47 protein-coding genes (2 of these 47 only partly in view) are annotated in these 56,212 nt (G+C 72.1%); 22 read left to right on the top strand and 25 right to left on the bottom strand.

Annotation, left to right across the window (positions count from 1 at the left end; all coding sequences use genetic code 11):
• Positions 1-768: the 5' portion of an SDR family NAD(P)-dependent oxidoreductase gene (locus ACZ7L4_RS24225; protein WP_472105423.1), read on the bottom strand. It extends 15 nt beyond the left edge of the window; 768 of the gene's 783 nt are visible here — the first part of the coding sequence; it begins with the start codon at positions 766-768; the stop codon falls past the left edge of the window.
• A 136-nt stretch (positions 769-904) separates the two neighbouring features.
• Here ACZ7L4_RS24225 and ACZ7L4_RS24220 point away from each other — a divergent pair, with 136 nt between their 5' ends.
• A complete protein-coding gene (locus ACZ7L4_RS24220; protein ID WP_472105421.1) occupies positions 905-1,486 on the top strand; it encodes a TetR/AcrR family transcriptional regulator in 582 nt (193 codons plus the stop codon).
• Between the two features lie 494 nt (positions 1,487-1,980).
• Here ACZ7L4_RS24220 and ACZ7L4_RS24215 read toward each other — a convergent pair whose 3' ends face one another.
• The 5 genes from ACZ7L4_RS24215 to ACZ7L4_RS24195 form a co-directional block, all read right to left on the bottom strand.
• Positions 1,981-3,234 (bottom strand): styrene monooxygenase/indole monooxygenase family protein, encoded by a 1,254-nt coding sequence (locus ACZ7L4_RS24215; RefSeq protein WP_472105419.1) that lies wholly within the window; start codon positions 3,232-3,234, stop codon positions 1,981-1,983.
• 77 nt (positions 3,235-3,311) lie between these two features.
• Positions 3,312-3,902 (bottom strand): GTP-binding protein, encoded by a 591-nt coding sequence (locus ACZ7L4_RS24210; protein ID WP_385762663.1) that lies wholly within the window; start codon positions 3,900-3,902, stop codon positions 3,312-3,314.
• Between the two features lie 19 nt (positions 3,903-3,921).
• A complete protein-coding gene (locus ACZ7L4_RS24205; protein WP_422409731.1) occupies positions 3,922-4,380 on the bottom strand; it encodes a DUF742 domain-containing protein in 459 nt (152 codons plus the stop codon).
• Positions 4,377-4,883, bottom strand: coding sequence for a roadblock/LC7 domain-containing protein (locus tag ACZ7L4_RS24200; RefSeq protein ID WP_472105417.1), 507 nt, complete (start codon positions 4,881-4,883; stop codon positions 4,377-4,379). Before ACZ7L4_RS24200 ends, ACZ7L4_RS24205 begins: the two co-directional genes overlap by 4 nt.
• Positions 4,880-7,732: a sensor histidine kinase gene (locus ACZ7L4_RS24195; protein WP_472105415.1), complete on the bottom strand. Its 2,853-nt coding sequence runs from the start codon at positions 7,730-7,732 to the stop codon at positions 4,880-4,882. The genes ACZ7L4_RS24200 and ACZ7L4_RS24195 overlap by 4 nt, the downstream gene beginning before the upstream one ends.
• 391 nt (positions 7,733-8,123) lie before the next feature.
• Here ACZ7L4_RS24195 and ACZ7L4_RS24190 point away from each other — a divergent pair, with 391 nt between their 5' ends.
• Positions 8,124-8,933, top strand: coding sequence for a protein phosphatase 2C domain-containing protein (locus ACZ7L4_RS24190; protein ID WP_472105413.1), 810 nt, complete (start codon positions 8,124-8,126; stop codon positions 8,931-8,933).
• Positions 8,934-8,984: 51 nt separating this feature from the next.
• Here ACZ7L4_RS24190 and ACZ7L4_RS24185 read toward each other — a convergent pair whose 3' ends face one another.
• The gene (locus tag ACZ7L4_RS24185) at positions 8,985-9,485 is read right to left on the bottom strand and encodes a MarR family winged helix-turn-helix transcriptional regulator (RefSeq protein WP_472105411.1); all 501 of its coding nucleotides are present in this window, start codon (positions 9,483-9,485) and stop codon (positions 8,985-8,987) included.
• 211 nt (positions 9,486-9,696) lie between these two features.
• Here ACZ7L4_RS24185 and ACZ7L4_RS24180 point away from each other — a divergent pair, with 211 nt between their 5' ends.
• Positions 9,697-10,536: a lysozyme gene (locus tag ACZ7L4_RS24180; protein ID WP_472105409.1), complete on the top strand. Its 840-nt coding sequence runs from the start codon at positions 9,697-9,699 to the stop codon at positions 10,534-10,536.
• Between the two features lie 71 nt (positions 10,537-10,607).
• Here ACZ7L4_RS24180 and ACZ7L4_RS24175 read toward each other — a convergent pair whose 3' ends face one another.
• Complete coding sequence (locus ACZ7L4_RS24175) at positions 10,608-13,439, bottom strand: M4 family metallopeptidase (protein WP_472105407.1); 2,832 nt, start codon at positions 13,437-13,439, stop codon at positions 10,608-10,610.
• A gap of 147 nt (positions 13,440-13,586) precedes the next feature.
• Between ACZ7L4_RS24175 and ACZ7L4_RS24170 the strand changes: the two genes are divergently transcribed.
• Positions 13,587-14,624 (top strand): LuxR family transcriptional regulator, encoded by a 1,038-nt coding sequence (locus ACZ7L4_RS24170; protein ID WP_472105405.1) that lies wholly within the window; start codon positions 13,587-13,589, stop codon positions 14,622-14,624.
• 48 nt (positions 14,625-14,672) lie between these two features.
• Here ACZ7L4_RS24170 and lon read toward each other — a convergent pair whose 3' ends face one another.
• Positions 14,673-17,078 (bottom strand): endopeptidase La, encoded by a 2,406-nt coding sequence (gene lon / locus ACZ7L4_RS24165; RefSeq protein ID WP_472105403.1) that lies wholly within the window; start codon positions 17,076-17,078, stop codon positions 14,673-14,675.
• Between the two features lie 168 nt (positions 17,079-17,246).
• Here lon and ACZ7L4_RS24160 point away from each other — a divergent pair, with 168 nt between their 5' ends.
• From ACZ7L4_RS24160 to ACZ7L4_RS24140, 5 genes are all read left to right on the top strand, one after another.
• On the top strand, positions 17,247-17,933 hold the full coding sequence (locus ACZ7L4_RS24160) for a GNAT family N-acetyltransferase (RefSeq protein ID WP_472105401.1): 687 nt from the start codon (positions 17,247-17,249) through the stop codon (positions 17,931-17,933).
• Positions 17,934-17,996: 63 nt separating this feature from the next.
• Positions 17,997-18,689, top strand: a complete 693-nt coding sequence (locus tag ACZ7L4_RS24155; RefSeq protein ID WP_472105399.1) for a spermidine synthase family protein — start codon at positions 17,997-17,999, stop codon at positions 18,687-18,689.
• Between the two features lie 93 nt (positions 18,690-18,782).
• On the top strand, positions 18,783-19,520 hold the full coding sequence (locus ACZ7L4_RS24150; protein WP_266714016.1) for a response regulator transcription factor: 738 nt from the start codon (positions 18,783-18,785) through the stop codon (positions 19,518-19,520).
• A 77-nt stretch (positions 19,521-19,597) separates the two neighbouring features.
• Complete coding sequence (locus ACZ7L4_RS24145; RefSeq protein WP_472105669.1) at positions 19,598-20,647, top strand: HAMP domain-containing sensor histidine kinase; 1,050 nt, start codon at positions 19,598-19,600, stop codon at positions 20,645-20,647.
• 240 nt (positions 20,648-20,887) lie between these two features.
• Positions 20,888-24,679, top strand: coding sequence for a multifunctional oxoglutarate decarboxylase/oxoglutarate dehydrogenase thiamine pyrophosphate-binding subunit/dihydrolipoyllysine-residue succinyltransferase subunit (locus tag ACZ7L4_RS24140; protein WP_472105397.1), 3,792 nt, complete (start codon positions 20,888-20,890; stop codon positions 24,677-24,679).
• A gap of 91 nt (positions 24,680-24,770) precedes the next feature.
• On the opposite strand, the gene fxsT is transcribed toward ACZ7L4_RS24140, so the two are convergent.
• From fxsT to ACZ7L4_RS24100, 8 genes are all read right to left on the bottom strand, one after another.
• Entirely contained in the window at positions 24,771-27,782 is a 3,012-nt protein-coding gene (gene fxsT / locus ACZ7L4_RS24135) for an FxSxx-COOH system tetratricopeptide repeat protein (RefSeq protein ID WP_472105395.1), read from the bottom strand.
• Between the two features lie 141 nt (positions 27,783-27,923).
• Entirely contained in the window at positions 27,924-29,354 is a 1,431-nt protein-coding gene (locus ACZ7L4_RS24130; RefSeq protein ID WP_472105667.1) for an aKG-HExxH-type peptide beta-hydroxylase, read from the bottom strand.
• Between the two features lie 8 nt (positions 29,355-29,362).
• Positions 29,363-30,571 carry an FxsB family cyclophane-forming radical SAM/SPASM peptide maturase gene (locus ACZ7L4_RS24125; protein ID WP_472105393.1) on the bottom strand — a complete coding sequence of 403 codons (1,209 nt, stop codon included), beginning with the start codon at positions 30,569-30,571 and terminating at the stop codon, positions 29,363-29,365.
• A 125-nt stretch (positions 30,572-30,696) separates the two neighbouring features.
• Complete coding sequence (fxsA, locus tag ACZ7L4_RS24120; RefSeq protein WP_450812552.1) at positions 30,697-30,903, bottom strand: FxSxx-COOH cyclophane-containing RiPP peptide; 207 nt, start codon at positions 30,901-30,903, stop codon at positions 30,697-30,699.
• Positions 30,904-30,936: 33 nt separating this feature from the next.
• Positions 30,937-34,326 carry an SAV_2336 N-terminal domain-related protein gene (locus ACZ7L4_RS24115; protein WP_472105391.1) on the bottom strand — a complete coding sequence of 1,130 codons (3,390 nt, stop codon included), beginning with the start codon at positions 34,324-34,326 and terminating at the stop codon, positions 30,937-30,939.
• A 4-nt stretch (positions 34,327-34,330) separates the two neighbouring features.
• The gene (locus ACZ7L4_RS24110) at positions 34,331-35,344 is read right to left on the bottom strand and encodes an AAA family ATPase (RefSeq protein ID WP_472105389.1); all 1,014 of its coding nucleotides are present in this window, start codon (positions 35,342-35,344) and stop codon (positions 34,331-34,333) included.
• Between the two features lie 121 nt (positions 35,345-35,465).
• On the bottom strand, positions 35,466-37,562 hold the full coding sequence (locus ACZ7L4_RS24105) for a VMAP-C domain-containing protein (RefSeq protein WP_472105387.1): 2,097 nt from the start codon (positions 37,560-37,562) through the stop codon (positions 35,466-35,468).
• Complete coding sequence (locus ACZ7L4_RS24100) at positions 37,559-38,071, bottom strand: CU044_2847 family protein (RefSeq protein ID WP_472105385.1); 513 nt, start codon at positions 38,069-38,071, stop codon at positions 37,559-37,561. The genes ACZ7L4_RS24105 and ACZ7L4_RS24100 overlap by 4 nt, the downstream gene beginning before the upstream one ends.
• A 178-nt stretch (positions 38,072-38,249) precedes the next feature.
• Between ACZ7L4_RS24100 and ACZ7L4_RS24095 the strand changes: the two genes are divergently transcribed.
• Positions 38,250-38,435, top strand: coding sequence for a DUF6104 family protein (locus ACZ7L4_RS24095; protein WP_010061466.1), 186 nt, complete (start codon positions 38,250-38,252; stop codon positions 38,433-38,435).
• A gap of 3 nt (positions 38,436-38,438) precedes the next feature.
• Here the strand turns inward: ACZ7L4_RS24095 and ACZ7L4_RS24090 are convergent, their stop codons facing one another.
• Positions 38,439-39,278: a hypothetical protein gene (locus tag ACZ7L4_RS24090; protein ID WP_472105383.1), complete on the bottom strand. Its 840-nt coding sequence runs from the start codon at positions 39,276-39,278 to the stop codon at positions 38,439-38,441.
• A gap of 168 nt (positions 39,279-39,446) precedes the next feature.
• Here ACZ7L4_RS24090 and ACZ7L4_RS24085 point away from each other — a divergent pair, with 168 nt between their 5' ends.
• Together ACZ7L4_RS24085 and ACZ7L4_RS24080 are read left to right on the top strand one after the other, a co-directional pair.
• Positions 39,447-40,313, top strand: coding sequence for a DUF4097 family beta strand repeat-containing protein (locus tag ACZ7L4_RS24085; RefSeq protein WP_450812540.1), 867 nt, complete (start codon positions 39,447-39,449; stop codon positions 40,311-40,313).
• A 1-nt stretch (position 40,314) separates the two neighbouring features.
• Positions 40,315-41,316, top strand: coding sequence for a PadR family transcriptional regulator (locus ACZ7L4_RS24080; protein WP_472105381.1), 1,002 nt, complete (start codon positions 40,315-40,317; stop codon positions 41,314-41,316).
• Positions 41,317-41,367: 51 nt separating this feature from the next.
• Here the strand turns inward: ACZ7L4_RS24080 and ACZ7L4_RS24075 are convergent, their stop codons facing one another.
• Both ACZ7L4_RS24075 and ACZ7L4_RS24070 read right to left on the bottom strand, forming a co-directional pair.
• Entirely contained in the window at positions 41,368-42,330 is a 963-nt protein-coding gene (locus ACZ7L4_RS24075) for a zinc-binding dehydrogenase (RefSeq protein ID WP_422409703.1), read from the bottom strand.
• 126 nt (positions 42,331-42,456) lie between these two features.
• On the bottom strand, positions 42,457-43,671 hold the full coding sequence (locus ACZ7L4_RS24070) for an NAD(P)-dependent malic enzyme (RefSeq protein ID WP_472105379.1): 1,215 nt from the start codon (positions 43,669-43,671) through the stop codon (positions 42,457-42,459).
• Positions 43,672-44,235: 564 nt separating this feature from the next.
• Between ACZ7L4_RS24070 and ACZ7L4_RS24065 the strand changes: the two genes are divergently transcribed.
• The 3 genes from ACZ7L4_RS24065 (at position 44,236) to ACZ7L4_RS24055 (ending at position 46,975) form a co-directional block, all read left to right on the top strand.
• A complete protein-coding gene (locus tag ACZ7L4_RS24065) occupies positions 44,236-45,192 on the top strand; it encodes an ABC transporter substrate-binding protein (protein WP_472105377.1) in 957 nt (318 codons plus the stop codon).
• Positions 45,193-45,263: 71 nt separating this feature from the next.
• A complete protein-coding gene (locus ACZ7L4_RS24060; RefSeq protein ID WP_472105375.1) occupies positions 45,264-46,211 on the top strand; it encodes an amino acid ABC transporter permease in 948 nt (315 codons plus the stop codon).
• Between the two features lie 11 nt (positions 46,212-46,222).
• Positions 46,223-46,975, top strand: coding sequence for an amino acid ABC transporter ATP-binding protein (locus ACZ7L4_RS24055; protein WP_472105665.1), 753 nt, complete (start codon positions 46,223-46,225; stop codon positions 46,973-46,975).
• A 175-nt stretch (positions 46,976-47,150) separates the two neighbouring features.
• Here ACZ7L4_RS24055 and ACZ7L4_RS24050 read toward each other — a convergent pair whose 3' ends face one another.
• Entirely contained in the window at positions 47,151-47,921 is a 771-nt protein-coding gene (locus tag ACZ7L4_RS24050; RefSeq protein ID WP_472105373.1) for a class I SAM-dependent methyltransferase, read from the bottom strand.
• Between the two features lie 84 nt (positions 47,922-48,005).
• Here ACZ7L4_RS24050 and ACZ7L4_RS24045 point away from each other — a divergent pair, with 84 nt between their 5' ends.
• Positions 48,006-48,635: a CGNR zinc finger domain-containing protein gene (locus tag ACZ7L4_RS24045; RefSeq protein ID WP_422409693.1), complete on the top strand. Its 630-nt coding sequence runs from the start codon at positions 48,006-48,008 to the stop codon at positions 48,633-48,635.
• Here ACZ7L4_RS24045 and sodX read toward each other — a convergent pair.
• Entirely contained in the window at positions 48,539-48,982 is a 444-nt protein-coding gene (gene sodX, locus ACZ7L4_RS24040; protein WP_472105371.1) for a nickel-type superoxide dismutase maturation protease, read from the bottom strand. The genes ACZ7L4_RS24045 and sodX overlap by 97 nt on opposite strands.
• Positions 48,983-49,182: 200 nt before the next feature.
• On the opposite strand from sodX, the gene sodN reads away from it, so the two are divergent.
• The 3 genes from sodN to ACZ7L4_RS24025 all read left to right on the top strand — a co-directional run bounded on the left by sodN (position 49,183) and on the right by ACZ7L4_RS24025 (position 51,508).
• Positions 49,183-49,578 carry a superoxide dismutase, Ni gene (gene sodN / locus ACZ7L4_RS24035; protein ID WP_306323441.1) on the top strand — a complete coding sequence of 132 codons (396 nt, stop codon included), beginning with the start codon at positions 49,183-49,185 and terminating at the stop codon, positions 49,576-49,578.
• A 169-nt stretch (positions 49,579-49,747) separates the two neighbouring features.
• Positions 49,748-50,575: an ATP-grasp domain-containing protein gene (locus tag ACZ7L4_RS24030; RefSeq protein WP_472105369.1), complete on the top strand. Its 828-nt coding sequence runs from the start codon at positions 49,748-49,750 to the stop codon at positions 50,573-50,575.
• 48 nt (positions 50,576-50,623) lie between these two features.
• Positions 50,624-51,508, top strand: coding sequence for an NAD(P)-dependent oxidoreductase (locus ACZ7L4_RS24025; protein WP_472105367.1), 885 nt, complete (start codon positions 50,624-50,626; stop codon positions 51,506-51,508).
• A gap of 12 nt (positions 51,509-51,520) precedes the next feature.
• Here the strand turns inward: ACZ7L4_RS24025 and ACZ7L4_RS24020 are convergent, their stop codons facing one another.
• The 3 genes from ACZ7L4_RS24020 to ACZ7L4_RS24010 form a co-directional block, all read right to left on the bottom strand.
• Complete coding sequence (locus ACZ7L4_RS24020) at positions 51,521-52,123, bottom strand: GNAT family N-acetyltransferase (RefSeq protein WP_472105365.1); 603 nt, start codon at positions 52,121-52,123, stop codon at positions 51,521-51,523.
• Between the two features lie 123 nt (positions 52,124-52,246).
• Positions 52,247-53,350, bottom strand: a complete 1,104-nt coding sequence (locus ACZ7L4_RS24015) for a family 2 encapsulin nanocompartment cargo protein polyprenyl transferase (protein WP_472105363.1) — start codon at positions 53,348-53,350, stop codon at positions 52,247-52,249.
• A gap of 112 nt (positions 53,351-53,462) precedes the next feature.
• Positions 53,463-54,869, bottom strand: a complete 1,407-nt coding sequence (locus tag ACZ7L4_RS24010; RefSeq protein WP_472105361.1) for a family 2B encapsulin nanocompartment shell protein — start codon at positions 54,867-54,869, stop codon at positions 53,463-53,465.
• A gap of 237 nt (positions 54,870-55,106) precedes the next feature.
• Between ACZ7L4_RS24010 and ACZ7L4_RS24005 the strand changes: the two genes are divergently transcribed.
• From ACZ7L4_RS24005 to ACZ7L4_RS23995, 3 genes are all read left to right on the top strand, one after another.
• A complete protein-coding gene (locus ACZ7L4_RS24005; RefSeq protein WP_399231620.1) occupies positions 55,107-55,340 on the top strand; it encodes a hypothetical protein in 234 nt (77 codons plus the stop codon).
• A gap of 137 nt (positions 55,341-55,477) precedes the next feature.
• The gene (locus tag ACZ7L4_RS24000) at positions 55,478-56,068 is read left to right on the top strand and encodes an N-acetylmuramoyl-L-alanine amidase (RefSeq protein ID WP_472105359.1); all 591 of its coding nucleotides are present in this window, start codon (positions 55,478-55,480) and stop codon (positions 56,066-56,068) included.
• Between the two features lie 34 nt (positions 56,069-56,102).
• Positions 56,103-56,212 carry the beginning of a 1-aminocyclopropane-1-carboxylate deaminase/D-cysteine desulfhydrase gene (locus tag ACZ7L4_RS23995; RefSeq protein ID WP_472105357.1) on the top strand. Its footprint extends 838 nt past the window's final position, so the window shows 110 of its 948 coding nt (coding positions 1-110); it begins with the start codon at positions 56,103-56,105; the stop codon falls past the right edge of the window.

The following is a 56,212-nucleotide window of genomic DNA, read 5'->3' as shown; positions in this document are numbered from 1 at the left end:
CGCGCCGCCGTCGACGAGGTGATCGGTGCCGGTGGTCGCCGCGGCACGCGGTGATCCGAGGTAGGCGACGAGCGCCGCGACCTCGTCGGGCTCGACGAGCCGCTCGATCAGCATGCCGGTCGCCCCGGGCAACCCGGCGAGAAGATCCGCATGGGGTACGCCCATGGCGGCGGCGAGTTCGGCACCGTAGCCGGTCGGGCTCTCCCACATGTCGGTGCGGACCGGCCCCGGCGAGACCGTGTTCACCCGAACCCCTCGTGGGCCGAACTCCTCTGCCAGGGCCTTGCCGAGGGCGGTCAGGGCCGCCTTGGCCGTGGTGTACGCGACGGGGCCGCTGTGCGGGACGCGCGCACCCATCGAGGACACGTTGACCACCGACCCCCGGGCTGCCGTCAGCGCGGGCAGCGCGGCGCGGGTGACGCGGACGGCGGCGAGGAAGTTCAGGTCCAGCACCTGCGCCCAATGCGCGTCGGTCAGGTCCAGGAAGCCGCCGTTGAGGCCGCCGTCGCCCCCTCCGACGTTGTTGACCAGGATGTCGAGGCCGCCCAACTCGGCGACGGCCTCCGCGACCACGTGCTCGGCCGAGGCGGGGTCGGACAGGTCGACGGCCACCGCCTTCGCCCCGGCCGCCGCCAGTTCCGCGGTGGGGTTGCGGGCGGCGGCGACAACGCGCACGCCCTCAGCGGTCAGGGCTCGGACTACGGCCAGCCCGATTCCCCGGCTGGCCCCGGTGACCAGGGCGGTCTTGCCGTTCAACTGCAGGTCCATGGTGCCCTCCACGTCTGGACGCGACTTGCCTGACGCACAGAACCTAAGACATGCAACATGACTGTCGCAAGTAGTTGGCGAGTTGCCTCACTGACGTACTCTGACGGGATCGTCGACCAGTCGTAAGGAACCGGCCATGGCGCTGCCCACCTCATCGAAACCCCTGCGCGCGGACACCGAGCGGACGGTGCGCGCCATCCTTGAAGCCGCGGAGCGGGTGCTTTCCGCCAACCCGGCGGCGACGATGGAGCAGATCGCGGAGGCCGCCGGGGTCGCGCGCACCACCGTGCATCGGCGGTTCGCGTCCCGGGAGGCGTTGGTCGCGGCGTTGGCCGCGTGGGCGACGCAGCGGTTCCACGAAGCGGTCGAAGCGGCGCGGCCGCAGACCTCGCCGCCCGCGGTCGCGCTCTACCAGGTCACCGCGAACGTGCTGCGCGTGAAGATCGGTTGGGGGTTCGCCATGGGGGCGCTGCCCACGGACGCGCCCGAGGTCGCCCGGGTCCACGCCGACGTACTGGACCAGTGCGCGCGGCTGTTCGTACGTCTCCGCGACGCCGGTGTCCTACGGCCGGACACGGACCTGGACTGGGCCCGGGGCGTCTACTACGCCCTCATCCACGAGGCGGCCGGCCAGGCCCCGGACACGGACGCGGCCCTCGACGCCCTCGCCACGCGCGTCGTCGACACATTGCTGCACGGCTTCGGCGCCGCCACCTGACAACACGCCCCGACACCGGCCGGCCACACCACGCCGGACCTACGCCTCCGGAGGAGGCGGGTGGGTGGCAGACGACCTGGAGAAACGGGCACGCCGCGGGTGACCGGAGCGAGCGGCGAAGCCGACCGGCGGTCGGGCAAGCCGGGCGTTCCGCAGGGGCGCAGCGCCTCGGCGCAGGCAAGGGCCGGCAGCAGGGCGTCGACCGCAATCAGACGGGGGCGCCCAACACCCCGCGCCACGGGGGGGGCCGAAGCCCCCGGAGGGGGCGGGTGGGTGGGAGATGAGCGGCGGAACGGGCGCGACGCGGGCGGCCGGAGCGGGCGGTGAGCCGAGGTGAAGGCAGACCGCACCGCAAGCGGTGGCGTGCCAGGTCGTCGGAGCGCGGCCCCGAGCACCTCACCACGGCCGACCCCAACCGGAACACGCCCCGGGGCACCGTCGGACCGCCCCCGGAGGGGCGCAGCGCCGTGCAATGGGCGCTGCGCCGGAGCGGGTCAGGACGTCAAGGAGTCCAAGTAGGCCTGGGTCTTGGCCGGGTCGTAGAAGAAGTTCTCGAAGTCCGACGGGTCGTTGAAGCCGTTCGCGAAGCGGTCGGCGACCGGCTGGAGCTGGCCGCCCGCGCCGATCAGGTTCAGGACGTGCTCCGGCGGAGCCTGCAGCATCGTGTTCGTCCACTTCGTGACGTGCTGCGCCGTCTCCCAGTACCGGTCGAACGTCGCCTGCATCCACTCCTCGTCGAACGGCTTGTCACCGTGGGAGACGATCGAGTCGAGGTACGACGCGGCGCACTTGGACGCCGAGTTGGAGCCCTGCCCGGTGATCGGGTCGTTCGCGACGACCACGTCCGCGACGCCGAGCACCGCGCCGCCCGAGGGCAGCCGGCCGATGGGGTTGCGGACCGTCGGGGCGTAGCGGCCCGCCAACGTACCGTTCGCATCGGTCAGTTCGACCTTCGTGGCGCGCGCGTACTCCCACGGCGTGAACTTCTCCATCAGCTCCAGCGTGAGCGCCAGGTGCTCGGAGGGGTCCTTGATGCCCTTGAACGCGTCCAGCGGACCGCCGGGGATGCCCTCCCAGAAGAGGATGTCCGCGCGGCCGGAGGTCGTCAGCGTGGGCATCACGAAGAGCTCGCCGACCCCCGGCACCAGGTTGCAGCGCACCGCGTCGAAGTCCGGGTGCTCGGGGCGCACGCCCATGCCGTGGACGTAGGCGACGGCGAGCGCCCGCTGCGGCTCGGTGTACGGGGACCGCGAGGCGTCCCGGCCGAACATCGAGACCAGCTCGCCCTTGCCGGCCGAGACCAGCACCAGGTCGTAGGTCCGCGAGAAGTAGTCGAGGTCGGAGACCGCCGCACCATGGATGACGAGCTGCCCGCCGCGCTGCGCGAACGTCTCCATCCAGCCGGCCATCTTCACGCGCTGGTCGACGGACTGCGCGAAGCCGTCGAGCCGGCCGACCCAGTCGATGGCGCGCTGCGTGGGGCCCGGGTCGTGCGAACCGGGGGCCGCCACCGAGACGCCGAGGCCCTCGATCCGCGGGGCCTGCGACTCCCAGAAGTTCAGCTGGAGGTCACGCTCGTTCTGGAGCGCCGTGTGGAACATGCACTGCGTCGACATGACCCGCCCGGAACGGATCTCGTCGGCGGTGCGGTTGGACATCAGGGTGACCTCGTACCCCTGGGTCTGCAGGCCGAGGGCGAGCTGGAGGCCGGACTGACCGGCTCCCACGACGAGTATCTTCCGCGACATATGAGACTGCCTTAACTGCCGTAACTAATGTGTGGGGGGCGGGGCTTGACCACTATGCGGGCACGGAGCCCGCGCGACTACTCGGGGGTCGCGTCCAGGGCGTGGCCGACCAGCGCCAGGAGCGTCTCGATCGCCGCGATGCGGCGCCGCGCGTCCATGATCAGCACCGGTACGTGCGGCGGCACGGTGAGCGCCTCCCGTACGTCGTCGGGCGCGAACTCCTCGGTGTCGTCGAAGTGGTTGACGGCCACGACGTACGGCAGTCCGCAGCTCTCGAAGTAGTCGAGCGCGGGGAAGCAGTCCTTCAGGCGGCGGGTGTCGGCGAGCACGACCGCGCCGATCGCGCCGCGCACCAGGTCGTCCCACATGAACCAGAACCGCTGCTGACCCGGCGTGCCGAACAGGTACAGGACCAGGTCGTCGTCGAGCGTGATGCGGCCGAAGTCCATGGCGACCGTGGTCGTCGACTTGCCGGGCGTCGCGGTGAGGTCGTCGGTCTCCTCGCTCGCCTGCGTCATCAGCGCCTCGGTCTCGAGGGGCTGGATCTCGGACACGGCGGACACCAGGGTCGTCTTGCCGACGCCGAAGCCGCCCGCCACGATGATCTTCGTGGCGACGGGGGCCCGGGTTCTGTCCGTCTGCCAGGCCTGCAACTGCTCGTCTTCCATGGGCAGTTCGCCGAGCAGTTCAGAGGCGGCGGAGTCCACTCAACACCCTTTCGAGGAGCGCCCGGTCCGGCTGTCCTGGGCCGTGGCCGGTTCCGTATACACGGATCTTTCCCTGGTCGGCGAGGTCGCTGAGCAGCACGCGCACCACGCCGAGCGGCATCTTGAGCAGCGCGGCGATCTCGGCGACCGTACGCATGCGGCGGCACAGCGCGACGATGGCGCGCATCTCCGGCATGATCCCGGCGAGCCCGCCCTTGCCCAGCTCGGGGCGCTCTTCGGGCGCCTCGATGGCCGCGGTGCTGGAGATGAAGGTCTCCACGAGCAGCACATGGCCGAAGCGGGTGCGGCCGCCGGTCAGCGAGTAGGGGCGTACGCGGGCGGGCCTGCGGTCGCCGCCGCGCACGGGGAGCCTGCTCGAACCGTAGGTCCTGCTCGTGCCGTTCGTACTGTGTGCACTGCCTGAAGTGCCGGGGGTCATCGGGTGGCCTCCATCGACTGGCGCAGCTCGCTGCGGAGTTCGGGCGTCAGGACGTGCCCGGCACGGCCGACGAAGAGCGCCATGTGGTACGCGATGACGCCCATGTCGCAGTCCGCGGAGGCGTGCACGCCGAGCAGGGAGCCGTCGCTGATCGACATGACGAAGAGGCTTCCCTCGTCCATCGCGACCATCGTCTGCTTGATGCCTCCGCCGTCCATCAGCTTGGCGGCGCCGATGGTGAGCGAGCCGAGCCCGGCCACGATGGCCGCCAGGTCGGCGCTCGACCCTTTGGGGCCTTTGCTCGCGTCGGTCACCGGGGCCGTGTCGTGCCGACCGGGGTCGGAGGAGAGCAGGAGCAGTCCGTCGGACGAGACGACCGCGACGGACTGCAGACCTGGCACCTCCTCGACCAGGTCGGTCAGCAGCCAGTGCAGATTGCGTGCCTCGCTACTGAGACCGTTCAGTCCCTTTGGTCCGTTGAGTGCAGGGGTGGGCGCAGTCAACTGCTTGCCTCCTCGGCTGTGTCCCCCTCGGCTTCACTTCTACGTCCAGGGTTGTCCGCGAGCTCCGCCGTCACGTCACGGCGGCCCGCGGTCGCGCCGCGGTGGAACCCGCCGAGCTTGCGGCGCAGCGCGTCCGCGTCCACGGAGCCGGTGCGCGGCTTCGGGGCGGAGGCGGGGGCGGCCACCTTCGGGGTGCGCTTGGGCAGTCCCTTCGCGGTGACGCGCTCGGCCGGTTCGGGCTCCGGGGCCGGCTCCGGCGCGGGCTGCGGGTCGAGCGGCTGGTCGAACCGGGTGTCGAGCTGCTCCGGGTGCCCCGCGGGCCCGTCGTGCTCGTCGCGCGGCGCGCGCGGGTGCGGCACCTCGGCGAAGGGCTCGGGGACCGGCTCGGGCTCGGGCTCGGGGATCAGCTGCTCCGGGACCGGCTCCGGCTCCGGCTCCGGCGGGATCGGCGCGCCCAGCGCCATGGTCGTTTCCGCGGGAGCCTCGGCAGGGGCCTCGGAGGCGGCCTCGACAGGGGCCTCGAAGGGCGCCTCCGCAGGGAACTCCGCGGCCGGCTCCGCCGACTCCCGCACCGCCTGCTCGGCCGCCTCGATCAGCGGGTCCCCAGGCACCGGAAGCTCGTGCTCCGGCTCCGTGCGCCCGTACAGCTCGTTGGAGTTGGCCTCCGCCTCGGAGCCCGCGAGGCGCACCGCGGGCGCGGCGCCGGGCACCAGGACGGCCGGCGGCACCGAGGCCGCGGGCGCGGCGGCGAAGAGCGATGCGGGCAGCACGGCGACCGCCGCAACCCCGCCCTGCTTCTGCTCGCGCAGCCGGACCCGTACGCCGTGCCGCACCGCGAGGCGGGCGACGACGTAGAGACCGAGCCCGAACCCGTCGACGTCCTCCGGGTCGTGCGCCTCCTCGGCGGTGAACGACGACAGGCGCGTGTTCAGCTCGCGCATCCGGTCGTCGGTCATCCCTATGCCCTCGTCCTGCACGGAGAGCATGACCGAGCCGCTCTCCAGGAGCCAGCCGGAGACCTCGACGGAGGCGTCCGGCGGCGAGAACGACGTGGCGTTCTCCAGGAGTTCGGCGATGAGGTGGCTGAGGTCGTCGGCGGCGAATCCGGCGATGTGCGCGTGCGGCGGCAGCGCGGCGATCCGCACCCGCTCGTAGCGCTCGATCTCGGAGACGGCGGCGCGCACCATGTCGACGAGGGCCACCGAGCCGCCGTGCTGCGGCCCGCGCTCGGTGCCCGCGAGGACCAGGAGGTTCTCGCTGTGCCGCCGCATGACGGTGGCGGAGTGGTCGAGCTTGTAGAGCGTGGCGAGCCGGTCCGGGTCCTGCTCGCGCTCCTCCAGGCCCTCGATGATGCCCAGTTGACGCTCGACGAGGCCGAGGGTGCGCAGCGCCAGGTTGACGAACGTCCCGTGGATCGAGTGCTTGACGCGCTCCAGCTTGCGGACCGTCTCGGCGAGTTCGCCGCGCAGCTGGTCCCGCTCGTCGGCCATCCGCTGGCGCTCGCCGACGAGGTGCTTGCGGTCGGACTCCAGGGTGCCGATGCGGCCGTGCAGCGAGACGGCGTGCGCGTGCAGGGCGTTGATGGAGTCGACGACCTGGGCGAACTCGTCGTTGCGGCCCTTGTACTTGACCGGTTCCTCGGCGGCGGGGTCTCCCGCGACGCGCGCGGAGCCGATGCGCAGCGCGGCGAGCGGGTGGGTCAGCGAGCGCGCCGTCGCCATGGCCACGCCGACGGCCACCAGCAGGCAGAAGCCGACGAGCGCGATCCGGATCTCCAGCGCCGTCACGTCGTCGTCGCGCAGCTGCTCCAGGCGCTTGACCCGCTGGTCCCCGAGCGCGGCCTCAGCGCCCCGCATGAGGTCGATCCGGGCGGTGAGGGCGTCCTCGACGCTCTTCGGGTTGTAGCGGAGCTCGCTCGCGCTCAGCGTCGGGGCGTCGGCGAGGTGCTTCAGATACGTCTCCGCGCGCGTGACGTCCGGGCCCGTGACCGTGGAGTCGTACCCGCCCACGGCCTTGGCCGTCCCCGAGTCGTGGAAGTCGTCGAGCGCGGCCTGCTCGCGCACCCGGGCCCGCTGGCCCGCCGCGCTGAGCGCGTCGCGCTGGCCGCGGGTCGCCGCGGACTCGCCGACGACGGGCTTGCGCAGACCGGTCACCGGGTCGACCTGCGTCGCCGTGGTGGTGCTCGGCACGGCGAGCGCGGCGAGCAGCAGTCCGCGCGCGGCGGACGCCTGCTCGACGGCGCGGTCCAGGTCCGCGAGGGCGTACGCCCCCGAACCCGCGCGCACGGGTATGCGCTCGGCCAGGGCCTCGGCGCGCGCGTGCAGTTCGCCGATGGAGCGGGAGTACGCGGTGTGCGCCTCCAGGGCCGAGCCCTTGCCGGTGAGGGCGGAGCGGCGCACGGCGGCGACGTCGTCGAGGGTGTGGCGCAGCGGGGCGGGCGCGTCCACGCGCAGCTCGTCGACCTGCCGGTCGACACGGGCCCCGCGCTCCTCGCTCAGGCCCTCGCCCTTGGGGCGTCCCGCCGCGATGAAGCGGGTGACCTCGTCCCGCTCGTCGGCGAGCGCGTGCGACAGGGCGAGCGAGCGCTGTGTCTGCTGGGCGTCGTCCACGAGGGTCTGCGATTCGCCCACGCGGTCGGAGGCGCCGACGATCACGGGCGCCCCGGCGCCGACGACGGCGGCGGCGACCACGGCCACCGCCACGATCAAGCGGCTGCGGACCCGGGCGCGCTTGCCCCGGCCGGAACCCGTGCGGCTCACCTCGGGCGCCCGGCCCGGTGCGACATCACCCGACACACCAAGACCACTGGCCCCATTACCGCCGGAGGTGTTCCCCACTGATGCTCGCATTCCTGATTCGTCCTACCCCATGGGTACGGGTGACGCTGCGTCAACAACCCGTGACCCTCTGGCCTGGCCCCTGACCCTTCCAGTGCCGGTGAGCAGGGGGCGCCCATCACCTCGCCCGCCACCCGAAGGAGTGAACATCGAGCGGGAGTTGGGGAGCAAGTTCCCGGGCGGCGATCACCCTCCGTCAACCGCGCGCCGGTTGGACGTCTTCGACGGCCTTTGGCAGGATGCCCCGCCACACCCCCGACGGAGGTGATCATTCCGCGCAAAACCGGCGCTCAGCAGGGTTCTTCGGCCCGCCGCATCATCTCCACAGAATCCCTACGGAACGACTCGCCCCAACTCCCGGCGCCCCAGCGCTCCGTGAGGGCGCCTCATGCAGACTGACCGCATGCGCATCGAACTGACCACCGAGCCGGGTGCCACCGGGCGGCCGAACGAGGACTACGTATCGGTGGCCGCACCGGCCGCGGGGCACGGTGGATCACTGGTCGTCCTCGACGGGGTCACTCCCCCGGCCGGCGACGACGGCTGCCGGCACTCCGTCCCCTGGTTCACCGCGCACCTCGGCGGCGCACTGGCCGAACTGTCCGTTTCGCGCCGGGACATGAGCCTGACCGACGTGCTCGCCGCGGCGATCGCCCGGACCGCCGACGCCCATCGGGGCACCTGTGACCTTTCTCACCCGCGCACTCCGCAGGCGACCGTCGTGCTCGCCCGCTGGGACGCGGAGCGGGTGGAGCATCTGGTGCTCTCCGACTCGGCGTTGCTCGTCGAGGCGCCCGACGGAACGGTCACGCCGCTGCTCGACGACCGCCTCGACCGGGTCCCGCGCGCCAACCTCGTCTCGAACGAGGTGGCCGACGCCACAGTGCGCAACAAGGAGGGCGGTTTCTTCACGGCCGCCGCCGACCCGTCGGTGGCAGCCCGCGCGGTGACCGGCACGCTCCCCCGCGGCGAGGTGCGGGCGCTCGCCGCGCTGACGGACGGCGTGACGCGCTGGGTGGAGAAGTTCCACGAGGGCGACTGGACGGACCTGTTCACCCTCGTCCGCAAGGAGGGACCGGAGGCGACGGTGTCCCGGGTCCGCGCCCTGGAGGACGCCGACGCGGAGACCCGCACCTACCTGCGCCGCAGCAAGACCCACGACGACGCGACGGTGGCGTACGTGGAGCTCTTCTCAAGCCCCGCCGGCGATTGAGGCGCGGGGTCCGGGGCAGAGCCCCGAGACCGCAACGCCGGTGCGGCGAAACTATTCGGCCCCGGCGTTCAACTGGTGCAACAACCTCGCCAGTTCCGCCACCTCGCGGCGATCCCACCCGTCCAGCTGCCGCACATACCGCATCCGCCGCGCGTCCCGCACCCGCCGAAAGTTCTCGCGCCCGTACTCGGTGAGCGAGATCAGCCAGGCACGGCCGTCCGCGGGGTCGGGCTCGCGGCCGACGAAGCCGAGCTCCTCCAGGGCCCGCAGCTGGCGGCTCATCGTCGCCTTGCCGACGCCGATGTAGCCGGCGAGTTCGGTGGCGCGCTGCGCCCCGCACTCCGCCAGCCGGACGAGCAGCCCGTACGCGGCCGGTTCCAGGTCGGGGTGGACCTCGCGGGCCATCTCGCCGGAGTTGGCCCGGGCCCGGCGCAGAAAGACGGTCAACTCGCGTTCCAGGGCGAGGAACTCGCCGTCCACAGCCGTCGGCGCGGCGGCGGTTCGCGGTTCGGACTCCGCGCCCCGCCGCCCGCCGTTTCCGTCTTCGCGCACGTCAGCACCTCTGAAAGTTTTCGCCCATCACGGTCATCACCGCAGTTCCACCAGTATTTCGCAGGAGTAGACCAACGGCACACACCGGCCCCTCTTCCCACCGGGGGTCTACGTGCGTAGCGTTTTTACCGCTGCCAGCCGTGGCATGCACACACCATCAAGCGCACCGGCGCCACCGCACGTCACCCCACGTCGTTCTCGGAGGCCGCTCATGCCCGTGCACAGACCTGTCGCCAACCGTCGCAGACGCAGCACCCGCCTGGGAATCACCGGCACGCTGCTCGCCGCGCTCTCCCTCCTCCTCGCCCTGCCCGGCCCCGCGCAGGCCGCCGACACGCCCGCCCGCGGCGAGGCCCACATGGGCATGGGGGTCGCCGCGCACGACGGCGTCGGCTCCCTGCCGCCCGGCGGCGGCACCAGCGCCGTACAGACCGAAGGCGTCGACGTCTCCAGCCACCAGGGCAACGTGGCCTGGTCGACGCTCTGGAACAGCGGCGTGCGCTGGGCCTACACCAAGGCCAGCGAAGGCACGTACTACACGAACCCGTACTTCGCCCAGCAGTACAACGGCTCGTACAACGTCGGCATGGTCCGCGGCGCGTACCACTTCGCCACCCCGGACACCACGAGCGGCGCCACGCAGGCCAACTACTTCGTGGACCACGGCGGCGGCTGGTCCAGGGACGGCAAGACGCTGCCGGGCGCGCTCGACATCGAGTGGAACCCGTACGGCGCCGCCTGCTACGGCAAGACGCAGAGCGGCATGGTCACCTGGATCCGGGACTTCCTGAACCAGTACAAGGCCCGCACGGGACGCGACGCCGTCATCTACACGGCGACCAGCTGGTGGACCCAGTGCACGGGCAACTACGGCGGATTCGCCGCGAACAACCCACTGTGGATCGCGCGGTACGCCTCCACCGTCGGCACGCTCCCGGCCGGGTGGGGCTATTACACGATGTGGCAGTACACGTCGTCGGGCCCCACGGTCGGTGACCACAACAAGTTCAACGGCGCCCTCGACCGCGTCGTGGCGCTCGCCAACGGCTGAGCCCCTCGGATGCGGACGGCGGCCGGGCTCCCCCCTCCGGGAGTCCGGCCGCCGCGTTCAGTGGCGCCCGGTCAGCACCTGCCGGCCGGCCTGTCCCGCTTCACGAGGTTCGTGTAGCCGGTGGTGCCGTCCAGCCACAGGACCCGCTGCCCGGTGTCCGCGGCCGGGTAGACCTGGTCGCCCCGGTTGCAGGAGACGCGCTGCGCGCCGCCCCTGGCGTCGGGCGCGACCTGGTACAGCTTCGGCAGCGTCGCGTTGTCCCAGGTGGTGGCGGGCGGCAGGTCGGTGACGGTCACCGCGTCGTCCGAGGCCGTCAGCGAGTACGCGTACAGCGAGCCCGCGCCGGACTCCGGCACGACGGTGGTGCGCTTCGTGCCGTCGGGGTCGGCGCGCAGCACGGCGGCCCTGCCCGCGTCGGTGCCGTCGTTGTCCTCGATCCAGAAGACGCCGTCGTCGGTGAACGCGGTCTGGCCGAGGGCGTACACCGCGTTCTTGTCGATCGGCATCAGCTGCTTCTCGCCGGTCGCGGTGTCGAGTACCTCGACGCCCAGCTTGTAGCCGTCCGGCTCGGCCCACATCTTCGCGTAGGCGACCTTGCCGTCGTGGACCGAGGGCAGGACGGTGACCTCGACGGGGTTGCTGGAGAGCTCGGTGACCTCGCCCGTCCTGATGTTCACGGCGCGGCTCTGGGGAGCACCCGACTTGGGGTTGGTGTAGCTGTAGGCGATGAGGTCGCCCTTCAGGGTGAGCGAGCTCAGGTTGGCGCCGATCCCGTCGACGACCTTGTCCACGCCGCCGGTCACCGGGCGGACGTGGATCTTCACGGCGTCGGAGGCGTACTCGGCCCAGGCGACGTTCTTGCCGTCGGTGGACGCGTAGACGTTGTAGTTGCCGTTGTTGGGGCTCACCTGGTGCGGCGTGCCCTTGCCGTCGCTGCTGCCGACCCACACCGAGTACGGTTCGCTGCCGTCCTCGTTGGAGCGGGAGACGGCGTACGTGCCGCCGCCCGCGCCGACTCCGGTGCCCGCGACGTTGACCTTGGACAGCAGGGTGTCCGCGTCGGTGCCCAGTTTCGACTCCCAGCCGGGCACGATGCCGTGCCGGGCGAAGGCGTCCTCTGCGGTCTTGACCTGCGCCTTGGTGGCGCCCAGCTCCTTGGCGGCGGCGACGACCGCGGCGCGGCCCTCGGTGAAGCCGTCGAGCGGCGTCATGTACGCGGTCAGGGCGCGGTAGACGACCCGGTCGGCGAAGTCGCCGCCGAAGCTCTTGCGGATGTCCCACAGCGCGCCGGAGAAGATCGGCGAGTTGAGGTGCACGCCGCCGTTGTCACCGCGGTACGAGGCGCCGACGAGGTCCTTCGACGTCGTCATGTCGTTGTTCAGGTCGCGCAGGGCGCACTCGCGCGGCGAGAGGGTCGTGCACAGGTCCTCGCCGAGCAGGCCCGAGTCCGGGTCGGCCATCGACTGGGCATTGGCCTCCAGGTCGATGGCGTTGCCGAAGTAGTCGGAGACCGCTTCGTTGATCGCGCCGGACTGGCCCGCGTAGACGAGTCCCGCGGTGTGCTCGGTGACGCCGTGCGTCATCTCGTGGCCGACGACGTCGGTGTCGGCGGAGAACGTGCGGTAGTCGCCGCCGCCCTGGCCGTACACCATCTTCGAGCCGTCCCAGAAGGCGTTGTTGTACGCCTTCCCGTTGGCGGTGACGCCGACGAGCGAGTACATGAACCCGTCGTTGTCGTCGAGGCCCTTACGGCCGAAGTGGTCCTTGTAGTAGCCGTACACCTTGTTCGCGGCCCAGTGGGCGTCCACCGCGCCGGAGTTGGTGAAGTCCGCGCCCAGCTCCGGGGTGTCCGACGTGAAGATCTTGGCCCCGGAGGGCCAGACGCCGGAGGCGTTGGAGACGTCGATGCCGCGGGCGTCCCAGGTCTGGAGGAGGGGGCCGCGGTACGGGTCGGCCGGGTCCCGGAAGCCGTAGTCGTACATCTGGTAGGCGCCGTCGGCGCCCTGGTACAGGTTGAGTTCGGCCTTCTCGCCGTTGTAGCGGGTGCCGGAGCCCTTGACGACGAGCTGGGAGTCCGTGGCGGCCCCGTCGGCGGTGGGGACGGTGCCGGTGTCGCCCGCGGCGCCCGCCACCGCGCCCGTCGCGCCGAACGTCTTGATGGAGCTGTACTGGAGCAGCGGGAAGCCGGAGCGCGCGTCGACGTACACCTCCTGCTCGACCGGTGTGCCGTCCGCCGGGTTCACGCCGGTCACCGTGATGTGCCGGGCGAGCACGCCGGCGCCCTTCGGCAGGATCGTCAGGCCGGTGACCCTGCCGTCGAGCGGGGCTGCCTTCCTCCCCTTGGCGGGGGCGTGGAGCGGGGCGCCGCCGAGTTGCGAGGTGACGGCGCCGACGGCGCGCTGGATCGCCGTCTTCTCGGACACCTTCGGGGTGACCGTGTCCAGCTTCAGCTCGGTGAAGTACTTGCCGGAGGTGCCGGTGACGGTGCGCTTGCCGGACTTCTTCTCCATCCGGACCACGTACTGGCCGCCGAGCACCTCGACGCCCTTGTACTTCTGCTGGAGCCGGACGGTCTCCTTGCCGCCCTTCTCCGTGGCGGTGCCCAGCGACGTCAGGTCCTTCGCCGAGGTGTCGGCGATGTGGTAGCGGGCCTTCTTCGCCTCGAGGTGGCCGCGCGCCGCGTCGGCGGGGCTTTCGGTGGCGGAGGCCTCCTCGTGCAGCCCGGTGACGAGCGACGGGGTGTCCGTGTCGCCTCCGGACACCACGGGGTTCGCCGGGGCCGCCGCGTGGGCGGCGGGCATGCCGGTCACCATGAGCCCGGCGGCGGCGAGCAGGGCCGCCACCCCCTGGCCGACGGCTGTGCCGGGTCTGCTGTCTCTACGTCTGCGTCCTGAGGTCCGCACGGTTCCCCTCCGGTGCCGGTGGTGCATGAACGGATGTCGGATGCGGCCATGCAAATACCGGGGCCCCCGCCTGAACAATGCGTTCCAGGTGGTGACTTGTGGACGTGCACACTTGTGTGGCCTGCGGGTTCGGCCGAAAATCCCCGGATGACACCGGCTGGGCACGACGACGCGCAGTGGCAGGCACTCGGCCTCGGCGAGAGCGAGTTGAGGGTCTACGAAGCGCTGCTCGGCGCCGGTGACTTCGGTTCGCGGGCGGCGCTCGCCCGCGCGACCGGGCTGACCGCGCGCCGGGTCACGGACGCCCTCGGCCACCTCGCCGAACGTGGCTGCACGCTGCCGCCGCCGGACGGCGCGGCCCTCCCGCTCGCGGTGCCGCCCGCCACGGCGCTGCGCAATCTGATCCACCGGCACCAGGCGGAACTGCTGCGCCGCTCGGCCGAGTTGGAGGACCTGACGGGGGCGGTGGACCGGCTGGCGGCCGGGTTGCTGACCGCCACGCCCGCGGACGTCCGGGCGATGGGCATCGAGACGGTGCGCGGCGGGCGGGCCATCGCGGAGCGCGTCGCGGCGATGCTGGCCTCCGCCACCACGGAGGTCGCTCTGCTCGACCGTCCGCCGTACGCCTCCAGCCAACCGGACGGCATGCCGACCCCGCTCGACGTGGCGGCGCCGGTGCGGCGCGGGGCACGGGTGCGGGTGGTGGTGGACCGGGAGGGCCTGACCTTCGCGGGGCGCGCGCGGGGCCTCAACGACCTCGCCACGCAGGGCGTCCAGATCCGGGTCGGCAAGGACCTGCCGACGAAGCTGTTCATGGTGGACCGCAGGGTGACCCTGCTCCCGCCGACGGACGCGGCGGACCCGACGGCCTCGGCCCTGGTCGTCGGCGACTCGCTCCTCAGCCACGCCCTCGTCCCGCTGTTCGACGCGGTGTGGGAGCGGGCGGTGCCGATCGGCGCGGACTCCCCCGACGAGATCACGGACGAGGACCGCGAACTCCTGACCCTCCTCGCCTCGGGCCTCAAGGACGAGGCGATGGCCCGCCGCCTGGACGTCCACGTCCACACGGTGCGCCGCCGCATCACCCGCCTGATGACGATGCTGAACGCCCAGACCCGCTTCCAGGCGGGGGTGACGGCGACGCTGAGGGGGTGGCTGAGCCATTCAAGCCCCTGCGGCGATTGAGCAGCGGGGTCCCGGGGCAGAGCCCCGAGACCTCGCCCCCGTCGCAGGTCACGCGGCGATCGGCACCGCCACATCCGCCGGAGCCAACGCCAGCTCCAACACCTGCCGCACATCCGACACCGGGTGCACGTCCAGCTTCTCCAACACCTCCGCCGGCACGTCGTCCAGATCCGCCTCGTTCCGCTTCGGAATGATGACGGTCGTGATCCCCGCCCGGTGCGCCGCGAGCAACTTCTGCTTGACGCCGCCGATCGGCAGCACACGCCCGGTCAGCGACACCTCACCGGTCATCGCCACATCCGTACGGACAAGGCGTCCGCTCAGCAGCGACGCCAGCGCCGTCGTCATCGTGACGCCCGCGCTCGGCCCGTCCTTCGGGACGGCGCCCGCCGGGAAGTGGATGTGCGCGCCGCGCTCCTTCAGGTCGGCGACGGGCAGCTCCAGTTCGGCGCCGTGCGAGCGCAGGAAGGAGAGCGCGATCTGCGCCGACTCCTTCATGACGTCGCCCAGCTGGCCCGTGAGGGTCAGGCCCGCCGCGCCCGTCTCCGGGTCGGCGAGGGACGCCTCCACGTAGAGCACGTCGCCCCCCGCCCCGGTGACCGCGAGTCCGGTCGCCACGCCGGGCACGGAGGTGCGCCGCTCGGCCGGGTCCTGCGCCGACTCGGGCACGTGGTGCGGCCGCCCGATGAGCGGACGCAGATCGTCCTCGCCGACGGTGAACGGCAGCTCCCGCTCCCCGAGCTCGTGCTGCGCGGCGACCTTGCGGAGCACCCGCGTCACGGACCGCTCCAGGTTTCGCACGCCCGCCTCGCGCGTGTACTCGCCGGCGAGCTTGCGCAGCGCGTCGTCGCCGATGACGACCTCTTCGGCGGCGAGCCCGGCGCGGTCCAGCTGGCGCGGCACCAGGTGGTCGCGGGCGATGACGACCTTCTCGTCCTCGGTGTAGCCGTCGAGACGGACCAGCTCCATGCGGTCGAGGAGGGCCTCGGGGATCGCTTCCAGGACGTTCGCGGTCGCCAGGAAGACGACGTCGGACAGGTCGAGCTCGACCTCCAGGTAGTGGTCGCGGAACGTGTGGTTCTGCGCCGGGTCGAGGACTTCGAGGAGCGCCGCGGCCGGGTCGCCGCGGAAGTCGGAGCCCACCTTGTCGACCTCGTCGAGGAGGACCACCGGGTTCATCGACCCGGCCTCCTTGATGGCGCGCACGATGCGGCCCGGCAGGGCGCCCACGTACGTACGCCGGTGGCCGCGGATCTCCGCCTCGTCCCGGACGCCGCCGAGCGCGACGCGGACGAACTTGCGGCCCATCGCGTGCGCCACGGACTCGCCGAGCGAGGTCTTGCCGACGCCGGGCGGGCCGACGAGCGCGAGCACGGCGCCGCCGCGCCGCCCGCCGACCACGCCGAGGCCGCGGTCCGCGCGGCGCTTGCGCACGGCCAGGTACTCGGTGATCCGCTCCTTCACGTCGTCGAGGCCCGCGTGTTCGGCGTCGAGGACGCCGCGGGCGCCCTGGATGTCGTACGAGTCCTCGGTGCGCTCGTTCCACGGCAGTTCGAGGACGGTGTCGAGCCAGGTGCGGATCCAGGAGCCCTCGGGCGACTGGTCGCTCGCGCGCTCCAGCTTCTCGACCTCCTTGAGCGCGGCCTCGCGGACCGTCTCGGGGAGGTCGGCGGCCTCGACGCGGGCCCGGTAGTCGTCGGACTCCTCGCCGTCGTCCTTCTCTCCGTTCAGTTCGCGCAGCTCCTTGCGCACGGCGTCGAGCTGGCGCCGCAGCAGGAACTCGCGCTGCTGCTTGTCGACGCCCTCCTGGACGTCCTTGGCGATGGACTCCGCGACGTCCTGCTCGGCGAGGTGGTCGCGCAGGTGCTGGGTGGCGAGCTTCAGCCGCTCCACCGGGTCGGCCGCTTCCAGCAGCTCGACCTTCTGGGCCGTGGTGAGGAACGGCGAGTAGCCGGAGTTGTCGGCGAGCGCGGACACGCCGTCGATCTGCTGCACGCGGTCCACGACCTGCCAGGCGCCGCGCTTCTTCAGCCAGTTCGTGGCGAGCGCCTTGTACTCCTTGACGAGTTCGGTGACGGCTCCCGGCAGCGGGTCCGGCACCTCCTCCTCGACGGTCAGGCCCTCCACCCACAGGGCGGCTCCGGGCCCGGTCGTGCCGGCTCCGATGCGCACGCGGCCGACGCCGCGGATCAGTGCGCCGGGGTCGCCGTCGGCGAGGCGTCCGACCTGCTCGACGGTGCCGAGCACGCCGGTGTTCGCGTATGTGCCGTCGATACGCGGAACAAGCAGCACCTTCGGCTTGCTGGGTCCAGTACGCGCGGCGGCCTGCGCGGCCTCCACCGCGGCTCGTACGTCGGTGTCGCTGAGGTCCAGGGGCACCACCATTCCGGGCAGCACGACCTCGTCGTCGAGGGGCAGCACGGGCAGGGTGAGCGGTGTGGACGTCGAAGCCATGATCTCCCCTTTGGCAGTCAAGTTGAGTTACATGCACTCAATGCACGACGCCCTCCAGATGTTCCGCGACGGGCGTTCGCTGTCAGCGATCACGGCTACCGGACTCCAGAGCGCACCGTATGTAATACCCCTCAAGCGAACGGGACCATTACATTGGAGCGTGCGAGCATGACGGGCGAGGAACTCGTACGGAACTGGATCGACGGCTGGGTCGCCTCGCGCGGCACCGCTCCCCCGCTCGTCGAGCCCTGGGGTTACACGATTCACGTGGGCCTGCCGGAGCACGTGAGCCGGCACGTCATCGGCGCCACCAACGAGGCCGTGTCCGAGGAGTCCGTGCGCAAGGCCGCGGAGTCCACGCGCGGCCGCGGCACCCATCTGAAGGTCTTCGCCGACCCGGAGCGGGTCCTGCCGTGGCTCGGCCCGGAGTGGGAGGCGTACGGGGCGGACGACTTCCTGATGACGACGGACCTGACCGGGGCCGCCGCACCGCCGGCCCCCAGCGGCTACATCCGGCACATCTGGAACCGCGCCGGCGTCACCCGGGCCCTGCTCACCGACACCTCCGGCGCGTTCGCCGCGCGCGGCCAGGTCGCCCCGACCGGCGCGAGCGCCGTCGTCGACCAGATCGAGACCTCCGAGCGCCACCGCCGCAAGGGCCTGGGTCGCGTGGTCATGGGCACGCTGGAGTCGGCGGCCCACGCCCAGGGCGCGACCCGCGCGGTCCTGGCGTGCACGCCGGAGGGGCGTTTCCTCTACGAGTCCGTGGGCTGGCGGATCGAGGCGCCGCTGACGAACGCGAAGTACGTGGGCACCCCGGACGCGGCGCGGACCGGTTCGGTTCACCCTCTGTGACGAGCGCCATGTGAGACGTGGGACACAGAAAACACCCGCGGGCCACCCCGGCCTTCGGCCACAATGGCGGCCATGACGACTCCGCACCACCCCGATCCACCCGTCGTCCTCGATCGCCGCGAAGGCCCCTTCGGCGAGGTGGTCCTGCGCCGTCACGGCGACCTGCTCCAGATCATCGCCAACGGCACGTTCCTGATGGACACCTCCGACGGCCGCTCCGAGCGGCGGCTCGTCGACTCGGCCCTCGCCGCCCTGGACGACCGCGAGAAGCCGCGCGTCCTCATCGGCGGCCTCGGCGTCGGCTTCTCCCTCGCGCACGCGGCGGCCGAGCCGCGCTGGGGCGGCATCACGGTGGTCGAGCGGGAGCCCGCGATCATCGACTGGCACCTCGACGGCCCGCTGCGCGAGCTGTCCGAGGAGGCCCTCGCCGACCCCCGTACGGACATCGTCGAGGCCGACCTCGTACGGCACTTGCACACCGCCACGGACACCTACGACGCGCTCTGCCTCGACATCGACAACGGTCCCGACTGGACCGTCACCGAGGACAACGACAGCCTGTACGGGCCGCCGGGGCTCGCCGCCTGCACGGACCGACTCGACCCGGGCGGTGTTCTCGCCGTATGGTCCGCACAGCCGTCAGCAAATTTCGAAGAAACCTTGCGGAATGCCGGATTCCAGGCGGTGCGCACCGAAGAGATCCCGGTTGTCCGGGGCGTCCCTGACGTGGTGCACCTCGCACTGAGGCCCACGTAGCCGACCGGCGGTAACTCCCCGTACGCTGACGTCCGAAACCCGATCATTCAAGCGTCAAGCGCGTCACGACGGCGCGCACTCAGGGGCGGGGCGATGGAGCAGACACACACCTCCCACAACACCACCACGACGACACAGGGAGCCCAGCGACGGGTCCTTGTCGTCGAGGACGATCCGACCATCGTCGATGCCATCGCCGCCCGGCTGCGCGCCGAGGGATTCCTCGTGCAAACCGCGCAGGACGGCCCGGCGGCGGTGGACACGGCCGAGGCCTGGCAGCCCGACCTGCTGATCCTCGACATCATGCTGCCCGGCTTCGACGGCCTGGAGGTCTGCCGCCGCGTGCAGGCCCAGCGCCCGGTGCCGGTCATGATGCTGACCGCGCGCGACGACGAGACGGACATGCTCGTCGGCCTCGGTGTGGGTGCGGACGACTACATGACCAAGCCGTTCTCCATGCGGGAGCTGGCGGCGCGCGTGCACGTGCTGCTCCGCCGCGTCGAGCGCGCCGCGCTGGCCGCCACGACGCCGCGCAGCGGGATACTGCGACTCGGCGAGCTGGAGATCGACCACGCGCAGCGCCGCGTGCGCGTGCGGAGCGAGGACGTGCACCTCACCCCCACCGAGTTCGACCTCCTCGTGTGCCTGGCGAACACGCCGCGTGCGGTGCTCTCCCGTGAGCAGCTGCTCGCCGAGGTGTGGGACTGGGCGGACGCCTCGGGCACCCGCACGGTCGACAGCCACATCAAGGCGCTGCGCCGGAAGATCGGCGCGGAGCGCATCCGCACCGTGCACGGCGTGGGCTACGCGCTGGAGACGCCGAACCCGTGAGCGGCGCGGACCGGGACCGGGCAGCGGTCGGGCGGCCGCACCGGCCGCCGTTCAACCCCCAGTGGGCGTCCGGCGGTCTGCGCCCCTTCTCCGTGAAGGCGAAGCTGGGCACGCTCGTCGTCGTCTCCGTCTTCATCACCACCGGCCTGCTCATGGTGGCGATGTACACGGCGACGGAGCTGCGCTTCATTACGGTGTTCTCGATCATCGCCACGCTGCTGATCACGCAGTTCGTGGCGCACTCGCTGACGGCTCCGCTCGACGAGATGAACACGGTCGCCCGGTTCATCTCCAACGGCGACTACTCGCGCCGGGTGCGCGGCGCCGGCCGGCGCGACGAGATCGGTGACCTCGCGGTCACCATCAACCGCATGGCCGACGAGCTGGCGGCCCAGGACCAGCAGCGCAAAGAGCTCGTGGCCAATGTCTCGCACGAGCTGCGCACGCCCATCGCGGGCCTGCGCGCGGTCCTGGAGAACGTCGTGGACGGCGTCATGGCCGCCGACCCCGAGACGATGCGCACGGCGCTGAAACAGACGGAGCGGCTCGGCCGCCTCGTCGACACGCTGCTCGACCTGTCCCGCCTGGACAACGGCGTCGTGCCGCTGAAGACGCGCCGCTTCGAGGTCTGGCCGTACCTGTCGGGCGTCCTGAAGGAGGCCAACATGGCGGTCTCCCAGCGCGCCGGACTCGCCTCGGGCTCCGGCACCCACACGCGTACGGACGTCCATCTGCACCTCGACGTCTCGCCCCCCGAGCTGACGGCGCTCGCCGACCCGGAGCGCATCCACCAGGTCGTCGCGAACCTCATCGACAACGCGGTGAAGCACTCCCCGCAGCACGGCCGTGTCACCGTGCTCGCCCGCCGCGGCCCCTACCCCGATTCGCTCGACCTCGAGGTGATCGACGAGGGCCCCGGCATCCCGCAGTCCGAATGGCACAAGGTCTTCGAGCGCTTCAACCAGGGCGCCGCCACCGGCGACAAGGGCGACGGCGGCACGGGCCTCGGCCTCGCCATCGCCCGCTGGGCCGTGGAACTGCACGGCGGACAGATCCGGGTGGCCGAATCCGCTCGGGGCTGCCGGATCAAGGTCACTCTTCCGGGAGAGCCCGGAACGCAAAGTTGACGTAGGGTTTCGGTCAGGCAAGGGTCAAGAGCGCGCCGGGCAGACACGAACACGCCGGGCGCGCTTGTGAACGTACCGAAACCCCGGTTGTTTCCCGCCATTTCCCGGCCCGAAACGCGGCTTCCGGTGTGACTTACGTGACGGATCACCGGCCCGGTCTGCACGTCTCGTGAATGGAGGCGTAGCCTTTATTCCCGCTGTCCATCACCTTGTGAGAAGCGGAAGAGGGCGGTTACCGCCGTGTCGCCACAGTCCCCCAGTAACTCGAGCATCTCCCCCGAGACCGACCAAGCCGGGCAGGGCAAGAACCCTGCAGCGGCCTTCGGCCCCAACGAGTGGCTCGTCGACGAGATCTATCAGCAGTACCTCCAGGACCCGAATTCGGTTGACCGAGCCTGGTGGGACTTCTTCGCCGACTACAAGCCAGGTGCCGCGGCCGCGGGGGCCGCGACGACCCCGAAGCCGGCCGAGAAGCCCGCGGCCCCGGCCGCACCCGCAGCGCAGGCCCCCGCCGCGCCCGCCGCCGCAGCTCCCGCACAGGCTGCCGCCGCGCCCGCGAAGCCCGCCGCACCGGCCGCGCCCACCGCGCCGAAGCCGGCCGCTGCCGCGCCTGCGAAGCCCGCAACCCCGAAGAAGGCTGAAGAAGTGACGACCGAGGCCCCTGCCGGCCCCGAGCTCGTGACGCTGCGCGGTCCCGCCGCCGCCGTCGCGAAGAACATGAACAAGTCCATCGAGGTCCCCACGGCGACGTCCGTGCGCGCGGTCCCGGTGAAGCTGCTGTTCGACAACCGCATCGTCATCAACAACCACCTGAAGCGCGCCCGGGGCGGGAAGATCTCCTTCACCCACCTCATCGGGTACGCGATGGTGCAGGCCATCAAGGCCATGCCGTCGATGAACTACTCCTTCGCGGAGAAGGACGGCAAGCCCACCCTGGTGAAGCCGGACCACGTCAACTTCGGTCTGGCCATCGACCTCGTGAAGCCGAACGGCGACCGCCAGCTGGTCGTCGCGGGCATCAAGAAGGCCGAGACGCTGAACTTCTTCGAGTTCTGGCAGGCCTACGAGGACATCGTCCGGCGCGCCCGTGACGGCAAGCTCGGCATGGACGACTTCGCCGGTGTCACGGTCTCCCTGACCAACCCCGGCGGCCTCGGCACGGTCCACTCGGTCCCGCGCCTGATGCCCGGACAGTCGGTCATCATGGGCGTCGGCTCCATGGACTACCCGGCGGAGTTCCAGGGCACGTCCCAGGACACGCTGAACAAGCTCGGCATCTCGAAGGTCATGACGCTCACGTCGACCTACGACCACCGGGTCATCCAGGGCGCCGCCTCCGGCGAGTTCCTGCGCATCGTCGCGAACCTCCTCCTCGGTGAGAACGAGTTCTACGACGAGATCTTCAAGGCCCTGCGGATCCCCTACGAGCCGGTCCGCTGGCTCAAGGACATCGACGCCTCGCACGACGACGACGTCACCAAGGCCGCCCGCGTCTTCGAGCTGATCCACTCCTACCGGGTCCGCGGCCACGTCATGGCCGACACCGACCCGCTGGAGTACCAGCAGCGCAAGCACCCCGACCTGGACATCACCGAGCACGGGCTCACGCTGTGGGACCTGGAGCGCGAGTTCGCCGTCGGCGGCTTCGCCGGCAAGTCGATGATGAAGCTGCGCGACGTCCTCGGCGTGCTGCGCGACTCGTACTGCCGCACCACCGGCGTCGAGTTCATGCACATCCAGGACCCGAAGCAGCGCCGCTGGCTGCAGGACCGCATCGAGCGCCCGCACGCCAAGCCGGAGCGCGAGGAGCAGCTGCGCATCCTGCGCCGGCTGAACTCGGCGGAGGCCTTCGAGACCTTCCTCCAGACCAAGTACGTCGGTCAGAAGCGGTTCTCCCTGGAGGGCGGCGAGTCCGTCATCCCGCTGCTCGACTCGGTCATCGACGCCGCCGCCGAGGCCCGCCTCGACGAGGTCGTCATCGGCATGGCCCACCGCGGCCGTCTGAACGTGCTTGCGAACATCGTCGGCAAGTCGTACGCGCAGATCTTCCGGGAGTTCGAGGGCAACCTCGACCCGAAGTCGATGCACGGCTCCGGCGACGTGAAGTACCACCTGGGCGCCCAGGGCACCTTCACCGGCCTGGACGGCGAGCAGATCAACGTCTCGCTGGCCGCCAACCCGTCCCACCTGGAGACGGTCGACCCGGTCATCGAGGGCATCACCCGCGCCAAGCAGGACATCATCAACAAGGGCGGCACGGACTTCACGGTCCTGCCCGTCGCCCTGCACGGTGACGCGGCCTTCGCGGGCCAGGGTGTGGTCGCCGAGACGCTCAACATGTCGCAGCTGCGCGGCTACCGCACGGGCGGCACGGTCCACATCGTCATCAACAACCAGGTCGGCTTCACGGCGGCTCCCGAGTCGTCGCGCTCCTCCATGTACGCCACGGACGTGGCCCGCATGATCGAGGCGCCGATCTTCCACGTGAACGGCGACGACCCCGAGGCCGTCGTCCGCGTTGCCCGTCTGGCCTTCGAGTTCCGCCAGGCGTTCAACAAGGACGTCGTCATCGACCTCATCTGCTACCGCCGCCGCGGTCACAACGAGTCGGACAACCCGGCGTTCACGCAGCCGCTGATGTACGACCTGATCGACAAGAAGCGCTCGGTGCGCAAGCTCTACACCGAGTCCCTCATCGGTCGCGGCGACATCACCCTGGAAGAGGCCGAGCAGGCGCTCCAGGACTTCCAGGGCCAGCTGGAGAAGGTCTTCACGGAGGTCCGCGAGGCCGTCTCGCACCCGGCCGCCGCCGAGGTCCCCGACCCGCAGGCCGAGTTCCCGGTGGCCGTGCAGACGGCGATCTCCCAGGAGGTCGTCAAGCGCATCGCCGAGTCCCAGGTCAACATCCCGGACCACGTCACGGTGCACCCGCGCCTGCTGCCGCAGCTGCAGCGCCGCGCCACCATGATCGAGGACGGGACGATCGACTGGGGCATGGGCGAGACCCTCGCCCTCGGCTCGCTGCTCCTCGAGGGCACCCCGGTGCGCCTGTCCGGCCAGGACTCGCGCCGCGGCACCTTCGGCCAGCGCCACGCGGTCCTCATCGACAACAAGACGGGCGAGGACTTCACCCCGCTCCTCTACCTGTCGCCGGACCAGGCCCGCTACAACGTCTACGACTCGCTGCTCTCCGAGTACGCGGTCATGGGCTTCGAGTACGGCTACTCGCTTGCGCGTCCCGAGTCCCTCGTGATGTGGGAGGCGCAGTTCGGTGACTTCGTCAACGGCGCGCAGACCGTCGTCGACGAGTACATCTCGGCCGCCGAGCAGAAGTGGGGCCAGACCTCCGGCGTCACGCTGCTGCTGCCGCACGGCTACGAGGGCCAGGGCCCGGACCACTCCTCGGCCCGTGTCGAGCGCTTCCTGCAGCTGTGCGCGCAGAACAACATGACGGTCGCGATGCCGACCCTCCCGTCGAACTACTTCCACCTCCTGCGGTGGCAGGTGCACAACCCGCACCACAAGCCGCTGGTGGTCTTCACGCCGAAGTCGATGCTGCGCCTCAAGGCCGCCGCGTCGAAGGTGGAGGAGTTCACGACGGGCGGCTTCCGCCCGGTCATCGGCGACGAGTCGGTGGACCCGAACGCGGTCAAGAAGGTCGTCTTCGTCGCGGGCAAGCTGTACTACGACCTGGAGGCCGAGCGGCAGAAGCGCGGCGACACGGAGACCGCGATCATCCGCGTCGAGCGTCTGTACCCGCTGCCGGGTGCCGAGCTCCAGGCCGAGATCGCCAAGTTCCCGAACGCCGAGAAGTACCTCTGGGCGCAGGAGGAGCCGGCGAACCAGGGTGCGTGGCCGTTCATCGCGCTCAACCTGATCGACCACCTGGACCTGGCCGTCGGCGCCGACGTCCCGGGTGCCGAGCGTCTGCGCCGCATCTCGCGGCCGCACGGCTCGTCCCCGGCGGTCGGCTCGGCCAAGCGCCACCAGGCCGAGCAGGAGCAGCTGGTGCGTGAGGTCTTCGAGGCGTAAGGCCCCGGAGCCCGGCGAACAAGGCCGAAGGCCCGGTCCCCTTCCGAGGAGCCGGGCCTTCGGCCTGTTCCGTTCCGGCAGGTCCTGGCGCTCACGTCACCTGTGGCTCGAAGTCCCAGTACGGCCGGTTGCGGGCCCGCGCCGACAGGGTGTGGACGTGCTGCTTGCCGAGCGTCGCCGTGAGGTCGGAGAGCGCCTCCTGCTCGGTCTTCTCCGCCTCCTGCCGGTTGCCGAGGCCCCGCAGGTCGGCCGCGTGCGCGACGCGCGCGGTGAGGGTCAGCGGGTGCGTACGGCCCAGGGTCTCGGCGGCGCGGGCCGCAGCCGAGGCGCTGAGCTCGGCCGCGGACGCGGTGTCCCCGACGAGGTTGCGCAGCGCCGACGCGTTGACGGCGCAGCCCACGGTCCACGGATGGTTCTCGCCGACCGCCGCCGCCAGGTCGGTCATGGCCCGCTCGATCAGGTCGTGCGCCAGATCGCGCTCGCCCACACTGCGCAGGATCAGCGCGTGGTTGGCGCGGGCCCCCGCGATGAACGGGTGGCCCTCGGCGAGCTTCTCCTCGTAGCGCGCGAGGACGTACTCGCTGGTCTCCCGCGCCTGGTCGATGTCGCCGTGCTCGCGGGCGAAGCAGCTGTGGCTGACGGCGGCGGCAAGGGTCTGCGGGTCGTTGTCCCCGAGGCGGCGCTCGTAGCGCTCCCGGACGCGGGTGAACAGCGGGCCCGCCCGGCCGTGGTCGCCGAGCCGGTACAGGCACTGCGCGAGATTGTGCTCGGCGAGCAGTGTCTGCGGGTTGTCGCCGCCCATGACGAGGCGGTACTCCCGCACGTTCTTCGCCTGCATGGACTCGGCCTCGGTGTAGCGGCCGAGCAGGCGCAGGTTCGTCGCGTAGTGGATCTCGGAGAACAGCGCCCAGGGGTGGCGGCTCTTGAGGAGCAGCCTGCGTGCCTCCAGGGTGCGCCGGTCGATGTCGAGGCTCTCCTTGTAGCGGCCGAGCAGGCGCAGCGCGAAGCCCAGGTTGTTCAGGGCGTTGAGGGTGCGGGAGTCCTGTTCGCCGAGCAGTTCGCGGTAGGCCGGGTACAGCCACTCGTACAGCTCGCGCGCCTCCTCGTAGCGGCCGAGGCCCCACAGGTCGGCGCCGAGGCCGATGTTGGCGCGCAGATGGTCGAGGTCCTCGGCGCCGCGCTCGGCGAGCAGGTGGTCGGCGGCGATCCTGCCGATCTCCTCGGCGCGCTCGTACTCGCCGGCCGCGCGCAGCAGGTTGGACAGGTGGTACGAGAGGTCCCAGACCCGCTGGTGGGTGTCGCCGAGGCGGCGCTTCCAGGTGGCGAGGGCGCGCTCGCCGAGCTTGATGCCGGAGACGTACTCGCCCGTGAAGTACATGTAGCGCAGGCAGTTGAGGACCATGTTCTGGACCTTGCGGTCCGTGCTCTGCAGGACGTCGGCGTACTTCAGGTGCGGCACGATCGCCGCGTACTCGTCCCACAGGCGGGTGTCGGTGGCGCGGCCCGGGTCGGCGGCGGCGAGCGCCCTGCGGACGACGTCGATGAACTCGCGGCGGTCCTCGTCGGGCATGTCCTTGTGGACGATCTGGTGGACCATGCGGTGCAGGTACAGGGACTCGCCGGCCGCTGCCGACTCGTCGCCCACCGTCTCGTGCGACTCCAGGCGGACGACGGAGTACTGGCGCAGCTGGTTGATCGCCTTGTTCCACAGCAGCGGGTCGTTGAGCAGCCCGGCGACCTGTTCGGGCAGTTCGTCGTGCGGCATCTCCCGCAGCAGGCGCACGGGGATGAAGCCGGGCGCGAAGAACGTGCACAGGCGCAGCAGGTCGATGGACTCGGGGACGGTCTCGCGCAGCTTGTTGAGCAGGATCGACCAGGCGGTCTGGAAGGCGACGGGGAAGTCGGCGGAGACCTTGACGACGTCCTGGTCGATGCCGCCCTCCAGGAGCCCGATGTACTCCTCGACGGACATGTCCGAGTCGTTGAGCCAGCCGGCCGTCTGGTCGAGCAGCAGCGGCAGGTCCTCCAGGGCCTCGGCGAGCTGGTCGGCGTCCGGTTCGGAGAGCCGGGACGCGCGGCGGCGGATGAAGGCCACGGACTCCTCGCGGGAGTAGACCGGCACTTCGAGGAGCTTGCTGTTGTGCTCGCTCCACTCGGGGTTGCGGGAGGTGATCAGGACGTGCCCGGGGCCGGTGGGCACCAGGTCCCAGATCTGGTCGGGTTCGTCGGCGCCGTCCAGGACCAGCAGCCAGCGCCCGTACGGGTCGCCGCGGCGCAGCGAGTCGCGCACGGCGCGCAGCCGCTCGCCGTACTCGGGCCCGGTGGACAGGGCGAGCTTCGGGGCGAGTTCGGCCATCAGACGGCGGTACGTGACCCGGCCCTCGGCGTTCACCCACCACACGACGTCGTACTCGGAGCCGAAGCGGTAGACGTACTCGGCGGCGAGCTGGGTCTTGCCGACCCCGGACATGCCGTGCATGGTGAGCACGCCCGCGCCGGGTTCGGCGCCCTGGAGCAGGTGGTACGCGTCGTTGAGCAGCGGCTCGCGGCCGGTGAAGCGTGTGTTGCGGCGCGGCACTCCGCCCCACACCTCGGGCATGGAGGCGGGGAAGCGCGGCCCGCGCCGCTCGCCCGCGGCGGGCTCCGGCAGCGGGTCGGTCGGCAGGTCGAGCCGGTCGAGGAGGCGGCGCTCCGCCTCCTCGGCGCCCATGTTGGTGAGCTGGGTGGCGGCGAGCACGGTGGTCGCGGTGGGCAGCGTGGCCGTGGTCACGGAGACGGCGGCGAACCGGGCGGCGTCGGGGGCGACGACCTGCCGCAGCGCCGCGTTCCACTCCTCGTGGGTGCGCGGGCCGAGCTGGAAGTACCACTCGCTGACGATGACGAGGATGCGGCCCTCGGCGAGCTTCAGGTCGCCGAGCAGGTCCGCGAGCGGCACATCGGCCCGGGAGTCCCAGCGCGCGTACACGACCCGCAGGCCGCGCCGCTCGAGGCGGTCCCCGATCCAGGCCGCCCAGGCCCGGTTGAACCCGGCGAAGCTGATGGTGACCGTGGGTTTCCCGGCCCCCTTGCCGGTGGCTCCGACCGGCCTACGGATTGCAGACATGCAGCGGCCTCCCGGCACGTAATGGTAGAACCTCGGCACGACACCGCGACAGGGTCGGGACGGCCCTGCCCCGGCCGCGCGCGCCGTGCTCGCATCCCTTCCCGCTCATGCCCCGATCTTCGCCCCAACCGGGCCCAAAAATCACCCAGTTGACCGCATCCGACGTGCGGCGAACAGGGTTCGGGCCGCGTCCACGTAGGCACGCGCGCGTGCGGCGTGCCCGCGGGGCGCCGGGTGCTCGTCGAGCCGTTCGTACGTGGCGACCATCTGGTCCACGAGGCGCCGCCCCTGCGGGGTGAGGTCCGTCGAGCCGACGACGGCGGGGAGCGCGGCGCCCACCTGCTCCTTGCAGCGCGCGTGCACGGCCCACGCCGACTCGCGCTCGGCGGTCCTGGCGACGTTGAGGGCGCGCCGCTGGAAGAAGTCGGCGAGCGCCAGATGCGAGTATGCGCCCTGGAGCAGCCCGTCGAAGGGGCGCGGGTCGGGGCGCCACGGCGCGAAGTAGCGGGCGGCGCCGCCCGCCCGGTGCAGCGGCACCAGCTGGGCGACGGTGACGAGCTTGGTGTGCTGGAGCTCGTGGACGAGGGTCGCCGCGAACACGGGGGCCGTGGGCGGGGTGCTGCTGAGGACGGCGCCGAAGGCCTCGCGCCGGGTGCCGCTGCAGGTGCCGGCCGTGGCGTCGTACGGGTCGGATCCCGGCGGGGCGGTGAGCGGGACGAGGCAGCGCAGCAGGGCGACGGCCTCCGCGAGGCGCTGCTCGCCGCCGAGGCGCAGCTCGACGGCGGTGCCCGACCAGGCGTGCAGCCAGCGTTTGCGTTCGGCGTCGTCGAGGGTCGCGGGTTCGCTGGCGCCCCGGTAGTGCGCGCCGCCCTCCGCCGCGCGGTACGGGTCGAGGTCGTCGAGCGGGGTGGGGTCCGCGCCCGCGGCGAGGCCGGGCAGCGCGTAGGCGGGCGTCCAGGCGGGGTCGTCGGACCAGGCTCCGGTGCCGCGCTCCAGGCGGACGACGACGGGCGCCGAGCCTCGGTCGCGGATCTTCAACTGGCCGTATTTGCAGGTGACTTCGTAGGCCGTGCCGTCGGGTTCCGAGGTGCGCAGCGCGCCGAGCGAGGGCAGGCCGACGAGCCCGTCGCGGGCTGTCAGGCGAGTCGTGAACGGGAGGCCCGCGCGGGCGGCCGCCGCCGCGGCGAGGGCGCTGAAGTGGGCCAGCTCGTCGGCGAGCTGCCCGCTGCGTCCGTGGGCGCCGGGGCGGTCCGGGTCGGTGCGCAGCAGGGCGAGGCAGCGCTGGGCCCAGGGGCCGACCAGGGGGTGCAGGAGGCGGGCGCGGGCGGGCGAGTCGGCGGGCCGCGGGGTCGTGGCGTCCGCCGCCTCCATGAGCGCCCAGTCCTCCCTCAGGCGCCTGCGGGCGGACGGCGGGCACAGGCGGGGGTCCGCCTGCGTCACGGCGTCGAGCACCGCGCGCAGCGTGAGCAGTCTGCGGGTGTCCTGGGCGCGGACGAGCAGCGCGAGGGCCTGCGGGCCGCCTTCGGTGCGGCCGAGTTCGGTCAGGGCGTGGTCCGGGAGTGCCGGAAGCATGACGGAGGTCAAGGGGAGTCCCCTTCGGGGTGGGCGGCGGGCACCGTGTCCGCGGTGAGCACCGCCGCCACATGACGGATGAAGCGCTGCAGGTCCGCGCAGTACACGGACGGGTTGGCGAACCCGTGTCCCGCGCGGTAGCGGTGGGCGTACTGGCCGCCGCCGCAGACGTCGAGCAGCGGGCAGGCCCGGCAGTCGGCGGCGAGTGCGGCGGCGCCCGCCTGCCGGGCGGCGACGGCGGGGTGGGCGAGCGCCGCGTCGAAGTCGTGCCGGAAGACGTCGAGCCCGGTCCAGGCGGCGCCGTCGTAGGCGGACTTGAGCGAGTCGACCTGCTCGATCGTCCCGTCGGTCTCGACGACGACGGCGTCGAAGGGGGCGAGGCCGAGCGGTTCGACGGACGAGGGCAGGCCGAGGAGCAGCGCGAGGCACTCCTCGAAGAGCCGCACCCGGGTCTCCCGGTGCCCGGCTCCCCACCAGCGGTCGAAGGCGGCGCACAGCCAGCCGCCGTACGCCTCCCCGTCGGGGTCCCAGCCGGGCGGCGGCGCCGACCAGTTGCCGTGCGGGAGCAGCAGGTCGAGCGCCGGCGGGCGGAGCGCGAGCAGCGACTCGTACGTCTCCACCGGGTCCTGCGCGGGGTCGATCACGGCGAGGATCCCCGCGTACGAGTCGGGGAAGCGCTCGGCGGTCAGGCGGGCCCCGCGGGCGGCGGCGGTCCAGGAGGGGCGTCCGGCGCGGTCGACGCGGCGGGCGTTGTGCGTCTCCAGGCCGCCGTCGAGGCTGATGCCCACGCGGACGCCGTGCCGGGCGAGGGTCGCGAGGCGCCGCTCGGTGAGCAGGGTGGCGTTGGTCTGCACGACGGCGTGCACCTGGCAGCCCGTGGGCGCCCGTTCGCGGACGAGGTCGGAGAAGCGGCCGAGCGTGGCGGCACCCGCGAGCAGCGGTTCACCGCCGTGCAGGACGAGCGAGAGATGCGGGAGTGCGTGTACGCGCGCGTGCTCGGCGATCCGGGTCGCGGTGCGGTCGAGGACCTCGGGCGACGCGGCGGCGGGGCGGGTCCGCCAGGTGTGGTCGGGGCCCTCGTACAGGTAGCAGTAGCGGCAGGCGAGGTTGCAGCGGCCGTGCACCTTCACGACGAACTGCCGGAAGGGGAAGGGTCGTTGCCGCGGTGTTCGCCCGACGGCACCTTCGGAGACTCCAGCCACTCCGGTACCCCCCATGCCGTGCGCCCGCAGTACGGGCTCGCGCGTACGGGGCGCCTTCCCGGTGGGGCGCGCGGCACAAACGTGGTCGGTTCAACGTTGTCCGGTTCGCTCGCGCGCGGCGACCGAAACCGGTCGGGGCGTCACAGCGCGCTGCTGAACCCCCAGAGCATCTCGCCCGGCCGCTCCTCGCGCTCCCGCAGATCGTCCAGCACCTCGTCGAGCACCGGGTGTTCGGCCTTGCGCAGTTCGGCGAGGCTCAGCTCGGTCGGGTCCGGGCAGGGCTCGGCGTGCTCCGCCTGACGCGGCGGCTGCGGCCGGGCCGTGCGCGGTTCTCCCCATGCGTCCATGACGTTCCCCTCTCCCCGGCCGACGGCCCGGTGTCAGTCCAGCTCGGCGAGGCGCTCCGCTGTCTGCCGTGCCGTCGGTCCGCTCCTGGTCACGTTGTCGTCGGGCAGCCTCGACCACTCGCGGCGTGCCGCCCGATAGGCCTCACGGGCGGCACGCGGGCGTGCCGCCGCTTCGTAGGACATACCCCGCAAGTGGTGTGCCTGCGCGCCCAGAAGCACGGCTTCCTGGCGGGACCGCTCGGTATCGGCCTCCCGTTCGGCGCCTCGGGCGGACTCGGCGGCGTACCGGAAGGCGTCGACGGCCTCGTCGAGACGGGCGGGGCGGCCGAGGCTGCGGAACACCTCGAACTGCACCTGGCCGAGCTCCAGCCAGCTGCGCGCGGCGGGCAGGAAGTCGTCCGCCTCGGCGGCGGCGAGGCCCAGGAGGTACTCGGCCTCGCGCAGGTCGACGCGGTCGCCCCGCGCGCGGTAGCGCAGCATCAGGGCGCGGCCGAGCAGCAGCAGCCGGTGGGCGAGCCGGGCGCTGCCCGCAGGGGTCTGAGCACGGCAGTCCCGCAGCACCCGGATCGCCCGCGACAGCGCGTCCTGCTCGGCTGGCGTGGCCGGCGCGGCGCCCGCCCGGCTCAGGAGCACCTCGCCCCATTCGGCGAGCGCGTCGGCGTGGGCGGCGGAGTCCCTCGGCATCCAGTGCGCCGCCTGCTCGAAGTGGCCGGCGGCTTCCTGGAGTTCACGCGGGTCGCCCGACTCGGCGTGCCGGGCGCGGGCGACGCGGGCGGCCCGCAGCAGGACCGCGGCGCGCAGCCGCTGGTCGCGGGCCGCCGCGAGGGCCTCGTCGACCCGCGCGGCCGCCTCGTCGAGTCCGTCACCGCAGACGAGCAGGGCGTCGACCAGGTCGAGCAGCACCCGCACCCGCGGCACGCCGCCCGGGTCCCCCGTCTCGCTGTTCAGGGCGGTGCGCAGCGAACCCGCCGCCTGCTCCGCGTACTTGACGGCCTGCTCGCCGTCGGAGGCGGCGCCGGACAGCCGGAGCAGGATCCGGCCGTGGGCGAGCGGGAGTTCGGGCGGGTGGCTGCGGCCCTGCCAGGTGTCGACGAACGCCTCCAGCATGCCGACCGCGCCCTGCAGCAGCGCGCTGTCGCCGCCGAGCCGCCACTGCGCCTCCAGGGCGCCGACGCGCTCCAGGGTGAGCCGCAGCGCCTCCTGTTCCGCGAGGTCGGGCGCCGAGCAGGCCACCGCGTACTCCCGGTCGGCCCTGCGCAGGAGTTCGAGCGCGCCGCTCCGGTCGCCGCGGCGCCTGCGGTCGGTGGCGGCGGTGGAGAGCACGCGCGCGAGGACGGCGCGTTCGCGCAGCGCGTGCGGGTGGGCGGCGGCGCGTTCGGCGGCCTGCTCGGCCTCGCGCAGCAGCTCGGCGCCGCCCTGCACCTCCCACAGGCGCAGCACGCAGTGGGCGTACTCGGCCCACAGCTCGAAGTCCCGCTCCGTGGGCGACTCGTGCTCGGCGGCGCCGCGCAGCAGCTGCACCGCGTCGATGAGGTCCTGCACCATGCGCTCGCTGTCGAAGCGCGCGGCGAGCGCGCGGGCGCGGGTGACGGCGGGGTGGGTGGGCGGCGCCTCCTGGGGCCCGTCCTGCCCCGGGCGCCCGTACAGGGCGAACTGTTCGGGCAGCGGCATGAAGCGCTCCAGGACCCGCGCGGCGACCTCGGCGAAGGGCTGCGGGACCAGCCCCGCGCCGTTCGCCCCGCCGTCGCCGTTGTCGCCTCCCACGGTGTGCGGGGGCCGGTATCCGGTGCCGGTGGGGCGGTCGGTGTCCGCGTCCCCCTCGGCGCCGCCGTCGCTGTCGCCGAGCTGGGCGAGCGCGAGGGCCGGGAAGTTGGGGCCGCCCTTGCCGAAGCGGGCCTCGATGTACTCCGAGCAGTGCTTGAGGACCAGCACGGCCTCGTCCCTGCCGAGCGGTCCGAGCAGCGACTCCTGCACGCCGGGCGCGAACTCGTACCACTGGACGCCGTCTCCCCCGTGCTCCTCCTTGGTGCGTGTGAGCAGGCCGCTGAGCAGTACCTCGGCCAGTTCGGAGGGGCCCGAGCCGGGCAGCATGGTCCGCTGCACCAGCTGCATCACCGGCAGGCACAGCGGGGCCGCCGCCAGGAATCCGGCGAGGCGGCTCGCGTCCGGTGAGGCGGTGGAGCGGAACCGGGAGACCAGTTCGAGCACGGAGGGCCGCTGCGCCTGCCGCCCCGCCGACGCCTGCCGCTGGTCCGCCCTGACCCAGCCGACGGCCCCGGAGACCGGCCCCGCGCCGGCCCCCGACAGGAGCCGCGCCCAGGCGCCGAGCGCCACCGGCTCGGGCGGCAGGACGGGCACCGGGAGCGCGCCCGCGCGGGCCTGCGCCGAGGGTCCCGACGGCGTCCGCACCCGCAGCGCCGCGGCGCCGCCCAGCGCCTCGCCGCGGCTCAACTCCCCGTACGAGACCGGGAGCCGGGTCCTGTTCCACAGGCGCTGCGGCAGTGGCTGGAGCACGGCGGCGGGGGCCTGCCGCGCCAGCTGGTGCAGCAGGCGGTGGGCCCGGCCGCTGCGCCACAGCGGGCCCGCGCAGTCGCTCACGAGGAGGGTGACCTGGCGGCCCGACGGGTCGCTGAGCCGGTCGGTGGAGTGCAGGGGCGCCCCGTACAGCTCGGGGCTGCGGCTGACGGCGGCCTGTGCGTCCGGCCCTTCGTGCAGATAGCTGACCTGGATGTCCCAGAAGGCTCCCAACTGGCCGAAGACCCGTTCCAGTTCGCCGAACATCCGGTCCCACACGCGCATCGAGGACGAGGCGTCCATCACGAGGCTCAGGCGTGCGTCGGCGCGGGTCACCGCGCGGAACACCGGCAGTACGAGGCCGCCCGCGCGCGCGGTGCGCTCCGCGGTCGCCGTCTCGTCGAGCACCGAGCGCAGCGGCGGGGCGGCGCTGCGGTATCCCTGCAACGGCCGCAGGGCGCGCTGGAGTTCGAGCGGTGCGGGGAAGGCGGGCGCCGCCGGGACGCCGACCGGGAGCGGGGAGGTGCGGCCGCCGCCGCGCGCGCGACCGCTGCCGGAGCGCGGTACGGGGTACAGCGCGACGCGCCGCTCGCCGCCCTCGTCGTACACCTGGGGAGCCGCCGGCTCGGGCTCGTCCTCCGGGGGCGCGGGGCGCGGGTCGGGCGGCACCGGCGCCGGTCGCGGCCCGTCGTAGGGGGGCCTCGGCCCGGGAGCGGGCTCCGGCTGGTCCGCGGCCCGTGCGGGGCGCGCGTACCCGGCCAGCCACAGCGCGTCGCACAGCCCTTCGGCATCCGGGTCGAGTCCGATCCGCCGCAGCCTGGCGATGAGTTCGGCGACGGGGTCGCCGCCCTGGCGTCCGGGCTCCGAGGGCGAACCGGGCCCCTGACGCGCCGTCGCGTCGGGAGTCACCGCTTCACCTCGGGCGGTCGAGTCGCTGGATCAGGAGGTCGGCGAAGGACTCGCGGCTGGTGGGGGCGGCCGCGTCGGTCAGGTAGATCGCGTTCAACAGCTGGTCGGTGGCGAGGAGTTCGCTGCGCGAGCGCTCCAGGAACCGGTTGATCAGATCGTCGCCCGCGCGTGCCGCCTCGTCTCCGAGATGGGCGCGTACGAACGTGGCGAGGCGGTTGTGGTCGGGCCTGCCGAGTTCGAGGTGGATGCAGCGGCGCATCAGCGGGGCGGGGAAGTCGCGCTCCCCGTTGCTGGTGAGCACCACGAACGGGAAGGCGTTGCAGCGCACCCGGCCGTCGCGGACGCGGACCTTGACGCCGTCGGCGGTGAGCACCTCCGCCTCGCCGTCCGGTAACCGGTCGGCGACCCGCTCCAGCTCGGGGATCGCGAACTCGCCCTCCTCCAGCACGTTCAGCAGGTCGTTCGGGAGGTCGATGTCGCTCTTGTCGAGCTCGTCGATGAGCAGCACGCGCGGCGTCGCCGACGGCAGCAGCGCGGTGCCCAGCGGCCCGAGCCTGATGTAGCTCCCGATCCCCTCGACGGCCCCCGGCGACCCGGCCGCCGAGCCGAACCCGCCCTGCGCCGCGATCTGCACGTCCTGGAGGCGGGCGATCGCGTCGTAGTGGTAGAGCCCGTCCTGGAGCGTGGACCGGCTGACGATGGACCAGCGCAGGACGTTGCCGAGCCCCAGCTCGTACGCCACCGAGTGCGCGAGCGTGCTCTTGCCCGCGCCGGGGCTGCCGGTCACGAGCAGCGGGCGGCGCAGATACAGCGCGGCGTTGATCATTTCGAGCTCTTCGGCGCCGGGCCTGTGCAGCTCCGCCAGGTGCCGGTGGGCGCCGAGCCTGCGGTCCTCGGAACCGTCTCCACCGGTGGAGCCCCGCCCGGAGAAGTCGCGCCAGGGCGGCGGCGGGGGCAGTCGGTCGAGGCCCTCGTGGGGTTCGCCGGCGCCACGGTAGATGAGCCACTCACTGGTCATGGTCCGGTCCTCGTCGTCACTCGTCCAGCAGGGCAGCCGAAGGGACGTGCCTCACGGTATCGATGGTTCGTGGCGCTGGTAAGGGCTCCGTGGGGAGCTGGCCTGAAGGGGCGCGGTGGCGTCACGGCGCCTCCAGGAGTTCGCCCGAGCCCGGCAGGGGCTGGTTCGGGTCGTCGTAGAAGAGGGCGATGCCGTCGGCCCAGAACGCCTCCGTGTGGCTCGCCAGGAGCTTTCTGCGCAACTCGTGGACGCGCTCCGGCAGATGCCGGGCCCCGCGCGGGTCGGCGACCGTGACGGCGGCGCCCCGGTGGAACTCGCCGCACACCGCCGCCGAGCGGGCCGGTCCGCGGCGCCACAGGGCGACACCGAAGCCGCCCAGCAGGATCCGGGCCAGCGCCTCGGTGTCGTCCTCGTAGCGGTGCTCTCCGTAGCGGCACATCACCGGTACGGAACTCGGCGACAGATTGCGCAGGTCCAGGCCCTCCGGAACGGGCCGGGGCACCCCGTCGTCGCAGTCGAGGAACTCGGCCCGGGCGCCGTGCGCGTGCAGCCAGCGCCAGCGGTCCGCGCGGTCGTCGTCCGCCTCGGACAACGCCGGGACGCAGTCCTCGAAGCCCGGCTCGCCCGGCAGCCGGTCCCGGTCGCCGCAGCGCAGCACGAGGGGGCCGCGCACACCGAGCGGCGGTTCGTCGGGCCGCAGCCGCCAGCCGTCCACCGGCAGGTCGAGGCGGGTGTGCGGAAGCACCACCTGGAGCGTCGCAGGCCAGCCGGGCTCGTCGCACTGCCGGAAGGCCTCCGCGAGGGGCGCGGCGAGCCGCTCCGGGAGGGCGTCGGTCGGGGTGCGCTCGTCCTGCCGCACGCAGTCGCGCGCGCCGCCCGGCCGGGTCACGTACACCTGCCAGTCCCAGTGGTCCCGCTCCCAGCCGCGCTCGACGAGTTCGAGCAGCGCGGCTGGCCGGGCCGCCCGGTCGGGGGCGGGTTCCGGCGCGGCGCCGGGTGGTCTGCGCTGCCTCAGACGTTCGATGCGCAGCTTCTCGATGCGCCGTCGGCGTCCTGTGTCGAGCCGTTCCTCACCGGCCTGCCGCACCCACTCCCACAGGGCCTGCTCGGCGTCCGCGGTGCCCGGGGTGACGAAGGGCCGCTCGGCCGTCAGGACCCGGATCGCGTAGTCGAGCACGAGGGCGCGCACTCCCTCGTCGTACGCGCCCTCGTACAGGGCGCCGAGCCCGTCCCGCCAGCCGCGCGGCGAGGGCAGCGGAGTGCCCCCTTCGAAGTCCGGGAGCGACTCCAGGATGTCGAGCAGACCGCGGGTGCTGACCGGGGGCGGCAGGTCGGCGAGCCGGCCGAGCAACTGGACGCGCTCGCCCGCGGTGAGCGTGCGTCCCGGCCGCGCGCCGAGCCGGCTCTGCACGTCGGCCCAGGTGTTCCGGGCGGGCTGCGACTGCCGCTGGCAGTCCCGGTGGTAGCGGTCGTGGGCGTGGCAGACCGCCTGGTAGAGGTCGTCGTGCTCGGCCCGCACCGCCTGCCCCGGCACCGGCGCGGGCAGCGTGCGCAGCTGCTCGATCCCGATGGACGTGCCGCCCCGCCCGTGGTCCGCGCGCGACTTCAGTACGCCGATGACCTCGCCGCGCACCGGGTCGACGACGGGGCCGCCCGAGATCCCGTACGGCAGGTCGTTCTCCCCGAGCCGCAGCTGTACGCCGGACGACCAGTCGCCGATGGTGCCCTTGACGGCGATCGGGCCGTCGAGCCGGCAGACCTGTCCGTCCACCACGGTCCAGCCCGCGTAGAAGACCTCCCCCTCGCTGTAGTACGCGGCGGGCCGCTCGGCCACGTAGACGCATTCGTGGTCGACGGGTTCGCGCAGCCGCACGAGGGCCAGGTCGGGGGCGGGCCATCGGCCGGGCACCGCCTGGTCGACGCCCTCGGGGAGCGTGGCGACGACTTCTCCGGGGACCTGGGACGTGCCGCGGCCGGGTCCGCTCTCGTAGGCCACCGCCAGCTCGCCCCCTTCCCCGCCGCGTGCCACATGTGCGCAGGTCAACACCCAGTTCGGGGCGATGAAGAAGCCGCTCCCGACGAAGCTTCCGGGTTCGTCGGCTGCATACCCGGCACCCGTGCGATGAATGCGCACCGTGGCCGCCATGACGAGTTCACGCAGTGCAAGGAGGGCGGCATCCCGCCGGCCCGGTGCGCCCCCGTCGCGCCCTGGTGTCATGCCCCGGCCCCGGCGACGGTCGGGTCGGCGTCCCCGTGCGCCGGGGCGCCGGGGGGCGCGCCCGGGGCCGCGCGGGGAGCGGGCGGTGTACCGGGGGCCGCGCGGGCGGCGGGATCCTGCGGGTTCTCCAGGTCCGGCGGCCCCTCGTTCCAGGTGAGCGTGACCTTGATGCCCGCCTTCGCCTCACCGTCCGCGAGCAGCCCGACGACCTTGCCTGCCTTGGCGGTCAGCTCGACGCCGAACTCGACGCTGACCTCGTCGGGGCGCACGGCGCGCAGCGGCCGCGCGAGGGAGCGCGCGACCCCCGTCACGAGCGCGTGCAGGCTCTCGACGCTCGCCTCCACCCGGTCGGTGAACCCGGTGTCGGAGAACGACAACTCGCCCTCGCGCACGCCCAGTTCCTCGGCGTCGCCGGATATTCGGGCCCACACGGGAGTCCCGTCGGGCAGCGCGATCCGCGCGACCCTGGTCACTTCCCGTGCTTCTCCTTGCGCCCCTTGCCGCTCCATACCGCTCCCCCGTTTCCCGTTCCCCCGTGTCCCCCCTTGCGGGACAAGGGTCCTTCCCCGGATGAGCAGGGGCTACCCCTCGGCCGGACCGCGAGGTCGGCGGCCCCCATAGGCTTGGTGGGCAGTCACACCACGCCCGCGCGCCCGCGCGGGCCCCGCACGCAGGAGAAACAGCCCCATGTACTTCACGGACCGCGGCATCGAAGAGCTGGAGAAGCGGCGCGGCGAGGAGGAGGTCACCTTCGAGTGGCTCGCCGAGCAGCTGCGGACGTTCGTCGACCTCAACCCGGACTTCGAGGTGCCGGTGGAGCGGCTGGCCACCTGGCTGGCGCGGCTCGACGACGAGGACGACGAGGACGAGTAGCCCTCAGGGGAGCCTGCGCGCCGCCCGCACCTTCTCGTACGCGAATCCGAGCGCCCCGTGCAGCAGCAGGAGCGCCCCGGCCGTGGTCCAGCCGCCGCTGCGCCGCCGCAGGCCGTGCACGGTGAGCGGCAGCCCCGCCGCGAGCTGGGCTGCCGCGAGCAGCCGCGCCCTGGGGCCGCGCAGCCAGGGGCCGACGCTGGTGGCCTCCACGACGTCGAGCTCGGCGTGCACGGCGTCGCGCCAGCCCGACCACGTGACCTGCTGCGCGTCCGGCTGGACCCGGGCGACCTCGCGGAGCCGGTCGGCGGGTTCGCCGGGGGTCAGCCCCGCGGGGAGGGCGAGTCCGGCGCGGGTGAGCACGGCGAGGAGGCCGAGCATGCGGGCGCGCGCGTCGGACGCGCCGTCGCCGGTGTCGGGCTTCGCCAGGGCTTCGAGCGCCTGCAGGTCGAGCACGGGGTCGAGGCCCAGGCGGGCCGCGAAGGTGCGCAGCGCCTCGGCCTCACCGACCGGGGTGCCGTTCGCGAGCCACTCGTAGCCGACCGGGCGGCGGAACCCGGAGGCCAGCGTGAATCCGCTGCGGTCGGCGTCCCACCACAGCGCGAGCACCGGCCAGGTCGCGCCGACGGCGAGGGCGCCCGCCCAGCCGCCGAGCACCCGGTCGACGGGTTCGCCGCCGCTGTCCTCCATGGACAGCCACGGCTTCGCCTCGGGCACGAGGACGCTCCACTCACTCCCGGCGCGGGTGAGCAGCATCCGCTCGCGCAGCAACTGAGCGGCGGGCCCGACGACGGACGGTTCGGCGCGGCAGAGCAGCAGCGCACCGGCGGGTTCGAGGGACGACATGGCCCCACGCTAGGGCAAGTAGGTGCATTTCCGCAGCAATTGGACGCCCTGCCGGGCGCAGGAGCCCGGAGTTTCGCGACAGTCTTGACTTTCCCCGTCCGCGATATATCGTGTTTGACAGAGGACGCGATATGGCGCGTTCACTCCCGTCGTCGAGGAGGTCGCACCATGCCCGAGTGGTCCGTCACGGAGCCGCGGAAGCTCGTCTTCGACGAGCCGGTGTCGGCGCTGCACGTCCGCATCGTGAGCGGTGCCGTGAATGTGGTGGGGACGGCCGAGGGGCCGGCCCGCCTGGAGGTGTCCGAGATCGAGGGACCGCCCCTGCGCGTCACGCAGTCGGACGGCGTCCTCACCGTCGCGTACGACGACCTGCCCTGGAAGGGCTTCCTCAAGTGGCTCGACCGCAAGGGCTGGCACCGCAGCGCGGTCGTCTCCCTCGCGGTGCCGGCGGACACGCGGGTCGAGGTCGGCGTGGTCGGCGCGGGCGCCGTCGTCTCGGGCACCGAGGGGCGCACGGAGGTGAAGGGCGTCACCGGCGACACGACACTCGTCGGGGTCACGGGCCCGGTGCACACCAGCACGGTCTCCGGCGGCGTCGAGGCGCAGGCGGTCACGGGCGACCTGCGGTTCAACTCGGTCTCCGGGGACCTGACCGTCGTCGACGGCTCGGGCTCCTTCGTGAAGGCGGACACGGTGAGCGGGTCGATGATCGTCGACCTGGACCCCGCCGGGCCCACCGATGTGAGCCTGACGAGCGTCTCCGGCGAGATCGCCATCCGCATCCCGCACCCGGCGGACACGGAGGTCGAGGCGAACACGGCGAGCGGAGCGGTGTCGAACGCCTTCGAGGACCTGCGGGTCGCGGGCGCCTGGGGCGCCCACAAGATCACCGGCCGGCTCGGCGCGGGCACCGGCAAGCTGAAGGCGACGACGGTCTCCGGATCGATCGCCCTGCTGCGCAGGCCCCCTTCGGAAGGGCCGCCTGCCGACACCGCCGGTCCCGACGACAAGCCCGACGACAAGAAGGTGCTCTGACATGCCGCCCGTCTTCGCCCACGGCCGCCTGCGTCTCTACCTGCTGAAGCTGCTCGACGAGGCGCCGCGGCACGGGTACGAGGTGATCCGCCTCCTCGAAGAGCGCTTCCAGGGCCTGTACGCACCCTCGGCCGGCACGGTCTACCCGCGCCTGGCCAAGCTGGAGTCGGAGGGCCTGGTCACCCACACCACGGAGGGCGGCCGGAAGGTCTACGCAATCACCGAGGGGGGCCGGGCCGAGCTGGCGGACCGCAGCGGCGAGCTGGCCGACCTGGAGCTGGAGATCCGCGAGTCCGTGGCCGAGCTGGCGGCGGAGATCCGGGACGACGTGCGGGGAGCGGCCGGTGATCTGCGCCGCGAGGTGCGCGCGGCGGCGTCCCAGACCCGCACGGGCCCCGGGCCCGGTGACTTCACGGACAAGGAGGCGTGGCGCGCCACCAAGGAGGAGGTGCGGCGCGCGAAGCACGAGTGGAAGGAGCAGGCGCGGCGGGCGAAGGACGAGAGCCGCCGGGCCCGCGAGGAGGCCCAGCGGGCGCGCCGCCAGGCCAAGGAGTCGCAGGAGCAGGTGCGGGCGCAGGCCGCGGAGGACTTCCAGCGCATGGCCAAGCGCGTCCAGGAGCAGGTGCAGGACCACTTCACGCGCGGCGACTGGCCGACGGGGGTGCGCGAGGGCCTGACCGAACTGGCCAAGGAATTCGGCGAGTTCGGCAAGTCCTGGGGCAAGGACGCCGGACACTCCGGTCCCGCCGCCCCGGCCGACCCCCAGTACCGCCCGCCGAACGACGAGGTCCCCGCGGAGTACATCCCGTCGTGGGCCTCGGAGGAGCACTCCAGCGGCGACCCGGCCCGCGACCTGGACCGCCTCCTGGACCGCTTCCGCGACGAGATCCGTGACGCGGCCCGCGACCAGGGCGTCACGGAACCGCAGCTCCAGGACGCCCGGCGGCACTTGTCGGACGCGGCGTCCCGGATCGCGTCGACGCTCCGGGCCCCGAAGGCGTGACGATGGTGGGGTGCGGCGGGGCGATCCCACCGCACCCCGCCCCGCGCGGCGTCAGACGCTCAGCACGACCTTGCCGAACAGCTCGCCGCCGGCCATCTTCTGGAAACCCTCGCGGGCCCGGTCCAGCGGGAGCACCTCGTCGACCACCGGGCGGACGCCGGTCGCGGCGCAGAAGGACAGCAGGTCCTCCAGCTCGTCCTTGGAGCCCATGGTGGAGCCGACGACCTTGAGTTCGAGGAAGAAGATCCGGTTCAGTTCCGCGGCGGGCGGGTTCGGCCCGCTCGTCGCGCCCGAGATGACCAGGGTCCCGCCCGGCTTCAGGGACTTCACGGAGTGCGACCAGGTGGCCGCGCCCACCGTCTCGATCACGGCGTCCACCCGCTGCGAGAGCCGCGCGCCCGTCTCCACGGCCTCGACGGCGCCGAGTTCCAGGGCCCGCTTGCGCTTCGCCTCGTCGCGGCTGGTCGCGAAGACCCGCAGGCCCGCGGCCTTGCCGAGGACGATCGCGGCCGTCGCGACCCCGCCGCCCGCGCCCTGCACGAGGACCGAGTCACCGGGTCGTACGCCCGCGTTGGTGAAGAGCATCCGGTACGCGGTGAGCCAGGCGGTCGGCAGACACGCGGCCTCCTCGAAGGAGAGCTCCTTCGGCTTGCGCAGCACGTTCCACTCGGGCACGGTGACCTGCTCGGCGAAGGTGCCCTGGTACTTCTCGGTGAGGATCGAGCGCTTCTCGCGCGGCCCGACCCCGTATCCGGTCTGGCCGATGACGGAGTGCAGGACGACCTCGTTGCCCTCGCTGTCGATCCCGGCGGCGTCGCAGCCGAGGATCATCGGCAGGGACTCCTCCCCGAGGCCGACCCCGCGCAGCGACCAGAGGTCGTGGTGGTTGAGGGATGCGGCCTTGACGTTCACGGTGGTCCAGCCGGGCCGGTTCTCGGGGGCGGGCCGCTCCCCCAACTCCAGGCCGTTCAGCGGCTGATCACGGTCGATGCGGGCTGCGTAGGCGGCGAACATGACCTTGACGATAGGCGCCACCCCCGGGCCGGGGAACCACCGTCACCTGTGACACACGTCCCGTAGCCACGGGCACGGGAAAGGCCCCGCCGAACGGCGGGGCCTCGACCGAAAACGCACCGGGTGTCAGCGGCGCGCGACACCCTCCGCGCGAGCGGCGGCGGCGACCGCGGCCGTGACGGCCGGAGCCACCCGCTCGTCGAACGGGGACGGGATCACGTACTCGGCGGACAGCTCGTCGCCGACCACCGCGGCCAGCGCCTCGGCGGCCGCGATCTTCATCGTCTCGGTGATCCGGGAGGCCCGGACCTGGAGCGCGCCGGCGAAGATGCCGGGGAACGCGAGCACGTTGTTGATCTGGTTCGGGAAGTCCGAACGACCGGTCGCCACGACGGCCGCGTACTTGTGCGCGACGTCGGGGTGCACCTCGGGGTTCGGGTTGGCCATCGCGAACACGAAGGCGCCGTCCGCCATGGAGGCGACCGCGGGCTCGGGGACCGTACCGCCGGAGACGCCGATGTAGACGTCGGCGCCCGCGAGGGCGTCCTCCAGGGAGCCGGACAGGCCCGCCTTGTTGGTGATCTCGGCGAGCTCGCGCTTGACCGGCGTGAGGTCCTCGCGGTCCCGGCTGACGATGCCCTTGCGGTCGGTGACCGCGACGTCGCCGAGGCCCGCCTCGAGGAGGAACTTCGCGATCGCGACGCCCGCCGCACCGGCGCCGGAGATCACGGCGCGCAGGTCGCCGAGGGCGCGCCCGCTGAGGCGCGCCGCGTTCTTCAGCGCGGCCAGCGTCACGACGGCGGTGCCGTGCTGGTCGTCGTGGAAGACCGGGATGTCGAGCCGCTCCTGGAGCTTGCGCTCGATCTCGAAGCAGCGGGGCGCCGAGATGTCCTCGAGGTTCACGCCGCCGAAGGACGGGGCGAGGCGCACGACGGTGTCGACGATCTCGTCCACGTCGTTCGTCGAGAGCGCGAGCGGCACCGCGTCCACGCCGCCGAACTGCTTGAAGAGAATGGCCTTGCCCTCCATCACCGGGAGGGAGGCCTCGGGACCGATGTCACCGAGTCCGAGGACGGCCGAACCGTCCGTCACGACGGCCACGACGCTCGACTTCCACGTGTAGTCGTGGACGAGCTCCGGCTGCTCGGCGATCGCGCTGCACACCTTCGCGACGCCGGGCGTGTACGCCAGGGACAGGTCGTCCTTGTCGCGGACCGGCACGGTGGCCTGCACGGCCATCTTGCCGCCACGGTGCAGCGCGAAAGCCGGATCGAAGGGCTCGTCGGAGCCCTCGTTGCCGGTACTCGCGTCGCTGCGAGGGTTGACGATCTCCGCTGCCACTTTTCTGACCCCTTAAGTCATTTTGCACAGGTTGAGGGTGGTTCCGTCCCTGATTGAGGGACGGGCGGGCACCGCGCACGCGCCGGACGGTCCTGTTGTGGGCCGCCCTGTGGGCACCTGCGCGACGGGCGCGCCGCACGCGCGCCCTGAGCCCCGGATGAGGGGTGTAAAGAACCTTCTTACCTGACGGGCGGTGTCGGCGACGAGCCCGCCCGTGATCGATCACGCCTCGGTGACATGACTCATAGCCGAATATCTGGACAAGTCCGCAGGTCCATTGCCCAAAACGAGGGAAGTCCGCCCGAATGGTGAGACAGCGGGCGGGCCGCCGGAGGATCTTCGGTCGCGGGCCGGAAGCGCCGCAGAAGCTGTACCCCCCATGCACGCCGAAACCGGGGGTCGTTGGCACTCTTCGGTCACCCGTTATCCGATTTTGACATGGCTGACCTCCTGAATCGGCGAGTCCGAATGGCAAGATGCCTCATCACACGAGGTCGCGACACCCGAAGGTGCGTGCCAAGGCGACCAGCACGGCAACTCCCACCCCGGCCGGAGGAACCAACCATGACCGCAAGCACCACCCAGCGCACGACCGCGAAGTCCGCGAAGTCCCGGATAGCCGTGGTCGGCGCGATCGCGGTCGCCGGCACTCTGCTGCTGACCGGCTGCGGTGACCAGACCAAGTCCGACAGCACCAAGGGCAGCGCGAAGTCCGCGCCGCTCGCGGACAAGCTCCCCAAGGAGATCCGCGACAAGGGCGTCATCCGGGTCGGCTCGGACATCGCCTACGCGCCCGTCGAGTTCAAGGACAAGTCCGGCAAGGCGATCGGCATCGACCCCGACCTCGCGAAGGCCATGGGCAAGCAGCTCGGCGTGAAGTTCGAGTTCCAGAACGCCACGTTCGACACCCTGGTCACGGGCCTGAAGTCGAACCGCTACGACCTCGCCATGTCGGCCATGACCGACACCAAGGACCGCCAGAACGGCGTCGACTCGGACACCGGCAAGAAGGTCGGCGACGGCGTCGACTTCGTCGACTACTTCAACGCGGGCGTCTCGATCTACACCCCGAAGGGCAAGACCCAGGGCATCAAGACCTGGGACGACCTCTGCGGCAAGAAGATCGTCGTGCAGCGCGGCACCGTCTCGCACGACCTCGCCAAGGCGCAGGCCAAGAAGTGCAAGGACGGCAAGAAGCTCGGCATCCAGTCCTTCGACGACGACCAGCAGGCGCAGACCCGCCTTCGCTCCGGCGGCGCGGACGCCGGTTCCTCCGACTTCCCGGTCGCCGCGTACGCGGTGAAGACCGCGGGCGGCGGCAAGGACTTCGAGCTCGTCGGCGAGCAGGTCGAGGCCGCCCCGTACGGCATCGCGGTCTCCAAGGACCAGAAGCAGCTGCGCGACGCGATCAAGGCCGCCCTTGACGCGATCATCAAGAACGGCGAGTACGACAAGGTCATCGCCAAGTGGGGCGTCGAGGCGGGTGCCGTGAAGTCGGCGACCCTCAACGGCGGCAAGTGACCGCGCGTTCCACGTCATTGACCGCGCGGCACACGTCAGGGACGTCCGCGACGTCGTGAAAGGCAACATCCGTGTCTGTTGACATAGACAAGACGGGCGGCGGCCCCCAGGACACGCCGCCGCCCGCGGCCGGGCCGACCGCCATCAAGGCGATCCCGGTGCGGCACTACGGGCGGTACATCTCGGCGTTCATCGCCGTCGCCCTGCTGGCCCTGATCGTCTACGCGTTCGCGCAGGGCAAGATCAACTGGGGCGCCATCCCGGACTACTTCTTCGACGACCGGATCGTCACCGGCGCCCTGAAGACGCTGCTCCTCACCGTCCTCGCGATGGTGATCGGCATCGTCGGCGGCATCGTGCTCGCCGTCATGCGGCTGTCGAAGAACCCCGTGACCAGCTCCATCGCCTGGTTCTACATCTGGTTCTTCCGCGGCACCCCGGTCCTGGTCCAGCTGTTCATCTGGTTCAACCTGGGCCTGGTCTTCGAGTACATCAACCTCGGGCCGATCTACAAGGACTACTGGTCGTCCTTCATGACGCCGTTCCTGACGGCGCTGCTCGGCTTCGGCCTCAACGAGGCCGCGTACATGGCGGAGATCTGCCGCGCCGGTCTCCAGTCGGTCGACGAGGGCCAGACCGAGGCCTCGCACGCGCTCGGCATGAGCCACGGCAAGACGCTGCGCCGCGTGATCATCCCGCAGGCGATGCGCGTGATCGTGCCGCCCACGGGCAACGAAGTCATCAACATGCTGAAGACGACGTCCCTGGTGTCGATGGTGCAGTTCGTCGAACTGTTCCGGGCAGCCCAGGACATCGGCCAGCAGTCCGGGTCGCCGGTGGAGATGTACTTCCTCGCCGCCGCCTGGTACCTGATCATGACCTCGATCCTCAGCGTCGGCCAGTACTACATCGAGCGGTACTACGCCCGCGGCACCAGCCGCCAACTGTCGGCCACCCCCTGGCAGAAGGTGCGCGGAACCCTGTTCTCCCTGGGCCGCCCGAACGGAGGCATGGCATGAGCGAGCACGCCATGGTCAAGGCCGAACAGGTCCACAAGTCCTTCGGCCACGTGAACGTCCTCAAGGGCATCGACCTGGAGGTCAAGCAGGGCGAGGTCTTCTGCCTCATCGGCCCCTCGGGCTCCGGCAAGTCGACGTTCCTGCGCTGCATCAACCACCTGGAGAAGATCAACGCCGGGCGGCTGTACGTCGACGGGAGCCTGGTCGGCTACCGGCAGCAGGGAGACAAGCTGTACGAGCTGCGGGACCGGGAGGTCGCCCAGCAGCGCCGGGACATCGGCATGGTGTTCCAGCGCTTCAACCTCTTCCCGCACATGACGGCCGTCGAGAACGTCATGGAGGCGCCGGTCCAGGTCAAGAAGCAGTCGAGGTCCGAGGCCCGCGCGCGGGCCAAGGAACTGCTCGACCGCGTAGGCCTCGCCGACAAGGCCGACAACTACCCCTCGCAGCTCTCCGGCGGCCAGCAGCAGCGCGTCGCGATCGCCCGGGCGCTCGCGATGGAGCCGAAGCTGATGCTGTTCGACGAGCCGACGTCCGCGCTCGACCCCGAACTGGTCGGCGAGGTCCTCGACGTCATGCGCGACCTCGCGGAGTCCGGCATGACGATGGTCGTCGTCACGCACGAGATGGGCTTCGCCCGCGAGGTCGGCGACAGCCTCGTCTTCATGGACGACGGCGTGGTGGTCGAATCCGGCGACCCGCGCGAGGTCCTGACCAACCCCCAACAGGAACGCACCCAGTCGTTCCTGTCGAAGGTGTTGTAACGCTCCGCTTCATGAGCGACAGCTGAGCATTTCAAGCCCAACTGCGCACAATTCAAGCCCCTGCGGCGATTGAGCAGCGGGGCATGGGGCAGAGCCCCAAATCAAGCCCCTGCGGCGATTGAGCAGCGGGGTCCGGGGCAGCGCCCCGCGACCTCGCCGCCGTCGCCGCGGGGGCTTACTTCACGCCCAGCACCATCGAGTCCGACGGCGAGCTCCACACGACCCTCGCCTCCCCGAACCCACCCGCGCGGAGCGCCTCCGCATGCCACGCCGCCGACGGCGTGTCCCCGTCCGCGTGCTCCCCGTAGATCTCGAACCGCTCGGCCGTCGGCCCGGCCAGCACCGGATCCGCGGCGGCAAGCTGCCACCACTCCGCCCAGTCCACCGCGCCGGAGGCCTTGGCGGAGCCCATCCGCGCATGCCGCAGCGCCCGGTCCGCGGCGTTGATCCGCGGCGTCGTCTGGTCGATCATGTGGTCCGCGTTCATGAACACGCCGCCGTCACGGACGAGCCCGGCGACCTGACCGTAGAGCGTCCCGAGGGGTTCGGAGTGCAGCCAGTGCAGCGCGGTGGCCGTGAGCACGGCGTCGTACGAGTCGTGCGGCAGCGCCTTCGTCCACTGCGGGTCCTTGAGGTCCGCGGTCACGAACGTCGCCCGCCCGTCCCCCTCGAACGTGCCCCGCGCGATGGCGAGCAGCGCCGGATCGAGGTCGACCCCGACGCTCGTGGCGTCCGGGAACCGGCTGAGCAGCCGGTCCGTGATGCTCCCGGTCCCGCACGCGAGGTCGAGCACCCGGGGCGCGGACCCGACGAACGCCTCGACCATGTCGAGCATGACCCGGAACCGCTCCTCGCGGTCCGGCATGAAGTACTCCTGCTGCCGGTCCCAGCTCTCCTGCCAGGCCCGCCAGTCGGTGGTACGAGTGGTGGCAGCGGTCTCGGACATGAACCCTCCCGTAATACCCTTAAGGCGCGAGCGAGTATTACCCTCGCTCCACACGACGATAGAGCGCACCGGTAAGGACTACAAGTGGAACTGGCCTATTACTCGGACTACGCCGTGCGCCTCGTCAACACCGAGGAGCCGGCTCGCGGCAAGGACTCCCTGACGTCGGTGGACGCGGTGCGCGAGCTCTTCGGCGCCAACAAGGAGGCGGCCCGCCGCGCCACGGACGCCGACCTGACCCGCTTCAGGGGCGTACGGGGACGGCTGCGCGCGGTGTTCGACGCGGCCGACGGCGGCGACGAGGAACTCGCGGTGAACCTGCTGAACTCGCTGCTCCTGGAGTTCCCGGTGAGCCCGCAGATCTCGGGGCACAACCACCGCGACGACGACGGCCGTCCGCTGTGGCACCTCCATCTGTCCGACCACCCGTCGAACGCGACGGCCGGCTACGCCGCCATCGCCGCGATGGGCCTCGCCTTCCACCTCACCGAGTACGGCGTCGACCGCCTCGGCGTGTGCGAGGCGACACCCTGCCGCAACGCCTACCTGGACACGTCCACCAACCGCTCCCGGCGCTACTGCTCGGACCGCTGCGCGACCCGCGCCAACGTCGCCGCCTACCGGGCCCGCAAGCGCTTGGAGGCCGACCGGTCGGAGAGCACGGGACGTACCGCCGAGAAGACCCAGGACAGCACCGCCGCCACCGAGCGCTGACCCTCGCCCTCGGCCCACGGCTTACGACGCCGCAGCCTGCCGCGCACCTTCGCGAGCACCAGCTCGTCGGGCACGACCCCGTACACCGTGCTGTCGCCCCCGGCGCCCGGGTTGTCGCCGAGCACCCACCAACCGCCGTCGCGGCGCTCGGCGATGCGCTTCACCACCAGCAGATCCTGCTGGAAGGGATGGCGCAACACGATCACGTCGCCGGCCCGCACCCGCGCCCCGTGCTGCACCAGCATCCAGTCACCGGGGTACAGCGTCGGGACCATGGAGGGCCCCTCCACCTCAATGATCTGAAACGGCACCTTCGCCTCGCGCATCTCCTCGATCGCCTCGGGCATCAGAAAACCTCCCCGGTTCCCACCGCTGCTCCCGCCGGTCCGTCGGCCCGGTGCCGTCACGGTCCCATCCTCCACCAGTCGCGCAGGTCTGAGTCTCACCCCGGACTTTTGCCCTAAGCCGCCGGGGGCACCCGAGAAAAGCCGTTCCCCACGGAGTAATGTCGCACCCGAGAAGACGATCACGAGGAAGGAACAGCTACATGCTTTCCCGCCTGTTCGCCCCCAAGGTGAAGGCCAGCGCTCACTGCGACCTCCCCTGCGGCGTGTACGACCCGGCCCAGGCCCGCATCGAGGCCGAGTCGGTCAAGGCCGTCCAGGAGAAGATGGCCGGCAACGACGACCCGCAGTTCCAGACGCGTGCCATCGGCATCAAGGAGCAGCGCGCCGAGCTCGCGAAGCACCACGTCTCGGTGCTGTGGAGCGACTACTTCAAGCCCCCGCACTTCGAGAAGTACCCGGAGCTGCACCAGCTGGTCAACGACACCCTGAAGGCCCTCTCGGCCGCCAAGGGCTCGTCGGACCCGGCCACGGGCCAGAAGGCGCTGGACTACATCGCCCAGATCGACAAGATCTTCTGGGAGACCAAGAAGGCCTGACCCAGGCCCTGTTCACACCGGCGACCGGCGGGCGGTGCACCCCCGCGGGTCCGTGAACCACTGAAGGGGCCCGGCCGAGCGGCACTGCCGCTGGGCCGGGCCCTTTCGTCGTCCCCGCCCGCATTGCTCTTCACCCGCATCACTCTTTGGCACCATCGGGAGTCCCCTCTTGTCCCCCTCGCGCCCCCGCGTCCTCTACGTCACCGATCTCGCGTATCCCGCCCGGGGCCGCCGCTACTGCGACGAGGACATCCACCTCACGTCCCGGCTGCGCTCCGCGTTCGACCTCGCCCTGTGCCACCCGCTGGACGCGACCGCGCTCATGGACGGCTTCGACGCCGTCGTGGTCCGCAACAGCGGCCCGGTGCTCGGCTACCAGAAGGCGTACGAGGAGTTCCGCGCGCGGGCCCTGGAGCGCGGCACGAACGTCTACAACCCGCTGACCGGGCGCGCCGACATGGCCGGAAAGCAGTACCTCCTGGACCTGACCACGGCCGGGTATCCCGTCATTCCGACGGTCGACCGGGCGGCGGACCTGGACCGGCTGCCGGAGGCCGACGGATACGTGGCGAAGCCGAAGCTGGGCGCGGACTCGGTGGGCCTGCGCTTCGTGTCGGCCGCCGACCTGCCCGGACTCCCCTACGCGGACGGCGGCCTCCTGGTGCAGCCGCGCATCGACTTCCAGTACGAGGTCTCGTTCTACTTCGTCGACGACCAGCTGATGTACGTCCTGTACGCGCCCGATCCGGCGCGCCGCTGGGAGCTGCGCCCGTACGAACCGACCGCCGCGGACCGGGAGTTCGCCCGCTCCTTCGTCGAGTGGAACACGCTTCCGCACGGCATCCAGCGCGTCGACGCCTGCCGCGCCCCGGACGGGGAACTGCTCCTCGTGGAGCTGGAGGACCTCAACCCGTATCTCTCGCTCGATCTGGTGGACGAGGCGACGCGGGAGGCGTTCGTGACCGCGATGGAGGCCTCGGTCCGGGCTAGCGTCTGAGGCACAAGCACCGCACGGAGGACACCGCCGCACCCAGGGAGTTCGCTCATGAGCAGCACCGACCCGTCAGCCGCCCGCCCCGTCGTCGCCGTCCTCGGCACCGGGACGATGGGCGCGCCGATGGCCCGCAATCTGGCCCGCGCCGGGTTCACCGTGCGGGTCTGGAACCGGACCCGTGCGAAGGCCGAGCCGCTGGCCGCGGACGGCGTGAGTGTCGCGGACAGCGCGTCCGAGGCGGTCCGGGACGCCGATGTCGTCGTGACCGTCCTGCCGGACGGGCCGCGCACCCTGGACGTCGTCCGGGAGGCCACGCCGAAGCCCGGCACCGTGTGGGTGCAGTCCGGGACCGTCGGCGAGGGCATCGACGAGCTCGCCGAGTACGCGGCCCGCGCCGGGCTCCCGCTGGTCGACGCGCCCGTCCTCGGCACCCGACAGCCCGCCGAGCAGGGCACGCTGACCGTGCTCGCGGCGGGCGCGGAGGCCACGCGCGAGGCGGTCCAGCCGCTCTTCGACGCCATCGGCTCCCGCACGCTGTGGGTCGGCGACGGCACTCCCGGCCCGGCCAGCTGCCTCAAGCTCGCCCTCAACTCCTGGGTGATCGCGCTGACCACGGGCGTCGGCGAGGCCCTCGCGCTGGCCCGCGGGCTCGGCGTGGACGCGAACGACCTGGTGGCCGCCATCACCGGCGGCCCGCTGGACAACGCCTACTTCCAGAACAAGTCCGCGGCCATCCGCAACGGCGACCTCACGCCCAGCTTCTCCGTGGACAACGCGGCGAAGGACGCGGGCCTGGTGCTCGCCGCGGCCGAGCGGGCGGGCATCCGCGTCGACGCGGTGGCGGCCGCCCACGACCGCTTCCTGCGCGCGTCCGTGCAGGGGCACGGGGACGAGGACATGGCCGCGACGTACTTCGCGAGCTTCCCCGACTCCTGACCGGCGGCCCGGTCACGGAGTGGCGGCGGCCTCCCGCCACATGGGCCAGATCGTCGGCCCGTCCGGCAGGTCGATCGCCCTTCCCGTGAAGACGAAACCGAGGCGCTCGTACAGCGCCCGGCTGCGCGCGTTGCTGGCCTCCAGGTACGCGGGCAGCCCCTCGCGGTCGCAGCGCTCGAGCACCGGCGCCATCAGCGCGGTCCCCAGGCCCTGCCCCTGCCGCTCGGGCGTGACACCGATCATCCACAGGTAGGCGTGCGCCCGGCCCACGGGGTGCGCCTGCGCTGTCCACCGGGCTATCTGCTCCACCCGTACGTTGTCGGGGTCGACGGTCGCCCGCACCTGCGCGGGCACGTCCTCTTCGCCCTCGTCCGCCGGATCGGCCGGCATGTCGAGCCAGAGGGCGACGGCCGAGCCGTCCTCGGTGAGGTCCACGAACCCGTCCGCGAACGTCGCGTCCGCGAACACCGCCATGAGCCCGGAGTGCCGCTCCCGGCGCCGCTGCTCGCCAGGGAACACCCAGCTGCTGACCGGGTCGTCCATGAACGCCTCGTCGAGCAGCCGCACCACGAGATCGCGGTCCGCCTCCCCCGCGCGCCTGATGCCCTCGCCCATCCGAACCGCCCCTCGCCCAACCAGCTTGTCTTGCACGGCCGTTGGCACTCTAGGCGATCATTGCGGGGCCCGCCGCCCCGGTCGGGGTGCCGTGCGCGACGACGGCACCCCGACCGGCAGGCGTCAGTACCCGCGGCGCGTGACGAACTCCGCGAGGGACAGCAGTCCGTCCGCCGCCTCCGGCACCGGGACCGCCTGCGACAGCCGGTCGACCGCGCGGGACATGTGGTCCGCGGCCTGTGTCTGCGCCCAGTCCCGGCCGCCGGCCCGCTCCACGGCGAGCGCGATCCGCTCCAGCTCGGCCACTCCTTCCTTCTTCGCTCCGGGCGGCCCGTACAGCGCCGCCAGTTCGTCCGCCGCGATCCCGCCGGAGGCGAGCGCGGCGACCACGGGCAGGGACTTCTTGCGCACGGCGAGGTCCGCGCAGGCCGGCTTGCCGGTGCGGGCCGGGTCGCCCCAGATCCCGATCACGTCGTCGATCAGCTGGAACGCAAGACCGGCGCAGCGCCCGAACGCGTCGAGCGCCTCGACCTCCTCCTCGCCGGCCCCCGCGTACAGACCGCCCACCGCGCAGGCGCAACCGAGCAGCGCCCCGGTCTTGGCCTCGGCCATGGCGAGGGTCTCGGGCAGGGACACGTCCGCCGGGTCCCGCCCCTCCAGCGCGACGTCGACCGCCTGGCCCTCGCACAGCTCCACCACACAGGCCGCGAGCCGGGCGGCCGCCGCCGTGGCCGCCGGGTGGCCCTCCTCGGCGAGCATGCGCTGCGCCTGGGCCTGTATCGCGTCGCCCGTGAGGATCGCGTCGGCGTCCCCGAAGACCGCCCACGCGGTGGGCCGGTGCCTGCGGGTGGCGTCCCGGTCCATCAGATCGTCGTGCAGCAGCGTGAAGTTGTGCGTCAGCTCCACGGCGGCCGCCGCCCGCACCGCCCGCTCGGGCCGCCCGCCGAGGGCCCGCGCCGCCGCGAGGACGAGCGCGGGCCGCACGGCCTTGCCCGCGTTCCCCGTGGCGGGCGTGCCGTCGGCGTGCTCCCAGCCGAAGTGGTAGCGGGCGACGCGGCGCATCGAGACCGGCAGGGCCTCGACCGCCCGCCGCAGCTCGGGGTCGACGACGGCCCTGGCCTGCGCCAGGATCGCCGAAGCCTCCTGCGCCTCGAAGCTCTCCGCCGCGGCCGCACCGGTCGCCTCTGCTGCCACACGCCTCTGCTCTCTCACGGCCGGCTGTGTCATGGACTCACCCCTGACAGGGTGCGGACGGTGGCGGTTCCGCTGCGAGTGGGCGCGTACCTCCTCGGTGTACCCGCCCGGCCGCAGGGGGACACGGCGAACGCGGCGCGGCCCGTCACCGCCACCTGCCGACCTCGACGTTCTCCAGCACTCCGAGCGCATCGGGCACCAGGACCGCCGCGGAGTAGTACGTCGACACCAGGTAGGAGATGATCGCCTGCTCGCTGATGCCCATGAACCGGACGGACAGGCTGGGCTCGATCTCGTCCGGGATGCCGGACTGGCGAAGGCCGATGACGCCCTGGTCGTCCTCTCCCGTACGCATGCAGATGATGGAGGTGGTCCGCGCCTCCGTGACCGGGATCTTGTTGCACGGGTAGATCGGCACGCCGCGCCAGGTCGGGATGCGGGTCCCGCCGACGTCGACGCTCTCGGGGACCAGGCCCCGCTTGTTGAGCTCGCGGCCGAACGCGGCGATCGCCTTCGGGTGCGCGAGGAACAGCTTGGATCCGCGCCGCCTGCTGAGCAGTTCGTCCATGTCGTCGGGGCTCGGCGCGCCGTCGTGCGGCTGCAGGCGCTGCTCGTACTCGCAGTTGTTGAGCAGGCCGAACTCCCGGTTGTTGATGAGTTCGTGCTCCTGGCGCTCCTTCAACGCCTCGACCGTGAGCCGGAGCTGGTGCTCCGTCTGGTTCATGGGCTGGTTGTAGAGGTCGGCCACGCGGGAGTGGATGCGCAGCACGGTCTGGGCGACGCTCAGTTCGTACTCGCGCGGCGCGGCCTCGTAGTCGACGAACGTGCCGGGCAGGACCGCTTCCCCGACGTGCCCCGCCGAGAGGTCGATCGCCTTCTCGCCGTAGGTGTTGGACCGCTGCTCGGGCAGCGAGCGCAGCCCCTGGAGGTGGTCGCGCAGCGCTCCGGCGCGCTCGGCGACCTGCTCGAAGTCGTTGCGCGGCAGCGTGAGCACGGTGCACGCGGTGGCCGCTCGCGCCGAGTACTCCCAGATGCTCTCGGGGTCGAGCAGCGCCTGGTCGCCGAAGTACGCGCCGTCGGCGAGCACTCCGAGCACCGCGTCGTCCCCGTAGGGCCCGGTGCCGACCTTCTCGACGCGGCCGTGCGCAAGCAGGAACACCTCGTCGGCCCGGCTGCCGAACGAGGCGAGCAGCTCGCCCGCCTCGAACTCCCGCTGGGTGCAGCGCTGGGCGAGTTCGGCGAGGACGCCCTCGTCCTCGAAGCCCCGCAGCGCGGGAAGCTCCCCCAGTTCGGCGGGGATGACCCTGACGTCGTCGCCCGTCTTCACGAACGTGACGCGGCCGTCCCCGACCGAGTAGCTCAACCGTCGGTTGACCCGGTATGTACCGCCCTTCACATCCACCCAGGGCAGCGTCCGCAGCAGCCAGCGGGAGCTGATCTCCTGCATCTGCGGTGCGGACTTGGTGGTCGTGGCCAGGTTCCGCGCCGCGGACGTACCCAGACTCTTCTGCGGTACGGGGGTCTGCTCGCGGACCTCTTCGCCTACCGACATGTGCAATGCCCTCCCGATCATGAACTGACCTGCGCGGACAAGCCTTCAGCACGGAGAGAGATCGCACCATTACACAAATGAGCGGGAATGGATGGCGGACGGGCGGGGCATGGGACGGGCCCTTTTCGCGCCCTTCCGACCCGTCCGGCGGCACGGAGCGGAACTCGAAGATCTCGGCGCGCGTTGGTCAGGAAACGGTAAAGAACGAGTACGGCGAAGACGAGAAGGGTGATCACCATGGCGGGTTTCATGGACCGGGCCAAGGAGCAGGCGCAGCGCGGCCTGACGCAGGGCAAGCAGAAGCTGGACGAGGTGCAGGCGCAGCGCGCGGGCGGCGACCTGCTCAAGCGCCTGGGCGCGGCGTACTACGCGGAGCGCAAGGGCACCGGCAGCCCGGAGGCCACGCAGCAGGCGCTGCAGGCCCTCGAGTCGCACATCGCGGTGAACGGGGACGGCGTCCTGCGCGGCTGACCGACCTGGCCGCCGGCGCCGCGGACGATGTGCACGTTATGCGAACAGTAGGTCGCTGAACGGCAGTTCCGGGTAAAAGCGAACCGTACGAGGCGGTGCGCAGTCGGCGGCCGTCGCTCCCCCCGAAGGAGGCGGCCGTGGCCCCACCCATGTCCGCAAGCAGTTTCATCAAGGCCCTCAAGGACGAGGGCCTGACGGTGGTCGAAGTCGGTGACTGGCGGCATCACAACCGCAATCACATCGGTGACTGGGGCCCGTTGAACGGGGTGATGATCCACCACACGGCCACCTCCGGCAGCGCCAGCACGGTGCGCATCTGCCGCGACGGCCATGCGAACCTGCCGGGCCCCCTGTGCCACGGGGTCATCACGAAGGACGGCCGCGTCCATCTGGTCGGCTACGGGCGGGCGAACCACGCGGGCCTGGGCGACGACGACGTGCTGCGCGCGGTGATCGCGGAGAAGCGCCTGCCGCACGACAACGAGGCGAACACGGACGGCAACAGCCGCTTCTACGGCTTCGAGTGCGAGAACCTCGGCAACGGCGACGACCCGTGGCCCGCCGCCCAGTTGGAGGCCATCGAGAAGGCGGCCGCGGCGATCTGCCGCCACCACGGCTGGACCGAGCGCTCGGTCATCGGGCATCTGGAGTGGCAGCCGGGGAAGGTCGACCCCAAGGGCTTCACGATGGCGTCGATGCGGGGGCGCATCGGGGACCGGCTCAAGTAGCCGCCCGCCGCCGCGCGGGCGGGGACTCGGCCGGATGTCCGACAATGGCCGGGTGTCCCGCCCCATCGGCCCCGGCCCGCGCCCCCGCCTCCCGTCTCCCCTCGTGGAGGTCGACGACGAGCGCTTCGCGGACCGCGGCGTGCG

The organism is Streptomyces sp. NPDC107575, from assembly GCF_055657265.1.
This window is presented reverse-complemented; position numbering and strand designations above follow the sequence as displayed.

What these genes read in the sequence shown, in the direction of transcription:
- ACZ7L4_RS24220 (WP_472105421.1), top strand. Translation starts at nt 905, where the DNA reads ATGGCGCTGCCCACCTCATCGAAACCCCTGCGCGCGGACACCGAGCGG.
- ACZ7L4_RS24215 (WP_472105419.1), bottom strand. Translation starts at nt 3,234, where the DNA reads ATGTCGCGGAAGATACTCGTCGTGGGAGCCGGTCAGTCCGGCCTCCAG.
- ACZ7L4_RS24210 (WP_385762663.1), bottom strand. Translation starts at nt 3,902, where the DNA reads ATGGAAGACGAGCAGTTGCAGGCCTGGCAGACGGACAGAACCCGGGCC.
- ACZ7L4_RS24205 (WP_422409731.1), bottom strand. Translation starts at nt 4,380, where the DNA reads ATGACCCCCGGCACTTCAGGCAGTGCACACAGTACGAACGGCACGAGC.
- ACZ7L4_RS24195 (WP_472105415.1), bottom strand. Translation starts at nt 7,732, where the DNA reads ATGCGAGCATCAGTGGGGAACACCTCCGGCGGTAATGGGGCCAGTGGT.
- ACZ7L4_RS24190 (WP_472105413.1), top strand. Translation starts at nt 8,124, where the DNA reads ATGCGCATCGAACTGACCACCGAGCCGGGTGCCACCGGGCGGCCGAAC.
- ACZ7L4_RS24180 (WP_472105409.1), top strand. Translation starts at nt 9,697, where the DNA reads ATGCCCGTGCACAGACCTGTCGCCAACCGTCGCAGACGCAGCACCCGC.
- ACZ7L4_RS24170 (WP_472105405.1), top strand. Translation starts at nt 13,587, where the DNA reads ATGACACCGGCTGGGCACGACGACGCGCAGTGGCAGGCACTCGGCCTC.
- lon (WP_472105403.1), bottom strand. Translation starts at nt 17,078, where the DNA reads ATGGCTTCGACGTCCACACCGCTCACCCTGCCCGTGCTGCCCCTCGAC.
- ACZ7L4_RS24160 (WP_472105401.1), top strand. Translation starts at nt 17,247, where the DNA reads ATGACGGGCGAGGAACTCGTACGGAACTGGATCGACGGCTGGGTCGCC.
- ACZ7L4_RS24155 (WP_472105399.1), top strand. Translation starts at nt 17,997, where the DNA reads ATGGCGGCCATGACGACTCCGCACCACCCCGATCCACCCGTCGTCCTC.
- ACZ7L4_RS24150 (WP_266714016.1), top strand. Translation starts at nt 18,783, where the DNA reads ATGGAGCAGACACACACCTCCCACAACACCACCACGACGACACAGGGA.
- fxsT (WP_472105395.1), bottom strand. Translation starts at nt 27,782, where the DNA reads ATGTCTGCAATCCGTAGGCCGGTCGGAGCCACCGGCAAGGGGGCCGGG.
- ACZ7L4_RS24130 (WP_472105667.1), bottom strand. Translation starts at nt 29,354, where the DNA reads ATGCTTCCGGCACTCCCGGACCACGCCCTGACCGAACTCGGCCGCACC.
- ACZ7L4_RS24125 (WP_472105393.1), bottom strand. Translation starts at nt 30,571, where the DNA reads ATGGGGGGTACCGGAGTGGCTGGAGTCTCCGAAGGTGCCGTCGGGCGA.
- fxsA (WP_450812552.1), bottom strand. Translation starts at nt 30,903, where the DNA reads ATGGACGCATGGGGAGAACCGCGCACGGCCCGGCCGCAGCCGCCGCGT.
- ACZ7L4_RS24110 (WP_472105389.1), bottom strand. Translation starts at nt 35,344, where the DNA reads ATGACCAGTGAGTGGCTCATCTACCGTGGCGCCGGCGAACCCCACGAG.
- ACZ7L4_RS24105 (WP_472105387.1), bottom strand. Translation starts at nt 37,562, where the DNA reads ATGACACCAGGGCGCGACGGGGGCGCACCGGGCCGGCGGGATGCCGCC.
- ACZ7L4_RS24100 (WP_472105385.1), bottom strand. Translation starts at nt 38,071, where the DNA reads ATGGAGCGGCAAGGGGCGCAAGGAGAAGCACGGGAAGTGACCAGGGTC.
- ACZ7L4_RS24095 (WP_010061466.1), top strand. Translation starts at nt 38,250, where the DNA reads ATGTACTTCACGGACCGCGGCATCGAAGAGCTGGAGAAGCGGCGCGGC.
- ACZ7L4_RS24090 (WP_472105383.1), bottom strand. Translation starts at nt 39,278, where the DNA reads ATGTCGTCCCTCGAACCCGCCGGTGCGCTGCTGCTCTGCCGCGCCGAA.
- ACZ7L4_RS24085 (WP_450812540.1), top strand. Translation starts at nt 39,447, where the DNA reads ATGCCCGAGTGGTCCGTCACGGAGCCGCGGAAGCTCGTCTTCGACGAG.
- ACZ7L4_RS24080 (WP_472105381.1), top strand. Translation starts at nt 40,315, where the DNA reads ATGCCGCCCGTCTTCGCCCACGGCCGCCTGCGTCTCTACCTGCTGAAG.
- ACZ7L4_RS24075 (WP_422409703.1), bottom strand. Translation starts at nt 42,330, where the DNA reads ATGTTCGCCGCCTACGCAGCCCGCATCGACCGTGATCAGCCGCTGAAC.
- ACZ7L4_RS24065 (WP_472105377.1), top strand. Translation starts at nt 44,236, where the DNA reads ATGACCGCAAGCACCACCCAGCGCACGACCGCGAAGTCCGCGAAGTCC.
- ACZ7L4_RS24055 (WP_472105665.1), top strand. Translation starts at nt 46,223, where the DNA reads ATGGTCAAGGCCGAACAGGTCCACAAGTCCTTCGGCCACGTGAACGTC.
- ACZ7L4_RS24050 (WP_472105373.1), bottom strand. Translation starts at nt 47,921, where the DNA reads ATGTCCGAGACCGCTGCCACCACTCGTACCACCGACTGGCGGGCCTGG.
- sodX (WP_472105371.1), bottom strand. Translation starts at nt 48,982, where the DNA reads ATGCCCGAGGCGATCGAGGAGATGCGCGAGGCGAAGGTGCCGTTTCAG.
- sodN (WP_306323441.1), top strand. Translation starts at nt 49,183, where the DNA reads ATGCTTTCCCGCCTGTTCGCCCCCAAGGTGAAGGCCAGCGCTCACTGC.
- ACZ7L4_RS24025 (WP_472105367.1), top strand. Translation starts at nt 50,624, where the DNA reads ATGAGCAGCACCGACCCGTCAGCCGCCCGCCCCGTCGTCGCCGTCCTC.
- ACZ7L4_RS24020 (WP_472105365.1), bottom strand. Translation starts at nt 52,123, where the DNA reads ATGGGCGAGGGCATCAGGCGCGCGGGGGAGGCGGACCGCGATCTCGTG.
- ACZ7L4_RS24015 (WP_472105363.1), bottom strand. Translation starts at nt 53,350, where the DNA reads ATGACACAGCCGGCCGTGAGAGAGCAGAGGCGTGTGGCAGCAGAGGCG.
- ACZ7L4_RS24010 (WP_472105361.1), bottom strand. Translation starts at nt 54,869, where the DNA reads ATGTCGGTAGGCGAAGAGGTCCGCGAGCAGACCCCCGTACCGCAGAAG.
- ACZ7L4_RS24005 (WP_399231620.1), top strand. Translation starts at nt 55,107, where the DNA reads ATGGCGGGTTTCATGGACCGGGCCAAGGAGCAGGCGCAGCGCGGCCTG.